General features: G+C 70.2%; 44 protein-coding genes (2 of these 44 cut by a window edge). 23 read left to right on the top strand and 21 right to left on the bottom strand.

Annotation, left to right across the window (positions count from 1 at the left end; translation table 11 throughout):
- Together ACIBG8_RS04710 and ACIBG8_RS04705 are read right to left on the bottom strand one after the other, a co-directional pair.
- Positions 1-1,277, bottom strand: partial view of a dipeptide ABC transporter ATP-binding protein gene (locus ACIBG8_RS04710; RefSeq protein WP_397341139.1) — the 5' portion only. It extends 673 nt beyond the left edge of the window; the window shows 1,277 of its 1,950 coding nt (coding positions 1-1,277); it begins with the start codon at positions 1,275-1,277; the stop codon falls past the left edge of the window.
- 25 nt (positions 1,278-1,302) lie between these two features.
- The gene (locus tag ACIBG8_RS04705) at positions 1,303-2,655 is read right to left on the bottom strand and encodes a serine hydrolase domain-containing protein (protein WP_397341138.1); all 1,353 of its coding nucleotides are present in this window, start codon (positions 2,653-2,655) and stop codon (positions 1,303-1,305) included.
- 129 nt (positions 2,656-2,784) lie between these two features.
- Between ACIBG8_RS04705 and ACIBG8_RS04700 the strand changes: the two genes are divergently transcribed.
- The gene (locus tag ACIBG8_RS04700) at positions 2,785-5,841 is read left to right on the top strand and encodes a CARDB domain-containing protein (protein ID WP_397341137.1); all 3,057 of its coding nucleotides are present in this window, start codon (positions 2,785-2,787) and stop codon (positions 5,839-5,841) included.
- Between the two features lie 4 nt (positions 5,842-5,845).
- Here ACIBG8_RS04700 and ACIBG8_RS04695 read toward each other — a convergent pair whose 3' ends face one another.
- Positions 5,846-6,019 carry a nuclear transport factor 2 family protein gene (locus ACIBG8_RS04695; RefSeq protein ID WP_397341136.1) on the bottom strand — a complete coding sequence of 58 codons (174 nt, stop codon included), beginning with the start codon at positions 6,017-6,019 and terminating at the stop codon, positions 5,846-5,848.
- 137 nt (positions 6,020-6,156) lie between these two features.
- Here ACIBG8_RS04695 and ACIBG8_RS04690 point away from each other — a divergent pair, with 137 nt between their 5' ends.
- The 3 genes from ACIBG8_RS04690 (at position 6,157) to ACIBG8_RS04680 (ending at position 9,185) form a co-directional block, all read left to right on the top strand.
- The gene (locus ACIBG8_RS04690) at positions 6,157-7,041 is read left to right on the top strand and encodes a LysR family transcriptional regulator (RefSeq protein ID WP_397341135.1); all 885 of its coding nucleotides are present in this window, start codon (positions 6,157-6,159) and stop codon (positions 7,039-7,041) included.
- Positions 7,042-7,103: 62 nt separating this feature from the next.
- Positions 7,104-8,237 carry a cytochrome ubiquinol oxidase subunit I gene (locus ACIBG8_RS04685; protein WP_397341134.1) on the top strand — a complete coding sequence of 378 codons (1,134 nt, stop codon included), beginning with the start codon at positions 7,104-7,106 and terminating at the stop codon, positions 8,235-8,237.
- A gap of 9 nt (positions 8,238-8,246) precedes the next feature.
- Entirely contained in the window at positions 8,247-9,185 is a 939-nt protein-coding gene (locus ACIBG8_RS04680; protein WP_397341133.1) for a cytochrome d ubiquinol oxidase subunit II, read from the top strand.
- A gap of 24 nt (positions 9,186-9,209) precedes the next feature.
- Here ACIBG8_RS04680 and ACIBG8_RS04675 read toward each other — a convergent pair whose 3' ends face one another.
- On the bottom strand, positions 9,210-10,997 hold the full coding sequence (locus ACIBG8_RS04675; RefSeq protein WP_397341132.1) for a LamG-like jellyroll fold domain-containing protein: 1,788 nt from the start codon (positions 10,995-10,997) through the stop codon (positions 9,210-9,212).
- A 201-nt stretch (positions 10,998-11,198) separates the two neighbouring features.
- Between ACIBG8_RS04675 and ACIBG8_RS04670 the strand changes: the two genes are divergently transcribed.
- The gene (locus tag ACIBG8_RS04670) at positions 11,199-12,125 is read left to right on the top strand and encodes a hypothetical protein (RefSeq protein ID WP_397341131.1); all 927 of its coding nucleotides are present in this window, start codon (positions 11,199-11,201) and stop codon (positions 12,123-12,125) included.
- Positions 12,126-12,138: 13 nt separating this feature from the next.
- On the opposite strand, the gene ACIBG8_RS04665 is transcribed toward ACIBG8_RS04670, so the two are convergent.
- Positions 12,139-13,188: an aldo/keto reductase gene (locus ACIBG8_RS04665; protein ID WP_397341130.1), complete on the bottom strand. Its 1,050-nt coding sequence runs from the start codon at positions 13,186-13,188 to the stop codon at positions 12,139-12,141.
- A 97-nt stretch (positions 13,189-13,285) separates the two neighbouring features.
- On the opposite strand from ACIBG8_RS04665, the gene ACIBG8_RS04660 reads away from it, so the two are divergent.
- From ACIBG8_RS04660 to ACIBG8_RS04650, 3 genes are all read left to right on the top strand, one after another.
- Positions 13,286-13,912 carry a disulfide bond formation protein DsbA gene (locus ACIBG8_RS04660; RefSeq protein WP_397341129.1) on the top strand — a complete coding sequence of 209 codons (627 nt, stop codon included), beginning with the start codon at positions 13,286-13,288 and terminating at the stop codon, positions 13,910-13,912.
- 63 nt (positions 13,913-13,975) lie between these two features.
- Positions 13,976-15,445, top strand: coding sequence for an OmpA family protein (locus ACIBG8_RS04655; RefSeq protein ID WP_397341128.1), 1,470 nt, complete (start codon positions 13,976-13,978; stop codon positions 15,443-15,445).
- A 242-nt stretch (positions 15,446-15,687) separates the two neighbouring features.
- The gene (locus ACIBG8_RS04650; RefSeq protein WP_397341127.1) at positions 15,688-15,915 is read left to right on the top strand and encodes a hypothetical protein; all 228 of its coding nucleotides are present in this window, start codon (positions 15,688-15,690) and stop codon (positions 15,913-15,915) included.
- A 13-nt stretch (positions 15,916-15,928) separates the two neighbouring features.
- Here the strand turns inward: ACIBG8_RS04650 and ACIBG8_RS04645 are convergent, their stop codons facing one another.
- Positions 15,929-16,942 (bottom strand): transcriptional regulator, encoded by a 1,014-nt coding sequence (locus ACIBG8_RS04645; protein WP_397341126.1) that lies wholly within the window; start codon positions 16,940-16,942, stop codon positions 15,929-15,931.
- 119 nt (positions 16,943-17,061) lie between these two features.
- Between ACIBG8_RS04645 and ACIBG8_RS04640 the strand changes: the two genes are divergently transcribed.
- On the top strand, positions 17,062-17,526 hold the full coding sequence (locus tag ACIBG8_RS04640; protein ID WP_397341124.1) for an alpha/beta fold hydrolase: 465 nt from the start codon (positions 17,062-17,064) through the stop codon (positions 17,524-17,526).
- A 97-nt stretch (positions 17,527-17,623) separates the two neighbouring features.
- Here ACIBG8_RS04640 and ACIBG8_RS04635 read toward each other — a convergent pair whose 3' ends face one another.
- Both ACIBG8_RS04635 and ACIBG8_RS04630 read right to left on the bottom strand, forming a co-directional pair.
- Positions 17,624-23,335, bottom strand: a complete 5,712-nt coding sequence (locus ACIBG8_RS04635; protein ID WP_397341123.1) for an RHS repeat-associated core domain-containing protein — start codon at positions 23,333-23,335, stop codon at positions 17,624-17,626.
- Between the two features lie 14 nt (positions 23,336-23,349).
- Positions 23,350-26,292 carry an FG-GAP-like repeat-containing protein gene (locus ACIBG8_RS04630; RefSeq protein ID WP_397341122.1) on the bottom strand — a complete coding sequence of 981 codons (2,943 nt, stop codon included), beginning with the start codon at positions 26,290-26,292 and terminating at the stop codon, positions 23,350-23,352.
- Positions 26,293-26,487: 195 nt separating this feature from the next.
- On the opposite strand from ACIBG8_RS04630, the gene ACIBG8_RS04625 reads away from it, so the two are divergent.
- A complete protein-coding gene (locus tag ACIBG8_RS04625) occupies positions 26,488-29,169 on the top strand; it encodes a BTAD domain-containing putative transcriptional regulator (RefSeq protein ID WP_397341120.1) in 2,682 nt (893 codons plus the stop codon).
- A 41-nt stretch (positions 29,170-29,210) separates the two neighbouring features.
- Complete coding sequence (locus ACIBG8_RS04620) at positions 29,211-30,716, top strand: alpha/beta hydrolase (RefSeq protein ID WP_397341119.1); 1,506 nt, start codon at positions 29,211-29,213, stop codon at positions 30,714-30,716.
- A gap of 77 nt (positions 30,717-30,793) precedes the next feature.
- Here the strand turns inward: ACIBG8_RS04620 and ACIBG8_RS04615 are convergent, their stop codons facing one another.
- Positions 30,794-31,378, bottom strand: coding sequence for a GNAT family N-acetyltransferase (locus ACIBG8_RS04615; RefSeq protein WP_397341118.1), 585 nt, complete (start codon positions 31,376-31,378; stop codon positions 30,794-30,796).
- Positions 31,379-31,548: 170 nt separating this feature from the next.
- Between ACIBG8_RS04615 and ACIBG8_RS04610 the strand changes: the two genes are divergently transcribed.
- Positions 31,549-32,211 carry a DUF4097 family beta strand repeat-containing protein gene (locus tag ACIBG8_RS04610; RefSeq protein ID WP_397341117.1) on the top strand — a complete coding sequence of 221 codons (663 nt, stop codon included), beginning with the start codon at positions 31,549-31,551 and terminating at the stop codon, positions 32,209-32,211.
- Positions 32,212-32,286: 75 nt separating this feature from the next.
- Here the strand turns inward: ACIBG8_RS04610 and ACIBG8_RS04605 are convergent, their stop codons facing one another.
- The gene (locus ACIBG8_RS04605; protein ID WP_397341116.1) at positions 32,287-33,129 is read right to left on the bottom strand and encodes a helix-turn-helix transcriptional regulator; all 843 of its coding nucleotides are present in this window, start codon (positions 33,127-33,129) and stop codon (positions 32,287-32,289) included.
- A 131-nt stretch (positions 33,130-33,260) separates the two neighbouring features.
- On the opposite strand from ACIBG8_RS04605, the gene ACIBG8_RS04600 reads away from it, so the two are divergent.
- The 4 genes from ACIBG8_RS04600 to ACIBG8_RS04585 all read left to right on the top strand — a co-directional run bounded on the left by ACIBG8_RS04600 (position 33,261) and on the right by ACIBG8_RS04585 (position 35,897).
- A complete protein-coding gene (locus ACIBG8_RS04600; RefSeq protein WP_397341115.1) occupies positions 33,261-34,016 on the top strand; it encodes an SDR family oxidoreductase in 756 nt (251 codons plus the stop codon).
- 12 nt (positions 34,017-34,028) lie between these two features.
- Complete coding sequence (locus tag ACIBG8_RS04595; RefSeq protein ID WP_397341114.1) at positions 34,029-35,027, top strand: aldo/keto reductase; 999 nt, start codon at positions 34,029-34,031, stop codon at positions 35,025-35,027.
- An 11-nt stretch (positions 35,028-35,038) separates the two neighbouring features.
- Entirely contained in the window at positions 35,039-35,326 is a 288-nt protein-coding gene (locus tag ACIBG8_RS04590) for a putative quinol monooxygenase (protein WP_397341113.1), read from the top strand.
- A 193-nt stretch (positions 35,327-35,519) separates the two neighbouring features.
- On the top strand, positions 35,520-35,897 hold the full coding sequence (locus tag ACIBG8_RS04585; RefSeq protein ID WP_397341112.1) for a hypothetical protein: 378 nt from the start codon (positions 35,520-35,522) through the stop codon (positions 35,895-35,897).
- 19 nt (positions 35,898-35,916) lie between these two features.
- On the opposite strand, the gene ACIBG8_RS04580 is transcribed toward ACIBG8_RS04585, so the two are convergent.
- Positions 35,917-36,468, bottom strand: coding sequence for a hypothetical protein (locus ACIBG8_RS04580; RefSeq protein ID WP_397341111.1), 552 nt, complete (start codon positions 36,466-36,468; stop codon positions 35,917-35,919).
- 206 nt (positions 36,469-36,674) lie between these two features.
- On the opposite strand from ACIBG8_RS04580, the gene ACIBG8_RS04575 reads away from it, so the two are divergent.
- The gene (locus tag ACIBG8_RS04575; RefSeq protein WP_397341110.1) at positions 36,675-38,114 is read left to right on the top strand and encodes a sialidase family protein; all 1,440 of its coding nucleotides are present in this window, start codon (positions 36,675-36,677) and stop codon (positions 38,112-38,114) included.
- A gap of 4 nt (positions 38,115-38,118) precedes the next feature.
- Here ACIBG8_RS04575 and ACIBG8_RS04570 read toward each other — a convergent pair whose 3' ends face one another.
- The 4 genes from ACIBG8_RS04570 to ACIBG8_RS04555 all read right to left on the bottom strand — a co-directional run bounded on the left by ACIBG8_RS04570 (position 38,119) and on the right by ACIBG8_RS04555 (position 44,056).
- Entirely contained in the window at positions 38,119-40,329 is a 2,211-nt protein-coding gene (locus ACIBG8_RS04570; protein WP_397341109.1) for a glycoside hydrolase family 3 C-terminal domain-containing protein, read from the bottom strand.
- A 2-nt stretch (positions 40,330-40,331) separates the two neighbouring features.
- Positions 40,332-41,591, bottom strand: a complete 1,260-nt coding sequence (locus ACIBG8_RS04565) for an MFS transporter (protein WP_397341108.1) — start codon at positions 41,589-41,591, stop codon at positions 40,332-40,334.
- A gap of 156 nt (positions 41,592-41,747) precedes the next feature.
- Positions 41,748-43,502, bottom strand: coding sequence for a sulfatase (locus tag ACIBG8_RS04560; protein ID WP_397341107.1), 1,755 nt, complete (start codon positions 43,500-43,502; stop codon positions 41,748-41,750).
- Positions 43,499-44,056, bottom strand: a complete 558-nt coding sequence (locus ACIBG8_RS04555) for a PadR family transcriptional regulator (RefSeq protein WP_397341106.1) — start codon at positions 44,054-44,056, stop codon at positions 43,499-43,501. The genes ACIBG8_RS04560 and ACIBG8_RS04555 overlap by 4 nt, the downstream gene beginning before the upstream one ends.
- Positions 44,057-44,112: 56 nt before the next feature.
- On the opposite strand from ACIBG8_RS04555, the gene ACIBG8_RS04550 reads away from it, so the two are divergent.
- Positions 44,113-45,045, top strand: coding sequence for a formylglycine-generating enzyme family protein (locus ACIBG8_RS04550; protein WP_397341105.1), 933 nt, complete (start codon positions 44,113-44,115; stop codon positions 45,043-45,045).
- On the opposite strand, the gene ACIBG8_RS04545 is transcribed toward ACIBG8_RS04550, so the two are convergent.
- From ACIBG8_RS04545 to ACIBG8_RS04530, 4 genes are all read right to left on the bottom strand, one after another.
- A complete protein-coding gene (locus tag ACIBG8_RS04545; RefSeq protein ID WP_397341104.1) occupies positions 45,023-45,796 on the bottom strand; it encodes an enoyl-CoA hydratase-related protein in 774 nt (257 codons plus the stop codon). The genes ACIBG8_RS04550 and ACIBG8_RS04545 overlap by 23 nt on opposite strands.
- Before the next feature lie 10 nt (positions 45,797-45,806).
- Positions 45,807-47,036, bottom strand: a complete 1,230-nt coding sequence (locus tag ACIBG8_RS04540) for a hypothetical protein (protein WP_397341103.1) — start codon at positions 47,034-47,036, stop codon at positions 45,807-45,809.
- Positions 47,033-48,580 (bottom strand): amino acid adenylation domain-containing protein, encoded by a 1,548-nt coding sequence (locus tag ACIBG8_RS04535; protein ID WP_397341102.1) that lies wholly within the window; start codon positions 48,578-48,580, stop codon positions 47,033-47,035. The genes ACIBG8_RS04540 and ACIBG8_RS04535 overlap by 4 nt, the downstream gene beginning before the upstream one ends.
- 183 nt (positions 48,581-48,763) lie before the next feature.
- The gene (locus tag ACIBG8_RS04530) at positions 48,764-49,804 is read right to left on the bottom strand and encodes a LacI family DNA-binding transcriptional regulator (protein WP_397341101.1); all 1,041 of its coding nucleotides are present in this window, start codon (positions 49,802-49,804) and stop codon (positions 48,764-48,766) included.
- Positions 49,805-49,896: 92 nt separating this feature from the next.
- On the opposite strand from ACIBG8_RS04530, the gene ACIBG8_RS04525 reads away from it, so the two are divergent.
- The 5 genes from ACIBG8_RS04525 to ACIBG8_RS04505 are packed head-to-tail and all read left to right on the top strand — an operon-like array spanning position 49,897 to position 54,837.
- Entirely contained in the window at positions 49,897-51,120 is a 1,224-nt protein-coding gene (locus ACIBG8_RS04525; RefSeq protein ID WP_397341100.1) for an extracellular solute-binding protein, read from the top strand.
- Between the two features lie 4 nt (positions 51,121-51,124).
- On the top strand, positions 51,125-51,997 hold the full coding sequence (locus ACIBG8_RS04520) for a carbohydrate ABC transporter permease (protein ID WP_397341099.1): 873 nt from the start codon (positions 51,125-51,127) through the stop codon (positions 51,995-51,997).
- The gene (locus tag ACIBG8_RS04515; RefSeq protein ID WP_397341098.1) at positions 51,994-52,791 is read left to right on the top strand and encodes a carbohydrate ABC transporter permease; all 798 of its coding nucleotides are present in this window, start codon (positions 51,994-51,996) and stop codon (positions 52,789-52,791) included. Before ACIBG8_RS04520 ends, ACIBG8_RS04515 begins: the two co-directional genes overlap by 4 nt.
- A 9-nt stretch (positions 52,792-52,800) precedes the next feature.
- Entirely contained in the window at positions 52,801-54,459 is a 1,659-nt protein-coding gene (locus ACIBG8_RS04510; protein ID WP_397341097.1) for an amylo-alpha-1,6-glucosidase, read from the top strand.
- A gap of 36 nt (positions 54,460-54,495) precedes the next feature.
- On the top strand, positions 54,496-54,837 hold the full coding sequence (locus ACIBG8_RS04505) for a hypothetical protein (protein WP_397341096.1): 342 nt from the start codon (positions 54,496-54,498) through the stop codon (positions 54,835-54,837).
- A 54-nt stretch (positions 54,838-54,891) separates the two neighbouring features.
- Here ACIBG8_RS04505 and ACIBG8_RS04500 read toward each other — a convergent pair whose 3' ends face one another.
- Entirely contained in the window at positions 54,892-56,616 is a 1,725-nt protein-coding gene (locus ACIBG8_RS04500; protein ID WP_397341095.1) for a ricin-type beta-trefoil lectin domain protein, read from the bottom strand.
- 22 nt (positions 56,617-56,638) lie between these two features.
- On the bottom strand, positions 56,639-57,671 hold the 3' portion of the coding sequence (locus ACIBG8_RS04495; protein WP_397341094.1) for a lectin. The gene runs 404 nt beyond the window's last position; the window shows 1,033 of its 1,437 coding nt (coding positions 405-1,437); the start codon falls outside the window, past its right edge; it ends in the stop codon at positions 56,639-56,641.

The following is a 57,671-nucleotide window of genomic DNA, read 5'->3' as shown; positions in this document are numbered from 1 at the left end:
TGGAACATCATCTGCAGCGGCTTCCGCACCCGGGTGACCCGCTCGCCGTCGAAGATCACCTCGCCGGAGTCCGGGCGGTCCAGGGCGACGAGCATCCTGCCGAGCGACGACTTGCCGCAGCCGGACTCCCCGACCAGCCCGAACGTCTCTCCAGCCGCCACCTCGAAGCTCACCCCGGACACCGCCTTCACGGTGCGCCGCCCGCCCGCCGGGTACTCGCGCTCCAGGTCGACGACGCGCAACCTCGGCTCGGGCGTCCGCTCGGCCCTGGCGACGTACGGCGAGCGCACCTTCGCCACCGGGCCGGTGGCGGGGTGCCAGCACGCGTACGCGTGGCCGTTCTCGCCGGTGAGCGGCGGCTGCTCCTGGTGGCACCGGTCGGTGGCGGCGGCGCAGCGCGGGGCGAACGGGCAGCCGGTCCGGGCCACGGTCAGGTCGGGCGGCGCGCCGGGGATGCTGAACAGCTCCTCGTCGCGGTCCTGGGTGAGCGACGGGATCGAGGAGAGCAGCGCGCTGGTGTAGTGGTGGCGGATCCCGCCGAACAGCACGGGGGTCGGCGCGGTCTCGGCGACGCGCCCGCCGTACATCACGCCGACGCGGTCGGCGTGATGGGCGATCACCCCCATGTCGTGCGTGATGAGGACCATCGACATGCCCAGCCTGGCCTTGAGCCCGTCGAGCAGGTCGAGGATCTCGGCCTGGATCGTCACGTCGAGCGCCGTGGTCGGCTCGTCGGCGATGACGACGCGCGGCTCGCACACCAGCGCCATGGCGATCATGACGCGTTGCCGCATGCCGCCGGAGAGCTGGTGCGGGTAGGCGTCCATGCGCGGCACCCCGACCAGGGCGAGCATCTCCGCCGCACGTTCGCGAGCCGCCCGCCCGCTCGCGCCGCGGTGCAGCCGTACGGGCTCGGCCACCTGCTCGCCGATCCTGCGGGTCGGGTTCAGCGCGGTCATCGAGTCCTGGAACACCATCGCGACCTCGTTGCCGCGAATTGCCCGATACTGCGCGGGCGCAAGCCCGACGAGCTCCCTGCCGCCCAGATCGATCGACCCTCCGGTCACACGGCCGCCGGGCGGCAGCATGCCCATGATCGCGAGACCGGTCATGGACTTGCCCGATCCGGTCTCGCCGACGATGCCCAGGGTCTCGCCCCGGTTGAGCGCCAGGCTGACGTCCGAGACGGGGTGGACGACCCGGTCTCCGCGCCGGATGTCGACGGAAAGACCGCTGATCGTCAGCACCCGGTCGCCGGTCGTGCTCTCCGAATTCACCCGACGATAGTGGAACGTGCCCTCTTCACGATGTTCGTCGCGTTCGTGGAACCTGACCGCCCGCGTTCGTCCGTCCGCACGAACTGATCATCGGAGTGGCGCGGCCGGTGTGCAGGTAGGCGGCGTGCCCGGTCCCGTCGTCGCCGAGGAAGGCGACGGGAACGCCCTCAGGCCCGGCCGGGCGCAGGCTGTCGCCGCGCCAGGCGAGCAGTTCCGTCCTGTAGGGGAACTCGTCCAGATCCGCGGTGACGCCGAGGGGGACGTGCTCCAGCCACAGGCGGCCCTCCTCGTCCTGGCTCACGGTGGTCTCGCCGGTGCTCGACGCGTAGGTGCCGGTGTAGCGGGAGGCGTTGACGAGCGGCTCAGGCACCGGCGCCGGAGGTTCCGTCTCGCCGAGTACGTGGCGCGTGATCTCGCGGAAGACCGGCTCCGGATTGCCGCCGTTGGTGAGGATCACCAGCGCCGTGTCCCGCTCCGGCGCCACGCGCAGGAGGGCTGACTGGCCGATGGTGCTGCCCTGGTGGCCGAAGGCCGTCCGGCCGAACAGCTCCCAGCCCAGCCCCCAGGCGGTGCCCCAGCCGATGTCGGGCAGCGTGACCTGCGGCCGCCGCATGGCCGTGACGCTCGCCGTACTCAGGACACCGAGACCTCCGGCGAGATGCATGCGGGCGAAGGCCAGCAGGTCGCGGGCGCGCATCGCCAGCATGGAACCGGCTGGCGCGTTCGAGCGCGCCATCGCCCACACCGGCGTCGGCGCCCCCTTGATGTGCCCCACGGCCACCCGGTGGAGGATCGCCTCGTACGGGTCGTTGGCCGCGTGCGTCATGCCCAGCGGGGTGAACAGGTGCGCCCGCACGCAGGCGTCGAACGGCTCTCCCCTGACGACCTCGACGATCCGGCCCAGTACGCAGAAGCCCGCGTTGTTGTAGGAGAACATCTCCCCCGGCTCGAAGAGCTGCTCCACGCCGCCCAGGGTGGCGACGTACCTCTCCAGGCAGTCGTCGCCCTTGCCGGTGTCGGTGAAGACGTCCCCCTCGAACCCGGCGACGTGGCACAGGAGCTGACGCACGGTGATCCGGCCGCCCGCGAGGTCGAACGTGGGCAGGTAGGCGCGCACCGGGGCGTCGAGCTCGACCTTCCCCTCGTCGACGAGCTGCATGACCAGCGTCGCCGTCAGCACCTTGGTGATCGAGCCGATCTGGAACAGGGAGTCCGCGGTGACCTCGACGCCCGTGGCCGTGTTCAGCAGCCCGGCGGCGGCCTCCGCCGTCTCCCCGCCCGCGCCGACCGCCACCACCGCCCCGGGCACCTGGTGCTCGGCGAGCAGGTCGGGCAGCATCTGCCGCAACCACTCACGGATCTCGTCCATGCTCGACATTCGCACGAGCCTACGACCGGCCTGACCCGCCGTGTTCGTCCGCTGCCACCACGTGAGTAGGCCCTACTCAGGCGAAACTCCAACCTCCAGCGCACTATCCCCTGATAGAGCGACATAGGAGGGGAAACCGTGCGCGCCCGAAGAAGACTGGCCATCACGACCATCACCGCACTGCTGCTGTCCCTGCTTACAGCCTTACCTGCCCGCGCGGAGGCGCCCACCTTCTCGCTGACCTTCAGCATCGACTACCTGAGACAGATCGAGGACCCCGACAGCGGCGGCCTGGGCGACGGCGACTACTTCCCGCGGGTGCGGATCGCCGACGGGCCGCTGGAGCAGGGGCCGAGGATCGAGGACGACGAGTTCAGCCCGCTGGGCCTGCCCGAGGCGCCCAACGGCTGGACGTTCACCAAGAACGACCTGCCGGGCACCGTCCCGACCGTGCCGATCACGGTCACGCTGTGGGACTGGGACGACGGGCTGAACACCAACGACGACCGGATGGACATCAGCCCCGTCAACGACGACGTCGAGCTGAACCTCGTCTACGACGTCCGCTCGGGCACCCTGTCCGGTGACGGCCTCCCCGACGCCGCCCCGTGCGTCAACTCCAGCGGGACGGAGAAGGGCCAGTACTGCGTCCAGGGCGACGGCGACCACGGCTTCCCCAAGGACAACGACGGCCGCATCACCCGGATCGGCATCAGCGTCACGACCACCATGCCGGACACCGACCAGGACGGCATCCCGGACATCGTCGAGCTCTCCGGCATCAGGAACGCCGCTGGAACGGTCCTCGTCAACCCCACGGACCCGTGCCGCAAGACGATCATCGTGCAGCTCGACTGGATGGCCGACGCCCGCCACAGCCACCAGCCCAAGGCGCAGGCCATCACCCTGGTCGAGAACGCCTTCGGCGCCTCGCCCACCCCGGCCGCCGCGCCCTGCCCCTACCCGGGGCCGCGCCAGACCGGCATCGAGTTCGTCCACCACCCCGGAGTCCAGCTCGCCGAGCAGGCCACCCTGGGCCTGGGCAACAACATGGACTACCGCAACTTCCGCAACACCAACTTCCCGCGCGAGCTGGCCCCGTACGCCCACTACGGGATCTTCGCCCACGACCTGATCGTCACCGACGCCACCGGCAGCAACCCCGCCCCCGGCGTCTCCGGCCAGTGCTGCGAGCCGACCAGGGACAACAACAAGGACTTCATCGTCACCTTCGGCTCGTGGCGGACGATGTGCGTGACGGACTTCGGCATCGACTACGGCGGCGACGCCACCCTGCAGACCACGCCCGGCGGGGACGACGTCGTCAGGAACGGCCTGGAGATCCACACCGGCCCGAACCGGCGCTGCGACACCACCAGCGCCCACGCCACCGACCGTCAGGTGCTGACCCCGGGCACCGGTACGGACGACGCCGAGGTGGGCACCGTCCAGGACCAGGCCGGGACCATCATGCACGAGCTCGGCCACGCCCTGAACCTGCGGCACGGCGGCGACACCAACACCCAGTGGAAGTCGAACTACCTGAGCGTCATGAACTACTTCTTCCAGTCGGGCATCCCGAACAGCCCGCCGCCGCTGCTGGTCAACCAGATGCGGGACTGGAAGATCGGCAACGTGCGCGTCGGCTACTCGCCCGGCGGGTTGCCGCCGCTGGTGAAGGGCGCGCTCGACGAGAACACCGGGATCAGGGACGGCACCGACTGGACCTTCTGGTGGACCGACAACCTGGCCAACCCGACCAGCATGTTCCGCCCCCTGCGGGCGGGAGCGGGGAACGGCAGGCTCAACTGGAACGACAACGCGGTCTTCGAGACGGGCACCGTGCCCGTGGACATCAACGCCAGCGGGGCCACCACCGAGACGCTGACCGACCACAACGACTGGGCGGCCATCAAGTACCGCGGCCTCACCTCTCCTGACCGGCTCGGCACGGCGTGCAGCAGCTTCCCGGTGGCCGCGCCGACCTGCTCGGGGTCGGGCGCCGAGCTCGACTACACGACGGTGGCCCGGCAGGAGATTTCGCTCTTCAACCAGTACGACCCGGACGTCAAGCTGACCAAGACCGTGGACAAGGCCGACGCCGAGCCCGGCGAAGACCTGAAATATCACGTCAAGCTGGACAACATCGGCACGGGCGGCGCCGCCACCATCAAGATCACCGACACCCCGCCGACCGGCCCTGTCCAGACCCGCGACGCGGCCTCCCTGGCCAGCGGCAAGGACACCACCGAGACGTTCGCGTACACGGTCCCGTGCGACACCGTCGACGGCAGCGTCCTGACCAACCGGGCGACGGTGACGGCGAAGGACACGGCAGGAGGCGCCGAGGCCAACACCACCAACAACAGCGACACCGCCTCGACCACCGTGCACGCGCCCAAGCTCACCCTGACCAAGACCGCCCCGGCCACGGTCAACGCAGGTGAGGCCGTGAAGGTCACGCTGAAGGTCGCCAACACCGGCAGCGGCACCGCGACCGACACCGTCCTGACCGAGGCGCTGCCCAAGGAGGTCTACTACAGCCAGGCCCTCGACCTCGGCGCGGGCCCGCGCCCGACCGGCGTCGCACGCAACGCCGACGGCACGACGACCCTGACCTGGACGCTCGGCTCCCTCACCGCGGGCGCCACCAGGACCGTCGAGTTCACCGTACGGCCCAGCCTGCTGTTCACCGCCGGGGCCACCCTGACCGGTTCCAGCGCCGCCGCCTACAAGAACGCCAAGGGCTGCGTGTACGAACCGGTCACCGCCAGCGCCACGACCGCCGTCACCGAGGTGGCGCCGACGCGGGACCCGCGCTCGCACGGCTACTGGAAGACCCACGCATCGGAGCGCACCGACGAGTTGCGTGCCCGCGTCCAGGCCACCGACCAGCGCTCCGACGCCAACGCCGACGGGATGCTGGACAACGCGGAGGCGGACGCGGTGCTCTCGGCGGGCGGTGCGCAGCCTGACCCGCTGAAGTTCCAGCTCCTGGCCACGCTGTTCGACCTGGCGGCGAGGCAGATCAACGCCTCGACGCGGATCGACTCGCCGCTGACCAGACGCCTCGGCGTCACCACCGTGGGCGGCGCCGTCAGGTTCGCGTTCGCCTCTCTCAAGTCCGGACAGCAACTCCCGGACGCGACCACCCTGCTGGACGAGATCGTCAACAACAGGAGCGAGGTGTACTGACCCGTCAGGGTTCAAGGCCGGTGACTCCCGTGCCGCTCGCCATGTCGAGTGGCACGGACACCTGGCCATGCGTGATCAGCCAGTCGCCGCCGATCTTACGGAAGCAGAACGTGGCCCTGACCCACATGCCACTCGTGGCGGTCTCGAAGAACAGGAACACGTTGGCCCCGTTCTTCATCTTCGTCTCCCAGCCCGACGTGCTGGAGTGGCGGCTCGACGTCGATCCTGGCTTCTTCTGTCACGACTCCCGACGCTATGACTCTCCGGTTATCGTATCTAAGATCAATATCGCTATCGCGTTATGCGTCGGGAGGCATGATGGAGCTCAACGCGCTCAGGCAGTTCCTGGTGGTGGCGCGGCTGGAGCACCTCAGCGGCGCGGCCGAGGAGCTGCGCGTGGCGCAGCCGTCGCTGAGCCGTACCATCGCCCGCCTGGAGAGCGAGCTGGGCACCCCGCTGTTCGACCGCAGCGGCCGTCTGCGGCTCAACGACGCGGGCAAGCTCTTCCGCGACCACGTGGAACGCGGCCTGGGCGAGCTGGACGCGGGCAGGAGGGCCGTCGCCGAGGCCGTCAGTGACGGCGTCGGCACGGTACGGCTGGCGTCGGAGACCTTCCTCACGCTCACCGGGACGCTGGCGGCCTTCAAGGAGGCCCACCCCGCCATCGAGGTCGAGCTGCGCTGGGCGAGCGCCGACGACATGGGCCGCCTCCTGCGCGCCCAGGACGTCGACCTGTGCGTCGCCTCCCAGCCGATCCACGCCGAGGGCCTGGAATCGGTCCAGCTGCTCGACGAGGCGGTCGGCGTCGCCACGCCGCTCGGCCATCCGCTGGCCGGCCGTACGTCGCTGAGCATCGAGGAGCTCGCCGGCCAGCCCTTCGTCAGCGCACGCAAGGGGCACTGGCAGCGCCGCCTCCTGGACCGGCTGTTCGCCGCCCGCGACCTCACCCCGAAGATCGTCTGCGAGGTCGACGAGCCCAGCGCCATCGCGGCCCTGATCAGCGCGGGGCTCGGCATCGGCCTCGTCCCGGCCTTCGCCATGGGCGGCGCCACGCGGGTCCCCGCCGCCTGGATCCCCGTCGACAGCTCCGACTGCCGCCGCGCGGTCACCCTGTACTGGGGCGCGGGCAGCCACCTGTCCGCCGCCGCCCGCCTGATGCGCACCACGATCACCAACTGGGCCTGGGTTATGCCTTCATAGTTATATCTGCATGGCAGATTTGGACTTGGACGACATAACCCACCCCTTTGTACGGTCGCCCCATGAGTGTTGTGGATCTCGCCCGACTCCAGTTCGCGGTCACGACCGGCGTTCACTGGCTGTTCGTGATCCTCACCATGGGGCTCGCCCCCATCGTGGCGATCATGCATTCCCGCGATCCTGCGGTCTGGGGGCGGATGACCCGCTTCTGGGGGCAGCTCTATCTGATCAACTACGCGGTCGGCATCGCCACCGGGATCGTGATGGAGTTCCAGTTCGGGCTGAGCTGGAGTGGTCTGAGCACGTTCGCGGGCAACGTCTTCGGCGCCCCGCTGGCGCTGGAGACCCTCATCGCGTTCTTCGCCGAGTCCACGTTCCTCGGGATGTGGATCTTCGGGTGGGGGCGCATGAGCCGCGGCCTGCACGTCACGCTGATCTGGCTGGTCGCCCTGACCGCGTACGCCTCGGCGTACTTCATCCTGGTCGCCAACGGGTTCATGCAGCGTCCCGTCGGGTTCGAGGTGAGGAACGGCGTGGCCTACCTGACCGACTTCGCGGCGCTGCTGACCAACCCCAGCACGTTGCTCGCGCTCGGGCACGTGGCGCTGGCCGCGCTGACGACGGGCGGCGTGTTCGTCGCCGGGATCGCCGCGTTCCATCTCGCCAGGGGCGACGAGGCGTTCCGCGGGTCGCTGCGGCTGGGCGTCGTGATCGCCGCGGTCGCGTCCTTCTTCGTGATCATCGTGGGGGACCTCCAGGTGCCGCTGTTCCAGCCAGAGAAGAAGGCGGCGCTGGACGGCACGCTGGGAGTCGCCCTGGACACCATGACGATCATCGGGAACACCGTCTCCACCGTCACCTTCGTCGCGCTCTTCCTGCTGCGTAAGGACCGGCTGGTGCGGTGGCGTCCCCTCGCCTACCTGATGACGGCGATGATCCCGTTTCCCTTCGTCGCCTCGGTGGGGGGCTGGCTCGTCCGTGAAGTCGGTCGTCAGCCGTGGCTCGTGTATGGCCAGTTGACCGTCGCTGACGCGCTGTCCGAGGTGAGCTGGTTGTCGCTGGCCGTGTCGTGCGCCGCCTTCATCGTGATCTTCGTCGCGCTGGCGGTGACGAACTGGACGCTCCTCACCCGCATCGCCCGCCGCGGCCCGGAGAGCGCAGCCGCTCCCGAGCCGGTTCCCGTTCTGACCTTCTGAGGATCGATCATGCTGACGTTCTGGCTGGTTCTGCTCGGCCTGCTCCTGGCCGGATATTTCGTGCTCGGCGGCTACGACTACGGCGCCCAGATGCTGCACCCCTTCCTCGGCAGGAACGCCGCGATCGAGGCCATCGGGCCGTTCTTCCTGGGCAACGAGGTCTGGCTGGTCGCCTTCGCGGGCGTGTTGTTCGGCGCGTTCCCGCACCTGGAGGGCGCGCTGCTGCCCGGCTTCTACCCGTTGATCGTGGCGATCCTCGTGGGCGTGGTCCTCGGCAGTACGGCGGTGCAGTTGCGCCGCCGTACCCGCGAGCACCGGGTGTGGGACGCGCTGATCGTGGTCGGCGGCGCGCTGCCAGCGCTGTCCTGGGGGCTCGTCCTGGGCCTGCTGCTCCGGGGCGCGCCCGTCACCGAGACTTTCACCCCGTTCGTCCTGCTCTGCGGGATGACCACCTTGTTGCTCTTCGCCGCCCACGGCGCCGCCTTCGTCGCCCTCCGCTCCGCTCCCCCGCTCGCCTCCCGGCTGGGCGCCATCCTGGCGAGTACGGCGGGCGCCACGGCTTTCGCGGCGTTGCTCCTGACCCTGTTCGGCACCGGCGCCTCGATGACGAACCCCACGACGGCAGCCGTCATCTCGGTGCTGTTCGCCACGGCATTGGCCCTCGCCCGCCACTACCTCTCCCGAGGCAACCACGGCCGCGCCTTCGCCGCCACCTCCGGCGCCACCCTGCTCCCCGTGCTCCTCGTGGGCGCCGGCCACTACCCGTATGTCCTGGTCAGCTCGCCCGGGGTGAGACTGACGGTGCACGAAGCCGCCGCGGACGGCGTCACGCTGCAGATCCTGACCGTGTTCGGCATCATCCTGGTCCCGGTGATCCTCGCTTACCAGGCGTGGAGCTGGTGGGCCTTCCGCGGCCGGACGGGCGCACGCCACCCCACCTACTTCTAGGTGGAGTGGCGCTTGGAAGTGGTTTCAGCTGATGGGGGACGTCATGATGGTCTTGATCTGCTCCGGCGTCAGGGCGGCGTTGTAGGTACGGACCTCGTCGATGGCCATACCGTTCAACGTCCCTTGCGGATAGCCCTGCCCGATGGTCAGCTGACCCGGCTCCCCGGAGAGCCCGTTGGTGTTCGCGGTGAAACCGGCCGGCTGGCCGTTCACGTAGAGGCGGATCTCCTTGCCGTCGTAGGTGGCGGCCAGATGGGTCCAGGTGTCGACCGGCAGGACCTGCGGCCCGACGATGTAGTACCCGCCGCCCGCTTTGGCGGACGGCGTGTCATAGGGCAGGTCCGCGGCGGACATCCTGAATCCGTTGCGCGCCAGCGCATCCAGGTAGCGGGCGTTCGTCTTCGGCTTCACCCAGGCCGACAGGGTCATCTTTCCCTGTGTGGTCAGGTTGGGCACGCTGGCGGTGGCGGCGTAACCGAAGGCCAGCGCCTTGCCGTACTTCCCGCTCACCCAGGACGGGTTGACGGCCGTGCCGGGGTGACCCTTGCCTGACGCGTCGCCCAGCCACGTGCCGGTGCCCTCGTTCAGCCCGTACGCGCCCACGAGCGTCGCCTGGAGGTTGGGCGGCGCCCCGATCACGACGGAGACAACGTCGGACCGTGTGCTGACGTTGCCGGTAGTGTCCACCGCCAACGTCGCGTAGTAGTAGTAGATGCCCCCAACGGGCACGTGGTCGGTGAGCTCCGTCGTCGTCCCTGGGACTCGGGCGACCAGTGTCGCCGCGGACGGAGTGAAGCCGGGAGTCGTCGACCGGTGGAGCTGGACCTCGGTAACGCCCCGCTCGTCGTGGGCGCCACTCAGCCGCACTCCGGCCCAGCCGTCGTGAGGGGACACTGACACCGTTGGCGCCGTCGGCGGGCAGTCCGGGTTGTCGACCCTTCCTCCGGCCATCTCCGATGGCTGGCTGGGCTGGCGCAGCGTGTCCAGGGCCACGACCCGGTACTGATAGGTCAAGTTTCGGTAGACGCAGCCGGGGGTCCAGGTCAGTCCGGTCACCGTGGCGACCAGGTTGTACTCGTCGACGGAGTCCTCCGCAGAGACGACCTCATGGATCTCGTAGCCCGAGATGCCGTGATCGTCGGTGGCGGCGGGCCACGACAGGTGGATCGTGCCCGTGCTGACGTCGGCCGAGACGGTGGGAGCCGAGGGCCGCTCGTCCGCGACGACCGCCTTCAGCATGTCCTGCTGGAGTTCCTCGTCGGTCAGCCCGCGCCGGTAGACGCGCACCTCGTCGACGATCGCGTCAGGACAGGCCTGGCCGATCTTCAGCGGAGCTGAGTCGTAGTCGACGTCCCCGGTCACCGGGAGCGCCTCGCTCGCCCAGTAGAGGCCGTTGAACACATAGCGCAGCGTGCTCCCGTCGTAGACGAGCGCCAGGTGGACCCAGCCCCCGTAGAACTCGCCGATCGACTCGCCGTCGTGGTTCTGGCCGCCCGTCCTGACGCCCCAGTTCCCTCCCATCCAGTAGGGGTTGGATTTGGCCACGAGGCTCGGGCACTGGGTGTCGGCCTTGAGCCAGGCCTCCATCGTCAGCCCGCCTGATGCGCGCAGGCTCGGCGCGTCCGGAACGGTCAGGATCTGGTCCAGCCTCCCGATGCGCAGCCCTTTGCCGTACTTGCCGTCCACCCACTCCGGGTTCGCGACGGTCCCGTCATTACCGTTCCCCGACAGATCGTGAACGGTGGTCCCCGATCCTTCTTCCATCCCGTAGGCGGCCACCAGATCCGTGTCTGCCGACGCCGGCGTGGCCACCAGAAGTGCTGCTAGTACGAAAAACCCCGTGATGACACGGCATAAACCATGCACTGTGCTTACTCCCCGTCCATCCCAGTCGGGCCCCTGCGACGGACGATACTCACCAAAAGGGCATACGGGGAGAGCCTCGATGCGCGCTGCGCCAAGAAAGACTGCGCTCACCGCTAACGACCCGCGAGGCGCCTCTGGAGCAAGCTGATGGCGGCAAGATCAACGCGCCTGGAGGAGAACATGCGGCCACGGCTCAAGAACGTGGCCCGGTTCTTCGGCAGGGCCGCCTGGTCGTGCTACGCGGCGGCGGCGGTCTTCGTGGTGGCCGTCCTGGTGTTCGCGCCCGAGCTGCGCCCTTCGTGGAAGGACGGCTGGTTCCTGCCCGGCGCCGCGCTGCCGGTGCTCGCCTACCTGCTGGCCGGCATCGCCTTCGGCGCCCTGCACGAGGCGTGGCACTGGCTCGCGGGCCGGGCCCTCGGCGTCCCCGCCACCTTCAGGGTCAGCTACCGGGGCCTGTACATCGTCTTCGAGACCGACCTGACCCAGATCGTGAACGTGCCGCGCGGGCGCAGGTACGGGGCCTACCTGGCGGGCATGGCCATCGACACCGTGGTCGTGGCCGTGGCTCTGGGACTGCGGCTGCTCCCCCTGCCTGAGACGCTGGACGGGTTTCTCGGCGCCGTGGTGCTGTACCGGCTCGTCGGGATCGCGTGGCAGTGGGCCGCGGTGCCGATGCGCAGTGACGGCTACGCCGTACTGGCCAACGCGTTGCGCTGCTACAACCTGTACCGGATCACGTGGCTGACCGCCAAGGCCAGGCTCTACCGGCTGACGCCCGCCGAGGCCGGGGAGCTGGCCTCGGCGGGCGAGCGTGACCGTCGCGCCGCCCGCTGGTTCGCGCTGCCGTACATGGCGGGGGTCGTGGCCATGGCGGGCATGTTCGCGCTCGTTGCCCTGCCGCTGCTGCTCGCCCTGGCCCAGTGGGGCATGGTACGGCTGAGCTCGGGCGCGATCGGTTCCGCCGGTTTCTGGGAGGCGCTCGCCGTGGCGGCGTACGTGGTGACGCAGCTCGCCCTGCCCCCGCTGCTCGCGCTGAGGGAGCGCCGCCTGCGCCGGGCGGGCAGGCTCCTGTGAGGGGTACGGCAGGCTAGCCGGCCGCGCGGTCGCCCACGGGACGGCGGCGCAGCGTGGGGTCGACCAGGGGTTGCGGGCTCCACAGGCCGACGGGCTGGTAGACGTTGGTGCCCGGCGGGACGAGCTCGTCGATCCGGTCGAGCACCGCGTCGTCCAGCACCAGCGAGGTGCCCTTCAGCAGGCCTTCGAGCTGCTCCATCGTGCGCGGGCCGAGGATCACCGAGGTGACCGCAGGGTGCGCCGCCACGAAGGCCACGGCCAGCTCGGGCAGGCTGCACCCGAGCTCGCCGGCCAGCTTCACCAGCTCCTCGACGATGTCCAGCTTGGCCGCGTTGACCGGCAGCGACGGGTCGAACCGATCTGGCGCGAGCGCCGCCCGGCCAGAGGACAGGTCGTAGGACTGCCCCTTGCGGTAGCGGCCGGTCAGGAAGCCCCAGCCGAGCGGGCTGTAGGTCAGCACCCCCATGCCGAGCCGCTGCGCGGTGGGCAGCACGTCACCCTCGATCCCCCTGGCGAGGATGTTGTACGGCGGCTGCTCGGAACGCAGCCGGTGCAGGCCGCGCCGCTCTGCCACGTGGTAGGCGTCGACCAGATGGTGCGCAGGGAAGGCCGAGGAGCCGAAGGCCCGGATCTTGCCCTGCCGTACCAGATCGGTCAGCGCGGAGAGGGTCTCCTCGATGTCGGTGTGGTTGTCGGGCCGGTGGACCTGGTAGAGATCGATCCAGTCGGTGCGCAGCCGCTTGAGGCTCGCCTCGACCTCCTTGACGATCCAGCGGCGGGAGTTGCCGCTGCGGTTGGGGCCCTTCCCCATCTGGAAGTGCACCTTGGTGGCCAGGATCACCTCGTCCCGCCGACCCTGCAGGGCCTTGCCGACGATCTCCTCGGACTCCCCCTCCGAGTACATGTCCGCGGTGTCGACGAAGTTGATGCCGTGGTCGAGGGCGGTGTGGATGATGCGGATGCTGTCGTCGTGGTCGGGGTTGCCGACGGAGCCGAACATCATGGTGCCCAGGCAGTAGGTGCTGACCTCGATGCCGGTGCCGCCGAGGATGCGATATCTCATGGCTCGACCCTAAGATCTGGAGCCGACTCCAGGTCAAACTGGATTAGTCGCCATCTCCCCCTTCCAATGGGGACAAAGCGTATGTACAAACGATCTTATGGTGACTCAGGCTGACCAAGCCGTCCCGTTCTGGTTTGATCCGCTGTGCCCGTGGGCGTGGATCACCTCACGCTGGCTCCTGGAGGTCGAGCAGGTCCGTCCGGTGCGCGCCGACTGGCGGATCATGTCGCTGGCCTACCTGAACCTCGTGCAGCGCGACGGCAAGGACCTCAGCGACGACTACCGCGACAGGATGACGAAGGCGTGGGCCTCGGTGCGGGTGTGCTCGGCGGCCGCCGAGCACGGTGGCCGCGCCGTACTCGGACCGCTGTACACCGCGATCGGCACCCGCCTCCACGACCAGGGGCGTCGGGGCGATCCCGCCGTGCTCACGGAGGCCCTGGAGGAGGCGGGCCTGCCCGTCGCGCTGGCCAAGGCGGCCGACAGCACGGAGTTCGACCGGCTCATCATCGACTCGCACGACGAGGCGTTCAACGAGGTCGGCCTCGACGTCGGGACGCCCGTCCTCCGCATCGCCGGCACGCACCTGTTCGGCCCGGTGGTCACGCCGATCCCGCGCGGCGAGGCCGCAGGACGGTTGTGGGACGGCCTGGTCCTGGTCGCGGGCACGGAGGGCTTCTTCGAACTCAAGCGCACCCGGGATCGCGCACCGTCCTTCGAGTGAGGCCGGATTCGTGTGAAGTGCCGGTGAGACGCCGGTGGAACGTCTCCCCGGCAGGCTGGCCGCATGAGAGTGACAACGACAGCTCAGCTGGTCTGCGGCGCCGCGCTGGCCCTGGGCCTTTCCGCTTGCGGCCCGCTGAAGCAGGCGCCCCAGGAGCCGGTGTCCGTCGCCCAGGGGCCATCGGAGGAGCCCGCGGACACGCCCTCCGCCAAGGAACCGGAAACATCCCCTCCGGCCGAGCCCGCCACGGGGATCGTCGCCAAGGCGTCCACCTCCGCCTACCCGGTCGAGGCGCGCAACGTGCGCCTGGTCAGAACCGGTGAAGACCAGCTGGCCCTGCAGTTCGAGCTCTACAACGGCATGCAGGAGCCGCTGGCCCCCTCACTGCTCGGCATCGACTTACGCGAGCAGCACCTCGCCCTGGTGGACCCGCCCCGCGGCACCGCGTACGGCCTGCTCCAGGCAGCCGACTACGACGGACGCATCAGCACCAACACCGAGGACAGCATCCCGGCAGGAGAGTCGGCCACCATCACCGCGATGTTCCCGGCGCCGCCCAAGGAGACCCGCGAGATGCTGGTCGGGATCGGCGGCATGCTGCCCGTCGTCGCGCCGGTGCTCCCGGCGGGCGACGCCTCACTCCAAGACGACCCGGTGGTGAGCGGCCCCCGGGGCGAGCCCAGGACGGGCCCGCTGATCTGCAAGGTCGGCGGCGGCGGAGGCGCGCAGGCGCCGGTGGAGTTCAGGCTGCCGAGCGACGTCCTGTTCGCCTTCGGCAAGGCGTCGCTGTCACCGGCGGCCAAGGCGGCCATCGCCGAGGTCGGCCAGCGCATCACCGCCGACTCCGGCAAGATCGTCATCGAGGGCCACACCGACGCCATCGGCACCGACGCGGCCAACGACGCGCTCTCCCGCCAGCGCGCAACAGCCGTCGCCGACGCCCTCCGCGCCACTGTCGGCACCGGCTTCACCTACACGGTCAAGGGGTACGGCGAGGCCAAGCCGATCGCCCCCAACACCCGCCCCGACGGCTCGGACAACCCCGACGGACGGGCGCAGAACCGCCGCGTCGAGGTCCTCGTCGAAACCGCGGGCGCCAAGGCCGAGCTCGCCGAGCGGGCGGGCGACACCAAGACGTTGTCCGACAGCGGCTTCAAGCTGAACGTGCAGGAGGTGAAGCGCTACGCCGGATACGTGCTGGCCAAGGCCACGGTCACCAACCCGACCGACCAGCCTCTCGACCTCGACTACGTGAACGCCATCAGCCCGCGCGAGATCACCCTGGGCCAGCTGAGCTTCGTCGACAAGACCGCCCAGCGACGCCACGAGCTGTGCGCGTTCGCCGAGCCGACCTACTTCGACTTCATCGGCAACTTCGGCCAGACCTTCTGGCCGGACCGGCTGGGCACCGTCCCGCCAGGCGCCGAAGTGGTCATGTGGGGCCTCTTCGCCGCTCCCAAGGCCGGCACGAAGCAGGTCGACGTGGAGATGGGCGGCTACGCCGAGACCCTCCCCGCCGACATCACCGACTGACCGTTGCGCTGGCGAGAACGGTGACGACCCGCAAGAATTGCGGTGGGCCGACGAGCTGACGTCCGTGTGTGCGAGGGCTGAGGAGCCGTGCTACCGGTGATGGCGCGGTCGTCACGGCGTTGTCGCTCGTCGGCCCACCGCACTGCCCGCCCTGGCATTGACTGCCCGTTCTGACAATTCTTACAATGAGCGTTCGATCAGTCACGGCCCGTAGTGGATCGTGACAGCGAGAGAGGATCCTCATGACGGAACTGTCGGATCTGGCCTCAGCAGTTGAGACCAAGGCACGTTACTGGGCCGGCCAGGCGCTCCAGCTGCGTGTGGCCATCGACGAAGAATCGCAGGCGGACAGCCCGGCCACGCGCGCGGCCAACGTCACCGCCCGCTACCGGGCGGCCCACGCCGAACTCCTGGCCGCCATCGACCAGCTCGACAGCGATGCACGGGCTTCCGTGACATCCTCCATGTAGGGACAGATTGACGTCACGGTCTCGTCCGCCCCGTCGGTGAATGGACGGACGAGACCTGGGCCGCCGCGCTGTTCACGAGGACGTCGCCGGATGCGGTGCGGTAGTAGAGCACGGACTTTCCGGAGCGCCGGCGGCCGATCAGGCCGCTGTCGAGCAGGATCTTGAGATGGCGCCCTACCGAGCCGAGACCCTGGTTCGCGAGGGCCACGAGGTGGGTCGTGCTCTTGGGGGTGTCGAGCAGGACCAGGACCTGGGCGCGGTTCTGGCCGAGGAGCCGGGCCAGCGGCTCGGGCGCGGTCGTGGCGTCGACGTCGGCGAGGGCGCCGGAGCACGGGTAGATGATCGTGTACTGCAGCGTGTCGTCATAGGCGACCCAGCCCCGCGCGGGTGTGACGGGGACGAAGTACAGGGGTGCGCCCCTGGTCTGCAGGGACGGGAAGTCGTGGACGTTGATCTGCAGCCGGCCGTCGCGCAGCCACCGCATCCCCGGGCGCATGCCGTCGAGCACGGCCGCCCAGCCGTCCCGGCTCAGCTGCGCGGTCCGCGAGAGGATGTCCGCCTCGATGATGCGGCGCCGGCGCGCCCACGTGGGCAGCACGGCCTCGGTCCACACCCAGGTCAGGACGTCGGCGAGGTGGTCGGCGACGTCGGTACGGCGCAGCCGTTCCGGAAGAGGCCCGCCCGACGATACGACCAGGTCCGCCCACGCCTTCTCGGGCGGCGTCCCGCGGACCAGTCCCAGCTCGTCGTCGAACGTCGTGAACTCGCCGTTCAGCACCGGTGTGAGCAGGTCGGCGATCCAGTGGGTCCGCGCGCCCATCGCCGCCTCGATGAGCGGCGCGGTCAGAGGGTCGCCGGCGATCATCGCGCGCCAGCGGGCACGGTGCTCGTCGAGCCAGGCGCGCTGGGCCGGATGGCCGGGGACGTCGTAGTAGAAGGCCTGCATGGCGGCGAAGGTCTCAGCCAGCGGCGACACGATGAACCTGCCGCTCGCGAGCGTGTCGGAGTCGACCTCCCACCAGCCCATCGCGGCACCTCGTTTCGCGTCTGCGCGAAACAATAACGGCTCCCCGGCCGCCGCTCCCACACTGACGGCCATGCGAACCTATCGGGAACTGTTCGGAGTGCCGGAGTTCCCGTCACTCCGTGGACCGCGAGTTCGACGACCTGCGGGCGGTCATCACCGAGGCGGGCGGGTCCGCGATGGTGTACGGCACGTCCGGCGGCGGGATGATCGCCGTCCAGGCGGCCGCCCGCGGGCCGGCCATCACCAGGCTGGCCCTGTGGGAGGTCCCCTACATCCTGCCCGGCACCCGCGAGCCCGTCCCCGCCGACTACCGCGACAGGCAGTACGCGCTGCGCGAGCAGGGGCGCTTCGGCGACATGATGGAGCTGTTCATGCTCAAGGCGGCGCTGATGCCGGAGGAGTTCGTCGCCGGGATGAAGGCCGCCCCGTTCTGGGACGCGATGGCGGCGGGCGCCTCCTGCCTGGCCTACGACGCCGCCGCCCTTCCCGACGCCCGCCGTACCACCCTTGAGGGCCAGCCCCACAACGTGGACGCAGCGGCCATCGCCCCCGCCGTCGCGGGCTTCTTCGGAGCGAAGCGATGAGGAAGATCGTCACCCAGCTGTTCGTGTCCGTGGACGGCGTCGTCGGGGGCCCCGACGACGCCTGCCCCACGGCAATCACTGGGCGTAGACCCAGCCGTTACCAGCGGTAAGGCTTCTTCAGCATCGACCGGTCGTAGCGGTTGTTCATGAACCACTTGGCAGGATGGGCGTTCCACTGCCACTTGTACTTGTTATAGAACGTGAGCCCGCCTCTCGACTCGATGGATGCGTGTTTGAAGGCATGGAGCGTCCGATGGCCGCCCTTCTCCAGCGAGACCCCCACGTTGATCGCGTCTTTGAAGGCGTCACGCGAGCCTTGGAAAACCCGTGAGTTGCCGCCGCGTATCACCCCCCAGGCGCCCGCTTCCACCACGCCCACCACGGAGATCGGTTTGTTGGTGACCCTCTGGGTTATCACATATCCGGCGATGGCCACGGTGGCTCCCACCACCATGCCGCAGACGATCGAGACGCCACAGGCGATGGTCGCGATCATGCCGCCGCTGAAGGTCATGAACCTGCCGACCCATGCCAGCCCCTGCTTGCCCCAGGAGTCCCACCAGCCCTTCTTCTTCTTCGGCTTGGCCTTCTCGCGCGCAGCGGCCCGTTCCGCCTCCTTTTCCTGTGTGTTGTTCTCCCGGTAGTACTGGCGCGTCGCGTCATCGGCCGCCTGCCTGGCCTCCGCCGCCTTCGCGGGATCGTTGTACTGGTCGGCGCAGTACTTCGTCGCGCAGTGGGCGTTGCTGTTGGGGTTGACCGTCTGCACATCACCCCAGTCCTGCAGCTGGTTGACCTTCAGCCCGTCGGGGTCGGACCAGGTCACCGGGTTGTTGCTCGCGTAGGCGTACCCGTTGACCTGCTGCGGGTCCAGCAGGTCCATCACCGGGTCCGCCGACACGAACCGCCCGTTGTCCGCGTCGTACTCGCGCGCCCCGATATGGGTCAGCCCGGTCGAGTCGTCGATCGTGCCGCCCACGAAGCCCTTCTGCGAGGACCACGTCGCCGGCGCGGCCCCGCGGACCGTGCCGAACGGTGTCGTGGCGCGGCGCTGGTAGGCCAGGCTGGAGGCGTTGATCGACACCTCGGCTGTGCCGTGCTGGTCGGTGAGCAGGTAGTCCAGCTTGGTGGCCGACGTACGCACCAGCACGGCCTTGCCCGCCTGGTAGAACCTGCGCCCGCTCACGAGCCCGGCCGACGAGGCCGTGAACTCCTCGCTGCCCAGGTAGAGCGTGCTGCCCGAGGGATCCCGGCGCAGCAGGCGGTCGCCGTCCGCGTCGTAGAGGAACGAGGAGCCGTTCTGGGTGGCGGCCAGCTTGCCCTCGGCGTTCCACGTCAGCGTCTGCTCGCCGGAGGCGGTGACCCGGCGGGTGGTGTTGCCCGCCGCGTCGTAGCCGAAGGTGTCGCCGCCGGCCGTCTTCATCAGGTGGCCGGTGTAGGTGAAGGTCCGCGTCACCCCGTCGGCGGTCTCGGAGATCCGGTTCCCTACCACGTCGTAGCCGAAGGTCAGCGAGTAGGGGGCGGGACCGCCGACTGCCTTGTCCGCGTCGCACTCCGACGTGGTGCTGTAGGCGCTGGTGAGCCTGCGCCGGTGGTCGTAGCCGAAACACTGGCGGTCCACGCCGGTCTGGTCGTCGCGCTTGTTGAGGACGCTGGTGACGTCGCCGGCCGGGTTGTAGGTGTAGGTGACGTCGTCCAGCGTCTGCGGGTCCGCCTTCTGCCGGTCGTTGACGACGCTCCTGAGCCGCCTGGTGGCCTGCTCGTAGGTGAAGGTCTGTACGGCGTAGCGGCCCAGCGTGCCGAGGTAGGAGCGGAGCAGCTCGCCGTACGGCGTGTACTCCGCGCCGGACAGGTACTCCTGGTCGGCGTTGCCGGTGGCGGCGAGCTGGTCGCGGTCGGTGTAGTGCGAGGTGACCACCTCGGCGGGCAGGCCCGCCCGCGCCTGGTAGGTGGTGCTCTTCGGCAGGCCGGTGACCGGGGTGTAGGTCTGGCCGACCTTGTAGGTGCCCGCCAGCAGTCCCTCGGCCGCGGGGATCGTCACCGTGGTGCCGGTGGGCGCCCCCGTCGCGGTGTAGCCGTCGATCGCGCTGACGTAGGCGTTGCCGTTGTCCCAGCGGGTGGAGGAGGCGAGCAGGCCCTTGCCGTTCTGCGCGCTGTCGTAGGCCCACTGCGCGAGGGTGGTCTCCCCCTGGCGCAGCGTCTTGCGGCGGCCGAGCTCGTCGTAGTCGGTGACGACGGTGACGCCGCGCGCGTCGGTGGAGCTGATGGCCTGGCCTGCGGCGTCGTAGGTGTAGGTGGTGACGCCCACGTCCGGGTCCTTGGCCGTGGTCTTGTGGCCGAGCAGGTCGTAGTCGTAGGTCCATTCGTTGCCCGCCGGGTCGGCGAGCTTCCTGAGCTGCCCCTCGGTGTCGTAGGTGTAGCGCGTGGTGTCGTAGGCGCCGGTGAGCGAGCGGTCCTTGAACTGGCGCAGCTCGACGGTCTTGCCGCGGGCGTCGAGGAGCGCCATGCTCGCCGAGTCGCCCTCGGGCGGGATCGTGGCCACGTAGTCGCCGCCGTAGCGGAGGCTGGTGCGCCAGCCCTGCTGCTCGACGTTGAGCGACATGAAGATCTTCTCGGTCGGCCGTCCCCTGCCGTCGAACTCGGTGACGGTCTGCGCCGGGATCTCGTTGTCGGCCAGGCCGCCCAGCTCGGGCCTGGGCGCGTCCTTGTTCCAGTACGGCGCGGTGGTCTTCCACGCCCGGCCGTGCGTGTCGTAGTGGGTGTCGACGATCAGCCGGCCGCCTTCGGCGTTCAGCCCGTCCTGCTGCGTCTGCCGCGAGCGGAGCAGGCCGTCGAGCAGCTCGATCGAGGTGGCGTAGGTGCCGTTCTCGCGCAGGGTAGTGGTGGTGACGGCGGCGGGATCCTGGCCGTTGACCCGGTAGTCGAAGGTCAGGCTGGGTGAGGCCGACCTGGCGCGGCTGGGCAGCCAGATCCTGGTCAGGCGGCCGAGGGCGTCGTATTCGGTCTGGGTGGTGTTGCCGTTGCGGTCGGTCACCGACACTTCCTGGCCGCGCAGCGGGTCGAGCGTGCTGGTGGTGGTGAACCCCTTGGGGTCGGTGACGACGATCGTGGCGGGGGCGCCGGTGGCCGGGGTGTAGGCCGTCGTGATGGTCCTGCCCAGCTCGTCGGTGGCGCTGACGACCCGGCCGTAGGCGTCGTAGCCGGTCGCGGTGGCCACGTACGTGCCCGGCCGCTGCAGCTTCTCCGACCTGGTGGCGAAGGCCTGGCCCGCCTTGGGCGCGGCGAGGTGCCCCTGGCCGTCGTAGAGGGTCCTGGTCTCGCTCGTCACCGCGCCGGGCGCGGCGCAGGTGCCCTCGGTGCTGCGGCTGGTGGCCACGTAGCCGAGCAGCCAGTTGGCGGTGTCCCGATCGGTGTAGGCGGTGGTGGCGCACGTCTCGTCGCCGTTCACCGCGAGGTCGCCCTGGTCGCTGACGGCGGTGACCCGGCCGAGGTCGTCGTGCGCGGTGTCGGTCCTGGTGCGCCGCCAGCCCATGGCGACGGCCGTCCTGGTCCTGCTGACGGCGGTGCCGGCCATGCGTGCGGTCAGCGGTGTGGTGCCCGCCCGGTTCCTGGTGGCGGTGACCGGCGACAACCACGGTTCCGTGACCGTGGCGGTGGCCAGGCTGCCGCCCTCGCCGGTGTAGGTCAGCTCTTCCAGCACCCGGCCGGACAGCGCCGGGTCGTCGCTGACCTGGTTGCCTTCCGAGTCGGTGACCGTACCGCCCAGACCGCGCAGGTAGACGGTCTCGCTCTGGGTCTTGTTGGTCGTGCCGACCTTGGTGCGGACCTTCTGGTAGCCCTTGAAGAGGTTGTACGTGCGGTGGGCGTCGGTGGTGAACTCGCTGTCGTCCTTGGCCCACGCCGGGTTCTCGTAGCCGTAGGTGGTGACGACGGATTCCGAGGCGGAGCCGCCCACCTTGTCGTCCACGACGACCTGCTCCACGGCGTACTTGTGGAACCAGTCGCGGATCGGCGTGGAGGCGCCGGGCGGCGTCCAGTAGGAGGGGAAGCAGCGCCGGTTGTTGTGCGCCGGGTCGGGCACCGCGGCGTAGGTGCAGTCCTTGGGCAGGTAGCCGACCAGCGTGTCGGTGCCGCTGTCGGAGTGGACCCTGGTCATCCGGTACTTGTTGAGCGGCGGGCGGCCCTCGTCGGCGTCGACCCTGTTCTCCATCGCCTGACCGTGGAAGGTGGTCGGGGGCAGCGCGACCGGGGCGGTGCGCTGGATCTGGGTGAGCCAGAGCGCGGGGCTGGTGCTGTCGCCGGCGCCGGGGAAGGTGTGCGACAACGTCCAGGTATCCACGGCGGTGCCGCCGACCTTCGTGGTGATGGCGGTCAGCCGCTTGCGCGTCCAGAACGAGGGGCCGGTGTTCGCGCACGGGAGGGCGGAGCAGTTCAGGTCGAAGGGGACATCCGGCCAGTTGCCCGCATGAGCGGCGTCGAAGGAGTCGCAGCCGCTCAGGCAGCGTTCCGCCGTGGTGAACTCCACCTGCGCGCCCGCCCCGGTGTAGGCGTTCCCGGCACGCAGGCCGTACTCGATCCGCTGGAGGTAGCCGCCGCGGTCGTAGGCGACCGCGCGGCCGCCCGAGTTGTAGGAGTTGGTCTCGCGCTCGTAGTAGTAGGCCATGGCGTTGCCGTGCGGATCGACGACGTGGTCGAGCTGCCAGCGCCAGGGCAGGACGCCCCGGTCCTTGACCGGCACGCTGAAGACGGACCTGGTCTCGGGCTTGCCTGACGTCCAGCCGGGCAGCCGGTTGGTGCCGAACCAGTACTGCGTGCCGTCCGGCTTGGTGATCACCCAGTGGTCGTTGAGCCACTGCACGCGGGAGCCGTCGTCGGCGGCGAGCTTCCACGTGCCGCTGGCGTCGTCGCGCACCAGGGCGGTGGAGGAGCCGTTGAGCGACAGGGTCGCGTTCTCCGACTTCCAGCACTGCTCGCCGCTGTCCGGGCAGGACTGGTAGGTGCGCTCGATGAAGCCGGGCTCGTACTCCCAGCCCTCGCCGATCCAGGACGGCTGGTTGTTGGTGGAGGCGGTGCGCCCGTCGACGAGGGTGGAGTCGTAGTCGAGCGAGACCTCCGGTTCCAGCGAGCCGGGCACCGACGGCACGGGGATCGGGTAGTTGTAGGTGAAGGAGCCCGTGCCGCCGCCCGCCGACCAGAGGCCGGTCGGTGCGAGGGAGGTGGCGCGGTAGGTGCCGCTCGCGCCCTGGGGCGCTGCCACCGCGGCGAGCACGGTGGCGCCCTCGACCCGCGCGGTGAGCGTGCTGCCCGCGCGGGTGGCCGTCACCTTCTCTTCTGTACGGCACTGCGGCAGCTCGGGGGTGGTCAGCGCGCACTCGGGAAGGCGGACGAGCCTGGCCCGGCTGACCCAGTCGCCGCCGACGGCGCCCTTGAGGCCGCCGAGGTCGACCGACACCGACAGCGGGCCCGGCTTGTCCGAGCGGACCGCGAAGGCGGCGCCGCCCCGCACCGCCGCGTACTCGATCTCCGCGGAAGCATCAGAGGAAACGCTGACCGGCGACCCGGCAGCCGCCCTGTCCGTGGCCCTGACCTTGCCGGGGGCGGGCCACGTGATCGCGGGCGCGCCCTTCCACGCCTTGGTCTCGGACTCGGCGGCCGGAGCGGGAGCCTCGCGGGGAACGCGGGTGATCGCGACGGAGCGTTCCTTCTGCAGGGGACGCAGTTTGAGCTTGTAGGGCGCGGCGCTCGCCGGTGCCGGGACCAATAATCCCGCCACCAGCGAGGCGACCACGACCATGACCGTCTTACGCATCATGGACTGTTTCCTGTTCAGGAGATCGAGGCGATCGGGTAGGTCGTGCCGGGGATGCCCACGTTGAAGGGCTGCTGCCGGTTCTCGGCGTCGGCCACCGAGAGGTAGAGACCCTCCGGCTGGACGATGAGCCAGAAGTCGGCGCCTTCCTTGCCCTCGACGGGCTCGTACATCCGGTAGTCCTCACCGGGCACATCGACGACCCGGCCGTGGAGGTTGCCCGGCGCGACGATCCACGGGTGGGAGTCCCCTGGCCACCGGCTGTCGCCGTAGGGGCGAGGCGCCTCGACGCTGTAGGTCCCGGAGTCCGCCTGGCCGGTGGCGATGGTCATCACCCCGCTGTCGCGCTTGCGGAGCACCAGGTCGCGGGTGCCGCCTGGCACGTAGACGTCGTAGCCTTCGAGGCTGGCGAGCCCGGGGACGGTGATGGTCGCGGGTTCCGCCAGCTCGCCGCCCGCGCCGGTGACCAGGGGTTCCGCGACGCCTCCCCGGTAGAGCCTGAGCTGGTTGCCCTCCACGGTGAGCAGGTCGGGCCGCCGATCGCCGTCGAGGTCGCCGGGCGCGACGAGCCTGGTCACGCCTGACCAGTCCGAGCCGCCCGGGTGCCGCAGGTCGCGGCGCCCGTCCCAGCTGGGCCAGCCGGTGCCCTCGTTGGGGAACAGCTGCAGCTTGCCGTCGGTGGTCCTGACGAAGATGTCCTCGTAGCCGTCACGGGCGGAGGTGCCCGCGCCCAGGAAGTCGCCCCGGTGCGCGACCAGGCCGCCGCCGAAGCCGGTCCAGCTCACGTTCTGGCCCTCGGCGACCGTGCCGTCGCCGCGGCCCCGGTAGAGGCGCAGGCCGCCGTCCGTGTTGACGGCCAGCAGGTCGGGGTAGCCGTCGCCGGACAGGTCACCGTCGCGGTCGCCGCTGATCACGCCGTTGGGGTCGGCGACGAAGTCGGCGGGCGCGGTCTTGATCAGCTTCTCGGACAGGGGGGAGACGTTGCCCACCAGGTCGACGGCCATGACCTGGAGGGTGTTGTTCGGCCAGCGGTGCGGGTAGATCTCCACGACGGCCGAGCCGTCGGAGCCCGCGTCGACCCAGGTGCCGGTGGCGCACTGGCCGTTGTGGACGCTGAGCGTGGCGTTGAGGACGTAGCAGAAGCCGCGCAGGCCGTTCCAGTCGGCGGACCTGAGCCTGATCTTCCTGGTGTTGCGCGCCGCCACCTGGGCCACGTCGATCGACTTGCCGTCGTCGGAGGTCACCTCAGGCGTGTTGGGGGCGAGCTTGTCGACCTTGATCGGGCACGAGGCCGTGCTCCAGTCGCCGTCCGTTCCGTCGTTCACGCTGGCGTACCACCAGTAGTGGCCGTTGTTCTCCAGCTGGCTGGCCCGGACCACCACGCTGGCGGTGCCGTTGTTGCCGATCCAGCGCGACTCGTTCAGGATCGAGGGCCCGTCGTGGAACCACATCCCGAACTTCACTTCGAGGTTGTCGTTGTTGGGGTCCTGACCCGTCGCGGTCAGCACGACGTCGGTGTTCCCGATCAGCTGCCAGCCCGGCCCGCACGGGATGGGCCGGTCGGAGGAGTTGTTGTTCCACTGGCCCTGGTAGGCGGTCTTGGCGGTCAGCCTGGGCCCGTTGTTGTAGTTGATCACCAGCGTCGGCACGTAGTTCTGCCAGTCGCCGGTGGCGTCCACCACGAACTTCTTCCACCCGAAGGTGTCGCCCTCGTTGCCCGCCTTCAGCCCGAGGGTGATGTGCGGCCACCAGCCGTTGGCCGCCTCCTGGATCTTCCCGGTGATGTCGAACTCCTCGTTGGCCCCGTCGGTGCCGTTCCAGCCGTGCGCGAACGACTTGACCCCCAGGGTCTGGATCCACTGCGGCTGGTTGTTCCACGTGGTGCCACCGCCGATCGCCCCGGCCAGGCCCAGCTCGACGTCGCGGGGCGAGCTGCTCCACGAGTGCGCGTTGAAGATGCGGAAACGGGCCGACAGCACGTGCGTGCCGCCGATGCCGTCCAGGTTCATCTCGAAGAAGCTGCGTGCGGTCACGCCCGTCTCCGACTCGTAGCCGACCCGCGCCAGCGGCGGCCATTCCGAGCCGATCCGGTTGCCGCCGTCGTAGTAGGCGGTGTTGGCCATGTTGGTGCCCGACCGCTTGGCCGCCACCGCCCAGTGGTTCTTGTAGTTCGCGCGCCAGGCCGGGTCGATCACCACCGGATACACCGTCGCCGGGTCGTCCAGCAGCGCCCTGTCGGGGACGATCTCCAGGCCGCCGCGTCCGGCGGTCGCCTTCATGGGCGCCTCGCGCAGCAGCTCCTCCTTGTCGCCCCCGGCGGCGATGCCACGGGAGCGCTCGTGGGAGGAGTCCCACATCCGGGGCACGGGAGCGGAGAAGATCTCCTCGCCCTTCGCGTCCGCGGCTTTGAGCCCGCCTCCCTTGACCGAGGAGACGCTGAGCCCGTTGCCCTTCATGCCCAGCTTCAGCGTGCGCACGGCGGGGTTGGTCCCGGCCTCGCGGGTCTTGACCACCAGGTGGTGGGTGAAGCCGTCGGGCTCGACGATGATCTTCAGGTCGACCCCCGGCAGCACCTCGGCGTAGGTGGCCGTGTTGCCCTCCAGCGCCGGCTTGGGCAGGGTGCCCGGCCACGCCATCGACAGCGACTTGCCGCCCTTGGCCAGCGTGGCCATCGGGCCCGTGCCGCCGCCGGAGAACGTCATCGCGAAGGTCGACACGGCCGGCGACAGGGTGCCGTCGGGGTTCGCCTTCAGCGTCGGGTCGATCGCACGCCACTCGCCGCCCACCCGCGCGCGCACGGGGCGCAGGTGCTGCTGCGCGGTCATGGTGCCGTCGGGCTCGGCGAACACCTCGGTGGTCTCGGTGCGCGCCGGTTCGACCTCAACACGCTGTCCGGTACGGCGGGCCTCGGTGAGCGCGGCGCCCCCTGGGTCGGCGGTGGCCTGGGCCGTGGGGCCCATCGGACTCGCCCCCAGTAAACCGGCAGCCAACACTAAGGGGACAGCATGGCGAAATATCATCTTCAATCTCTCATTCCGGGCCTGAGGTATGCCGACCATCAGCCAAAGTAGGAGAGCCGATCCTCGTTCCGTCCTTGCGAAATCCTTTGGAGAGTCGAACTATCCAAAGGCGTCGGATGATCTAAACTTCCGCGCGTGAACGGAGTGTGGTTCGCCGTACTGGGACCGCTTGACGTCCAGGTCGACGGCGTCGGAGTCCCGCTGAGCGGGCGGCGGCAGGAACGCGTGCTCGCCGCCCTCCTCCTGGAGGCGGGCCAGACGGTCACCTTCGATCACCTCGTCGACCGCGTCTGGGACACACCACCGGCGACCGCCCGCAGGCAGATCCAGGATCTGGTCACCCGGCTGCGGCGGACGCTCACCCTGGCCGGGGCGCCCGCCGACCTGATCGTCACCCAGCGCTCCGGCTACCTGCTGCGGCCGCAGCCCGGCGGGCTGGACACCCAGGTCTTCGAGGAACTGGTCGCGCGAGCCCAGCACAGCGCGCCGGAGGAGGCCGTGCCGGCGCTGCGGAGCGCGCTGCGGCTGTGGCGGGGCGAGCCGCTGCCCGGCCTCGGCTTCGACGGCGAGGCAGCGGCCTGGCAGGAGCGCCGCCTGTCCGCCCTGGAGCAGTGCCTCAACCTGGAGACATCGCTGGGCCGGCACCAGGAGGTGGTGACGGAGGTGCTGCCGCTGGTCGAGCGGCATCCGCTGCGCGAACCCCTGGTGGGGGTGCTGATGCGGGCCCTGGCCGCCGCCGGCAGGCTCGCGGAGGCCCTGGACGTCTACCGGGCGCTACGCGCGCGACTGGCCGAGGAGCTCGGTCTGGATCCGGGCGCGGCACTGCGCGAGCTGCACCAGTCGTTGCTGCACGGCACGTCCACGCGGCAGATCCCCGCGCTGCTCCCCCAGGGGCTGTCCGGATTCACCGGCCGCGAACAGGAGCTGGCCGCCCTCGACGGCATCCTCGCGGAACCCGCGATCGCCGTCGTCTCCGGTACGGCGGGCGTCGGCAAGAGCGCGCTGGCCGTGCACTGGGCCCACCGGGCGCGCCGCCTCTACCCCGACGGGCAGCTCTTCGTGAACCTGCGCGGCTTCGACCCGAGCGGTTCCGCCCGCGCGCCCGCCGACGTGCTCGGCCTGTTCCTGCGCACGCTCGGCGTGACGGCCGAGCGGATGCCGGTCGAGCAGGAGGCCCGCGTGAGCATGTACCGCAGGCTCATGGCCGACTGCCGCGCCCTGGTCGTGCTCGACAACGCCCGCGACGCCGAACAGGTGCGTCCCCTGCTGCCCGGCTCGCCCGGCTGCGCCGTCGTCGTCACCAGCCGCGACCCGCTGGCCGGTCTGCTGGCGCTGGAGGGCGCCCGGCCGCTGCCGCTCGACGTGCTCACCGCCAGGCAGGCGCGCGACCTGCTGGCCCGACGGATCGGCGCGGCCAGGGCCGAGGCTGAACCCGACGCTGTCGAGGCGATCGCCCTGGCCTGCGCCCGGCTGCCGCTCGCCCTGTCGATCGCCGCCTCACGCGCCGCGGCCCGCCCCGGCTTCCGGCTCGGCCCGCTCGCCCGCGAGCTGGCCGGCGGGCACCCGCTCGACGAACTCGACGGCGGCGAGCCCGCGCTGCAGCTCCGCACCGTCTTCTCCTGCTCGTACCGGACGCTGAGCTCTTCGGCCGCGCGGCTCTTCCGGCTGCTCGGCGCGCACCCGGGGCCGGACGTCGGCGTACCGGCCGCCGCCGCTCTCGCGGGGACACCGCCTGGCGAGACCCGGTCCGCGCTGGGCGAGCTCACCCGCGCGCACCTGCTCGACGAGCCGCAGCCCGGCCGCTACGCCTGCCACGACCTGCTGCGGGCCTACGCCCGCGAGCTCGTCGGCCGGGAGGAGGGACAGGAGGCGCAGGTACGGCTGCGCGAGCACTACACGCGCACGGCGCATGCAGCGGCCATGGCGCTCAGCCCGCACAGGACCCCGGTCATCACCCCGGCGCCCGAACCCTTCCACGACACCGACGAGGCCTTCGCCTGGTTCCGCGCCGAGCAGGCCGTGCTCCTGTCCGGCCTGGCGCAGAGCGAATGGCGCATCGCCTGGGCGCTCAACGACTTCCTCGACCGCCAGGGCCGCTGGCAGGAGTCCCTCGCCCTGCAGCAGGCCGCCTTGCGCGCGGCCGGGAGCGAGCCGGACGGCCTGGCGCACGCCCACCGCAACCTCGGCTGGGCCTACGGCCGCCTCGGCCAGTACCCGCTCGCGCACAACCACCTGCGCCGCGCGCTCACCCTCTACAAGTCGCTCGGCGACCTGTCCAGCCTGGCCTACACGCACGGCGCGCTGTCCGGGGTTCTCGAACGGCAACGCTGGTACGACCAGGCACTCGAGCACGCCCGCAGCGCCGTCACCGGCTTCCACGCCACCGGCAACCAGCCCGGCCGCGCTCGCGCGCTCAACGCGGTGGGCTGGCTGCTGGCGCAGTCCGGCGAGTACGGCCAGGCGCTCGCCCACTGCCGCGAGGCGCTGGCCGTACACCAGGAGCTGGGCGACCGCCACGGCCAGGCCAACACCTGGGACAGCATCGCCTACGCCCTCCACCACCTCGGCGAGCACGAGGGGGCGATCGCCGCCTACGGGACGGCGATCGAGCTGTACGCGTCGATGCACGACTCGCTCAACAGGGGCCTCACGCTCGTCCGGCTCGGCGAGACGCTGGTCTCGGCCGGGCAGCCGGGACCAGCCCGGCAGGCCTGGCTGCGGGCGCTCGAGCTGCTGGACGAGCTCGACCACCCCGAGGCCGGGCGGGTGCGCGGGCTGCTCGTCATCCCTGTGGGGGAGGCCGCAGTCCATACCTGAGTCCGATTCCCCGAGGGGGCGCCGCAGTTGATGATCTAGTCATGCGAAGACTCGCCGCCCTCTTGTTAGGGCTGATCGTTCCTCTGTCGCTCCTCACCCCCATGGCCACGGCCCGGACGCCGGCCGCGATCCCCTGGGCGCCCTGCCCCGAGGACGCCACCGCGGAATGCGGGACGCTTGCCGTACCCGTCGACTGGAACAACCCCGGCGCCGGCACGCTCACCCTGACCGTCGCCCGGCGCAAGGCCACCGACCCCGCCAGCCGCATAGGCGTGCTCGTGCTGGGGGCGGGCGGGCCCGGCGGTTCCGGGGTGAACCTGGTGCTCGGGAGCCACCGCAGGTTCAGCCCCGAGCTGGCGCGCCGCTTCGACATGGTCGGCTTCGACGTGCGCGGCACCAACCGCAGCAACCCGGTGGTCTGCTCGACGGAGCTGATGACGCAGGCCCCCGACCCGATCATGAAGAGCCAGGCCGACTTCGACAAGTGGCTGGCCTACAACGCGCGCCTGCGCGCCGACTGCAGGGCGCGTACCGGCCCGGTCTTCGACCACGTCGACTCGCTCAGCACCGCAAGGGACCTCGACGCCTTCCGCGCCGCCCTCGGCGAGCGCCAGGTCAGCTACTGGGGCGGCTCGTACGGCAGCCTGCTCGGCCAGCTGTACGCCGAGACGTTCCCGCACCGGGTCCGCGCCGCGACGCTCGACAGCACCATGGACCACAGCCTCGGCACCCGCGCCTTCATGGACACCGAGACCTGGGGGGCGCAGGACGGCTTCAACGAGTTCGCCGCCTGGTGCGAGCGCGACTCCTCCTGCCTCCAGCACGGCAAGGACCTGCGGGCGATCTGGAAGGACCTCCTGGAGCGGGCCGACCGCGGCGAGATCGTCGATCCGTCCCGTCCGGAGACGCCGGTGTCCGCGCTTGAGATCATCAACTCCGCGATCGGGGCCTTCTACGATCCGCGCGCCTGGCCGGAGCTCTCCCAGGGCATCGACCAGCTGTCCAGCGGCGGGACCCTCCGCCAGGACGCCCTGAGCCTGGCGTCGCAGGAGGTCTCCCCCAACCCGAGCCAGATCTTCTGCCTGGACTTCCGGCTACCGATCCGCGACTTCCGCGAGTGGAGCTCGCACCTGCGGCGGCAGGCGCGGATCGCGCCCGACATGCGGTACAGCACCATGGGGCTCTACTCCACCACCGTCTGCCTCGGGACGCCCGACCCGATCCCCAACCCGCAGCACGAGCTGAAGGTCCGCACCAGGACGCCGCTGCTGGTGGCCAACGCCCTGCACGACCCGGCGACGGTCTACCCGTGGGCGCTCAGCACAACGCGGCAGCTCGGCCGTTCCGGGCGGCTGCTGACCTACGAGGGCTGGGGCCACATCGTGTACGGCCGCGGCGACTGCGCCACCGGCGCCATCGACGCGTACCTGCTGACGCTGAAGCTCCCGGCGCCCGGCGCCCGCTGCCCCGCGGTGCCACCGTCCGAGACCCGATCCTTGCAGGACCTCGTCGCACCGGAAGCCCGCGTGCCCGGCTGGTTCTTCTGATCCTGTACGGCTGACGCCCGGCGCCCCGCGCGGTCACCTGTGACGCGCGGGGCGCCCCATCTCGATCGAGAGGGCGATCAGGAGGCTGGGGAGGACCTGGGCGGCGCCACGGCCGACGGTTGCCACTCTCGCCTGATCAGGCCGAACACCCACGAGTCGGATACCTCCCCGTTGACGACGCAGTCTTCCCGCATCGTTCCTTCGCGGACGAATCCAACCTTCTCCAGGACCCCGGCGGATGCCGCGTTGCGCGTATCGGCCTCCGCCTGGACACGGTTCAGGTCCATCGCGTCGAACGCCCACTCCAGCAACGCGCGCACGGCCTCCGTCGCGTAGCCGTGGCCCCACATCTCCTCGACGAGGCAGTAGCCCAACGACGCGCTGCGGAAGTCCTTGTTCCACCCGTTCAGAGCGCACCAGCCGGCGAAGGCCCCGTCGGAAGCGCGGTCGATGGCGAGCCGCGCCCCGGTGCCTTCGTCCGCCATCGTCCGGCACATCTCGACGAAGCGCTTGGCGCGGGCCCGTTCCGTCCACGCCGGGGAGTCCCAGTGGCGCATCACGTAGGCGTTGCTGTGCAGCGCGAAGAGACGGTCCTCGTCGGCGTCGGTGAAGGGCCGCAGGCGCAGGCGAGCGGTGTGCAGCGTCGGGGTGGCCAAAGTCATGCGCACCATCCTTCGTGCTCAGAGGCCAGGCTGACCACCGAATATTCGCTACCTCGGCTCAGGAACTCGCGGTGTAAGCGGCGCGTCAGCACGGCGACAGCCCGGTGTCAGGGCGCTCGGCGATGGTTGACCCATCAAACGGTTCAGCCGCTGAACAAGGAGTTCCAGACATGCACACCTTCGCCACCGCCGCCCCGATCACCACCGTCCTGAACATCCCCGCCGGGCGTGTCCAGTTCGTCGCCACCGACCGCGCCGACACCACCGTCGAGGTCCTGCCCGCGAACGCCGCCAAGCCCCGCGACGTCAAGGCCGCCGAGCAGACCACGGTCGAGTACGCCGACGGCGTGCTGCGCGTCGAGTACGTGACGAAGAACCAGTACCTCGGCTCCACCGGTTCGGTCGAGGTGAAGGTCGCGCTCCCGACCGGTTCCCGCGTCGAGGCCCGCACGGACGCCACCGAGCTGAAGACGACCGGCCGCCTCGGCGACGTCGTGTTCGAGGGCGCCTACAGCCAGATCAGGCTGGAGGAGACCGCGAGCCTGCGCCTGACCGCCACCGACGGCGACGTCGAGGTCGGCCGCCTGGGCGGTCCCGCGGAGATCACCACCGCGCGGGGCGACATCCGGATCGCCGAGGCCACCGGCGGCCTGGTCGTGCTCACCACCCAGTCAGGCAGCATCACGGTGACCGCCGCCGCAGGCGTCTCGGCCTCCCTGGACGCGGGCACCGCCTACGGCCGCATCAGCAACGCCCTCAAGAACGACGGCGCCGCCGTCCTCGACATCCGCGCCACCACCTCCAACGGCGACATCACCGCCCGCAGCCTCTAGTCCGCGGCGTCAACGCCATGAACACGCCAACGGTCGCGGCCTCTCCGGCCGCGACCTGGCCATGTGTGCGGTGTGTCAGTGGCTGGTCAGGGACTGGGCTCCGGCGATCAGCCGCAGCGCCGCCTCCGACGGCGACCCCGGCTCGGCCGTGTAGGTGATGAGCGCCTGGTCCGGGTCGTCCGGCAGGCGCAGGGTCTCGTAGGCCAGGGTGAACTCGCCCGCCACCGGATGACGCATGTGGTAGGCGCCGTGCGTCTTGTCGCGCACCTCCTGATCCGCCCAGAGCTGCTGGAAATCAGGTGACTCGGCCGACAGCCGCGAGATGAGCGCGTCGAACGCCGGGTCGCCGGGATGGCGTCCCAGGTCCATCCGCAGGTACGCCACGACGTCGCGCGCCTTGGTCTCCCAGTTGACGTATCTGCTGCGTACGTCCTCGTTGCGGAAGACCAGCCACGCCTTGTTGCGCTCCTCGGCGGAAAGCGCGTCGAGGTCGACGGTGAGCGTGGCGAACAGCGGGTTCCACGCCAGGATGTCGGTGCGCCGCCCCACGATGTAGGCGGGGGTGTCCTTGATCGCGTCCAGGAGCCGCAGCAGCCCGGGACGCACCTCCTGCGCCGGTTCCCTGTGCGTGGACGCGCGCACCCCGCGCGCCAGATTGTGCAGGTGCGTCCGCTCGGCCCGGTCGAGCCTGAGCGCCGAGGCGACCGCGTCGATGATCGCGTCGGACACGTTGTCGGACCTGCCCTGCTCGAAGCGCACGTAGTAGTCGACGCTGAGCCCGGCGAGCTGGGCCAGCTCCTCCCTGCGCAACCCCGGCACCCGGCGGCGCTCGCCGTACATGGGCAGGCCGACCTCGTCCGGCTTCAACCGCGCCCGGCGCGACCGGAGAAATTCGCCAAGCTCTGCCTTGTTGTCCATCGGGCCAGCTTAAGGGTGGTTCTGACAGACCCAGGTTGGGGCTCCCCCAGGTTGAACGCGGCCCTGGGTACGGCTTCGCGACCGCAGCAACATAGGTGACGTCGCAAGAAGCTAACAGGAAGCAGGACATCATGAAGTCGCTTGCCAACCGCGTGGCCGTTGTTACCGGTGCCTCCAGCGGGATCGGTGCTGCCACTGCCAGGTTGCTGGCCGCCAAGGGCGCCAAGGTCGCCCTGCTGGCCCGCCGTACCGACCGTCTGGACCAGCTCGCTCAGGAGATCAAGGAAGCGGGCGGCGAGGCGCTGGCCGTGACGGTGGACACCACGGACGCCGCCTCGGTCGCCGCGGCCGCCGGCCAGGTGCGTGAGACGTTCGGCCCGGTGGACCTGGTGATCAACAACGCCGGGGTGATGCTGCCCGCGCCGATCCAGGAGCGCAAGACCGCCGACTGGCGGCGCGAGGTGGACGTCAACATCCACGGCGTGCTCAACACCATCGACGCCTTCCTGCCCGACCTGGTCGCGGCGGGCGCGGAGGACAGGCCGGCCGACCTGGTCAACACCTCCTCGATCGTGGCGCAGGTCGTCTTTCCCGGCTTCGCGGTCTACAACGCCACGAAGGCGGCGGTCAGCCACCTGTCGCGCACGATGCGGGCCGAGCTCGGCCCGCAGGGCGTGCGGGTCACGGCCGTCGAACCGGCCATGACCGCGACCGAGCTGCAGGGGCATGTCACCGACGAGGGCGTCAACGCCTTCGTGGGGCAGTGGCGCGCGGCCTTCGAGTGGCTGACGTCGGAGAACATCGCCGAGGTCATCGCGTTCACCGTCGAGCAGCCCAAGCACGTCAACCTCTCCCAGATCACCGTTTACCCGACCCGCCAGCCGTAAGGACGTAAAACCATGAAGGATCTCAGCAAGGTCGGGTTCGGCTCCTGGGCCATCGCCGGCGCCGGCTGGCGCTGGAGCTGGGGCAGCCAGGACGACGCCGACTCCATCGCCACCATCAGGCACGTCGTCGCCCGAGGCGTGAACTGGATCGACACCGCGGCCGTCTACGGCTACGGCCACTCTGAGGAGGTCGTCGGCAAGGCGATCGCCGGCCTCCCCTCGGCCGAGCGCCCCTATCTGTTCACCAAGGGCGGTCTCGTCTGGGACCCGGCCGACCCCGGCGCGACGCCACGCAGGACGATGGCGGAGGTGCGCCGCGAGGTGGACGACTCGCTGCGCAGGCTGGGCGTCGACCGGATCGACCTCTACCAGGTGCACTGGCCCGACACCGGCGAACCGCTCGACTGGAACGGCGGAGGGGTCTCGGACAAGGCCATTCCGCTCGAGGAGTACTGGCAGGTCATGGCCGAGCTCAAGGCGGAGGGCAAGGTCGGCGCGATCGGCCTGTCCAACCACTCCGCCGCCGAGCTCGAGCGCGCCGAGCGCATCGCGCACGTCGACGCCATCCAGCCGCAGTTCTCCGCGCTCAACCGCAAGGCGGCGCCGGAGATCGCCTGGGCCAGGGAGCACGGCACCAGCGTGATCGTCTACTCGCCGCTGGAGTCCGGCCTGCTCACCGGCGCGTTCACCAAGGAGCGCGCGGCGAACCTGCCTTCCGACGACTGGCGGGCCGGGCATCCCAGCTTCACCACCGGGCTTGACGCGCGGCTGCGCGTGGTCGACGCGTTGCGGCCGATTGCCGTACGGCACGGCGTCACGGTCTCGGCGGTCGCCGTGGCCTGGACGCTGGCCTGGCCGGGGGTGACCGGCGCGATCGTCGGCGCCCGCCGTACGGACCAGGTGGACGGGTGGACACCGGCGGCCACCCTGTCGCTCACGTCAGCCGACATGGACGAGATCACCCAGGCGCTGGAGCAGTCCGCCGCAGGCGAAGGCCCCACCCGCCCGTAAGGAGTAGTGAGATGTCACTGACCGTCATCGCAGCCTTCGAGGCCAAGGCAGGTCACGAGGACCGGTTGCGGACCGCGCTGGAGGGCATGATCGAACCGTCGCTGGACGAGGCGGGGTGCCTGGCCTACGACCCTTACACCGACCCCAACGACCCGCGCAGGATGGTGATCGTCGAGGAGTGGACGGGGCGGGACGCGCTGGACTTCCACTTCACGACCCCGCATTTCCACCACGTGCGCGACGTCCTGGACCAGGTCCTGGCGAAGCCGTTCACCATCAAGTATTTGCAAGACGCCTGATCGCGACAGGAAGCCCGGGTAGGCGGCGGAGAACTCCCGAAGTTCCCCCCCGCCTCCCGGGCTCAGCGCTGCCGGGACATCGGCGCTATCATGGACCATGATTAGCCTTACATTCTCAGTACCGAGTATTGATTCAGCCTGGTGGAATACATGGGAGAAGCCCAAGCAGAGAGAAGCAGCCTCTATAGGCGAAATGGACTTGCGTTATAAATACTTCGGCGCCATTGTGGAATTCGCCATTGATGGGACGAGCTTCGTGTCATCCAGCCAGGTCGTAGCACTTGTGGACTTCACCCTTTGTGTCACATACGCGGCAGATCGGTTGGTAGCAGGCGAAGACGCGGCCATTGATTTTACAGAGAGTACCAAAGTTATCCACTTCCACACCCTCGGCTCCAGCGTAAGGGTGGCGTCTTCAACAAGGGGCGGAATAGAGGCTTCGTCCACCACGGCAGAGCTCGTATCCAAGCTGACCGATTTCGCAAACGCCGCAAAGAGTCGCTTGATTCAGGAGATTCCCGGCCTGGCAGACAATCCCGTGATCCAGCGCATCGCAAGGACGAGTGAATAGCCATCTCCTGTGGCGAACTTCAATCGGCATTTCCCCGTCGCGCGGCGTCCTCGGCGGGCAGAGCGCAGTGCACCTGCAGCGCCTCGACCGCGTTGGGGTGTACGGCCAGGCCGACGGATCGCAGCGCCTCATGGACCAGGCTGATCGTGGCCTCGTGAGAGCGATAGTTGGCCTCGACCAGACGTGGGGGTGTGAACACCCCATGAGGTAGCAGCTTCAGTCGGCGTCCGTCCAGGACGATCGCGACGTCTACGGCGTTGGCCGCCGGGTCATCGTGGCCGTTCGCGCCGAAGATGCCGCGCACCTCCGACGCCCGTGTGGGGTAGAGCCAGCGGAACAGCCTTGAGCCCAGGGCGCGCATCCGTCGGCGCACGAACCGCACCAACGGCGAGCCTGCCTCGAAGCCTCGGACCAGCAACAGGCGGATGCCGCGCGGGGCGACCACTGCCTGGGCCGCCTGTAGCCGCGTGAACACCTCGTCGGAAACAACCACCCGTCGCGCGGGCCTGCCGGGACGGACGAGGACACCGTCGTGGGACGTCACGGAACCAGCGGCCCCCAGCATCTTCATCGCGCCAGCTTCGCAGACCGGCGCGGGCCAGGTGCACGGCCCGCTCCCGGTCCCCCTGACGATGAAGGGTGGAGCCATCATGTTCGCCACCACACTCAGAGGTTGCTGGGGATGTGGATTTTTTCCGACCGAATCTATTTGGGCCTGGAAGATCTCCCGAAACGCGCCTACTTTCAGGAGGTTTCCCCGCAGCCCTGGAGGCCGACATGGGTGCATCCGGCTTATCCCGCCTGGCAACCCTCCCCCTCGCCACACTCACCGCACTTGTCCTGCTCGCCCCTCCAGCCCTGGCCAACGTGCCACTCACCCAGATCGGAGCCGACCCCTTCACCAACCCCACCAGCCAGCACCAGACCATCGTCGAACCCGACACCTACCACTTCGGCTCCACCATCGTCGCCGTCGCCCAGAGCGGGCGCTTCTTCGACGGCGGCGCCTCAGGCATCGCGTTCGCCACCTCCACCAACAACGGCGCCACCTGGACGCAGGGCGTCCTCCCCGGCATCACCACCTTCCAAGGCGGGCCGTACGACCGCGTCACCGACCCCGCCATCGCCTACGACCCCCAGGACGGCGTCTGGATCGCCTCCACCCTCGGCCTGTCGGAGGCCGGTGGGGTGCACGGCGCCGCCGTACTGGCCAGCCGGTCCGCTGACGGCATCACCTGGGGTCCGCCCGTCGTGGTCAGCACCGGCAACGACCCCGACAAGAACTGGATCGTCTGCGACACCACCGCCACCAGCCCGTTCTACGGCAACTGCTACACCGAGTACGACAACTTCGGCGACGGCGACCGCATCCAGATGTCCACCTCCACCGACGGCGGCTTGACCTGGGGCACGCCGAAGGCCACCGCCAACAACGCCACCGGACTCGGCGGCCAGCCCGTCGTGCAGCCCAACGGCACCGTGGTCGTCCCGATCGCCAACGCCTTCGAGACGCAGATCCTCGCCTTCGTCTCCACCAACGGCGGCGCCACCTGGTCACGCACCCGCCGGATCGCCAACGTCAACACCCACACCGTCGCGGGCGGCCTGCGCACCGGGCCGCTGCCCTCGGCGGAGATCGACGCCTCGGGCAAGGTGTACGTCGTCTGGCAGGACTGCCGCTTCCAGTCCGGCTGCCCGGCCAACGACATCGTGATGAGCACCTCCGCGAACGGCACGCAGTGGAGCGCCATCACCCGCGTCACCAACGACGGCGGCGACCACTTCATCCCCGGCGTCGCCGTGGACCGCTCCACCTCCGGCGCGAGCGCGCGGCTGGCCGTCACCTACTACCGCTACCCGACCGCCGGCTGCACAGCGGCCACCTGCCAGCTGACCGTGGGCTACCGCTCCTCCACCAACGGCGGCGCCTCCTGGTCCGCCTCCACCCAGCTGGCCGGGCCCATGAACCTGGCCTGGATCGCCAGCACCAGCCAGGGCCCGATGGTCGGCGACTACATCTCCACCTCGATCGTGCCCGGCGGCAACGCCTACCCGGCCATCGCCGTCGCCACCGCCAACTCGGGCAGCACCTTCTTCGAACACCTCTACACCGCCGGTCTGGGCGTGACCGCGGGAAGCGTGTCCGCGGAGACCGCCCCGGCCAACGGCGGCAACGCGGGCACCACCCCGGCGGCACAGCACTCCCACCGCAGCTAGATGATCATGAGAGGTACGGCGCCGCCGTACCTCTCAGCCCTTCCATCAGCCGGGCGAGGTCGTCTTCGCCGATGGGCACCATGGGGAGGCTGCCGAGCTGGCTGAGCCGCATGTTGGCGACGCCGCGCTGCCGTGGGCTGCCCTCGGCCGGGTAGTCGTCGCCCATCGCCGTGCGCACCCGGGCCAGCAGCTCGTTGATGAGCGGCCCGCCGACGGGGTGGGCGAGCCATTCGCCGAGCGTCGAGTCGAGGTCCAGCTCACCCGCGGCGTCGCCGTGCACGCGCAAGGGAGTGGTCAGCCTGATGTCGCGGCTGGAGGCGCCGACCGCGATCTCGTAGTCGAGCCCCTCCACCACCCAGGCGTCGGCCGTCGCGTCGAAGTAGGCCAGGTCCTCGCGGGGGATCGTGATCGTGACGTCCTGGGTCTGGCCGGGCTCCAGGAAGGTGACGGCGAAGCCCTTGAGCTCGCGTACGGCACGCCGTACGCGAGAGCGTGGAGCGCCCACGTAGACCTGGACCACCTCGTGACCGGCGCGCCCGCCGGAGTTGGTGATCGCCACGGTGACGGTGAGCCCGCTCACCCGCAGGTCGGAGTAGGTGAAGGTGGTGTACGACAGGCCGTGCCCGAACGGGAAGGACACCTCCAGTTCCCTGGCGTCGTAGGAGCGGTAGCCCACGAACAGGCCCTCGCCGTACGGTGCCAGATCGCCGTCGCCCGGCCAGTGCAGGTGGGCGGGGGTGTCGGCGAGCCGCACCGGGATCGTCTCGGCCAGCCGCCCGGACGGGTTGGCGACGCCGTAGAGCAGGTCGGCCACGGCGGACCCACTGGCCTGGCCGCCCAACCAGCACTCCAGGACGGCGGGGACGCCGCCGATCCAGTCCGCCACCCGGACCACTCCCCCGTTGGCCAGCACCACCACGACCCTCGGGTTGACCGCGGTCACCGCGGCCAGGAGCTCGATCTGCTCAGCGGGCAGGTCGAGGTGGTCGCGGTCGTAGCCCTCCGACTCGTAGCTCGGCGGCAGCCCGAGGAAGAGCACGGCGACCTCCGCCTCCGCGGCCACCCGCACGGCCTCCTCGCGCAGCGCGGCGACGTCGGCCGCTGGGTCGTCGACGGGGAAGCCCGGCGCGAACTCCACGGGCGCGAGGGCGCTGAGCGCGTCGTCCAGGCGGGTGGGGTTCACCTTCGAGCTGCCCTCACCCTGGTAGCGGGGGGTGCGGGCGAACTCGCCGATGATCGCGACGCGCTGGGCGCGGTCCAGTGGCAGCAGGTCGCCGTCGTTCTTGAGGAGTACGGCTCCGCGGGCGGCGACCTCGCGCGCCAGGGCGTGATGGGCGTCGTGGTCGTAGACGGCGCCGGGGCGGGCATGGGCGGCCGCCTTGCGGGCGAGGTCCACCACGCGGGCGGCGCTGCGGTCCAGGACGGCCTCGTCGAGGGCGCCCGCGCGTACCGCCGCCACGATCTGGGCGGGCCCCGCTCCGGATGACGTCGGCATCTCCAGGTCGAGCCCGGCGGCGAGCGCACGCACCCGGTCGACGACCGCGCCCCAGTCGGAGACGACCACCCCGCCGAAACCCCATTCCTCGCGCAGCACCTCGGTCAGCAGCCAGGGGTTCTGGGAGGCGTGGAGGCCGTTGAGCCGGTTGTAGGAGCACATGACCGTCCACGGCGCCGCCTGGGTCACCACGCGGCGGAACGCCGGGAGGTAGATCTCCCGCAGGGTACGCGGGTCGATCTCGGCGCTGACCGTCATGCGCCGGGTCTCCTGGTTGTTGGCGGCGAAGTGCTTGAGTGAGGCGCCGACGCCCTGTGCCTGGAGGCCGTTCACCCAGGCGACGCCGAGCGCGCCGCTGAGCAGCGGGTCCTCGGAGAAGTACTCGAAGTTGCGCCCGCACAGGGGGCTCCGCTTGATGTTGATGCCGGGGCCGAGCAGCACGTGCACGCCTTCTGCCAGGGCTTCGCGCCCGAGTGCGCTGCCGACGCGTGCGGCCAGCTCGACGTCCCAGGTGGAGGCGAGGGTGACGGCGGGCGGGAAGCAGGTGGCCCTGGCGCTGATGCCGATGCCGAGGTGGTCGGCCTCCCGTTCGGTCTGCGCGCGCAGGCCGTGGGGTCCGTCGGCCATGCGGACCGCGGGGACGCCCGGCAGCTCCGCCGTGTGCCACCAGCCCGCGCCGGAGGTGAGCGCGGCCTTCTCTTCCAGGTTCAGCTCGGTCATGGTCAGTCCTCGGCTCGGGTGTTCAGGGCTCGCGCACGGCGGGCGTCCAGGTCGTCCTGGACGCGGGCGACGTCGCGGGCGTAGGGGCGGTAGAGCAGGGTCAGGTAGGCGCCGTTGGCCAGCATGAGGATGACCAGCACCCAGAGGAACACCTGCTTGAGTCCGATCAGGTCGCCGAGGAACCCGGCGCACAGGCTGAAGACGGCCCAGCCGATCGCCTCGAAGATCGAGATGTAGATGGCGAAGGCCGCGCCGCGCAGTTCCGGCGGGGTGATCGCCATGATCATGGGGCGGTTGATGCCGGGGTTGACGCCCTGCGCGGCGCCCATCAGGGCGAAGAAGGCGGCGAAGGGGATGATGGTGTCGAAGTGGATCTGGGTGCCGAGCAGCGCCGCGACGGCGAAGCCGATCTGCGCCGCCTGGAGGACCGCGACGAGCCCGTAGCGCGGGCTGCGCCGTACCGCCCAGTCGCCCGCGAAGCCCCCGGCGATGTTGCCCAGGAAGTAGCCGACGCCGAAGGGCAGCAGCACGATCGAGGCGGTGGCCGTGCTGAAGCCGTACACGTCGACCAGGAACACCACCCCGAACGTCCCGATGAGCAGGTGGCCGGACAGCAGCCGGGAGCCGAGCAGGATCAGGAAGCTGGGGATGCGCAGTAGTGCCACCGCGCTGGCCCAGGTCACTTTGGCCTGGGTCGCGCGGGTCTCCGGGTCGAGGTCGGCGAGCTGCCGTTCCGCCGCCCCGGTGCCGGGGTCGCGGAACCAGAGCAGTACGGCGAGGCCGAGGAGCACGTTGAAGGCCCCGACGCCCCACAGGCCCCAGCGCCATCCGTCGTCGACGTTGGCGAGCTGCCCCTTGATCGGCCCGAGCACGGAGCCGACCAGGGCGATCACTCCGTAGAGCAGCCCGACGGCCTTGCCGCGCGCGGAGGCGTCGAACAGGTCGCCGATGACCTCGGTGACGATCGGATGGGCGGCCGCGTATCCGGCGGCGAGGATCGTGTAGAAGATCAGCAGCTGGGTGAAGTCCTGCGCGAATCCGGCGGCGATGCCCCAGACTCCCCACAGTCCGGTGGCGAGCACCAGCACGCCTTTGCGTGACCAGCGCCTGGCCACCCACACCCACATCGGGCCGGCGAACACACCGACGATCTTGCCTGCCGCCGAGAGGATCCCGAGGGCGCCGAGCGAGAGCCCGAGGGACTGCCTGATGACCGGAAACAGGCTGTTGACCAGGCTGGCCTCGGTGCTGTCTACCAGCATCGCGCCGCCCAGCAGCGAAAGCTGTCGCCAGCGTCCGCGAATCCGGGCAGGCGCTCGTTCGATAGTGTGCGACAACGCGCCATCTCTTTTCTTGACCGGAGGGGGAAGGTGTCGCCGGTGACGAGGGGGCAACCTCGTCACCGGCTCCGGCTGGCCTCAGAGCTCGGCGAGCTCCTCGGCGATCAGGCGGAGCTGGGGGGTGGGGAGCATGCCCCCGGCCATGGCGGCCAGGTCGATCAGCGGCGTGGCGCCGAGCATCTGGAGCAGCTCGGAGTCGACGACCCCCGGCACGTGCCGGCGCAGCACCTCGACCGCGACGGGATCGGACAGCAGCGCCGCGACGGGGGTACGCAGCGAGAAGCGGCCCTCGGGGTAGTCACCTGGCTTGGGCAGCGGTTCGCCAGCGGCGACGGCGATCTCCCGCTGCGCCCTGACCAGCAGGTGCTCCTCGGTGACCGGCCCCTCGTACGGCAGGCCGAGCCGTTCGAACTGGCTCCGCGGGCTGTCGCACTCCCGCATGAGGCCCACGAGCAGTTCGGCCATGCGCAGCTCGGCGGCGTCGTCGACCAGTGGTGATTCCTGCTCGGGGTCGGTCTCCAGGTCGAACAGGAGCGTCCCGTGCCGGTGGGGGTTGAAGAAGGTGCGCCCCTCGACCCTGATGGTCCGTACGCCCTTGGTGAAGGAGAACGGCTCGGCCAGCTCGATGTCGGCCAGCTCCTGCGGGGAGAAGCGGCCGCGCATGTGCGTGGGCATCAGCGTGTGCTCGTGCAGCGGGGCGTTCGCCGCCGAGACGGGCGCCCGCATGTAGACGTAGCGGCCGTCGGTGACGTTGACGTGGCCACCGAACATCCCGAACAGCCCGGCCTCACGGGAGTCGTCGGACATCAGCGGGATGCCCTGCATGTCCCCCGGCCTGTCCACGCCGAAGAACTCCAGCAGCGTCGGCGCCAGGTCGATGGTCTGCACCAGCGCCTCGCGCCGCTCCCCCGCGACGCCCGCGCGCGGGTCCCAGGCGAACAGCGGTAGGTGGACCAGCTCGTTGTACCAGGGCTGCACGCTCTTGCCCCACCAGCCCTTCTCCCCCAGCAGCAGGCCGTGGTCCGTACAGACGATCAGCAGCGTGTCGTCCCACAGGCCGTGCTCGTCCATCGCGTCGAGCACCCGGCCCAGCGAGTGGTCGCACATCGACAGCAGCGCGGCGTACTCGAACCGGGCGTGCTCCACCTGCGGGGCGGTCTCCACCACCCGCTTGTAGTCGGGCCAGTCGAAGTGCGGGCCGTCGTAGTCGTGCGGGTAGAGGTCCTTGAAACGCTTGTGGCTGAAGAACGGCTCGTGCGGGTCGAACGTCTCGATCTGCACGAACCAGCCGTCCGCCTCCCGGTTGGTGCGGATGAACTCCAGCCCCGCGTCGAAGGTGAGCGTCTGCGGATGCCTGTCCTCGGTCGCCATGTGCGCCCGGTTCACCCAGTCCTGCCGGTAGATGCCGAAGCGCTGCCGCTTCAGGTCCTCGGGCATCTCCGGATCGGCGACCTGGCCCTTCCACGGGTCGCCCTCCTGGCCGCGGAAGAACTCCCAGGTGTTGTAGCGGCCGTGGTAGGTCGCGCCGCCGTCCTCCCAGTAGTGCGGATGGTCGCTGACCAGGTGGGTGTAGACGCCGCTCTGCTTGAGGATCTCCGGCATGGAGTCGTCGAACGGCTCCAGCGGCCCCCAGCTGCGGTGCAGGAAGTTGTAGCGGCCGGTGTGGATCTCCCGGCGGGCCGGCATGCAGGGCATCGAACCGGCGTAGCAGTTGTCGAAGCTCACCGCCCGCTCGGCGAGCCTGGCGAAGTTGGGGGCGTGCGTCCAGTCACCTCCGTAGGGCGGCAGCAGGTGCCTGTTGAGGCTGTCGAACATCACCATGATCGCTTTCATCGGTCCTCCAGTCGCGCCAGTGTGCTCTCCAGCCACTCGATCCACTGGTCCATCGCGCCGGCCCCCAGCTCGTGCATCCGGTCGAAGATCTCCTGCGCCATCGCCTCGTCCACCTCGGGGATCGGGTCCTCGAAGTGGAGCGTGCGCGGCCGGTTGCGGTTGCGGGCCACCTGCGCGCGGCGGTAGTCGAGTTCGGTACGCACCAGCGCGATCGCCGCCTCCCTGTCGAGGGCGGTGGCGAAGCCGAACCGGGTCAGGAAGTCGGCGTCCTGGAACCTGCTCGGCGGGTCGTACGGCGAGCGCACCCAGGCGAGGAGCTCCTCACGGCCGAGCGGGGTCAGCCGGTAGACCTTGGCGTCGGGGCGGCCCTCGCGCGGGTCCACCTCGAACTCCACCCAGCCGTCGGCGACCATCCGGCCGAGCAGCCGGTAGATCTGGCTGTGGTGGGCGCGCGAACGCACGAACTGGCCCTCGACCTCCAGCCACTTGCGCAGGTCGTAGCCGCTGTAGGGACGGAAGGACAGCAGGGCGAGCAGGACGTACTCGAACTTCACCGAAGAGCTCCTATGTGCATCAGCACTTATGTGAGTAGATTCATATACTGCTGCCCATGACACCGTCAACGGCCTGTTGCGCTCCGTCCACCGCGCCGACGGCTTCCTGGCCTGCCGCGATCGTCCCGGCGGCCGTGCCTCCGGAGCACGACGACGTGGCGTTGCCCGGCGGGGAGTTCCTGATGGGCGACCCGTTCGACGAGGGCTATCCCGCCGACGGGGAGACGCCCGTGCATGCCGTACGGCTGTCGCCGTTCCGTATGGACGCGACGGCGGTGACCGTGGAGCAGTTCGACGCCTTCGTCACCGCCACGGGCCATGTCACCGAGGCGGAGGGGGCGGGCGTCTCGTCGGTCTTCCACGCCGCCGTGGCCGCCGGGCGGTCCGACGTGGTGGACGTGGACCCGGCAGCGCCGTGGTGGGTGCGGGTGCGCGGGGCGGACTGGCGCCATCCCTATGGCCCGCTGTCGGAGGTCGAGCCCGGCCATCCCGTCGTCCACGTGTCCTGGCACGACGCGCAGGCGTACTGCCAGTGGGCAGGCAGGCGGCTGCCCACCGAGGCCGAACGGGAGTACGCCGCCCGCGGCGGCCTGCCGGGCCGCCGGTTCGCCTGGGGGGACTCGCTGATCCCGGACGGGGCGTGGGTGTGCAACATCTGGCAGGGCCACTTCCCCGTGCACAACTCCGCCGAGGACGGCTGGCTGGCCACCGCCCCCGTGCGCACCTACCCGCCGAACGGGTTCGGCCTGTACGAGGTGGCGGGCAACGTGTGGGAGTGGTGCGCCGACTGGTTCTCCCCCACCTTCTACGCGCACTCGCCCCTCCTGGACCCGCGCGGCCCGTCCTCTGGCGAGCGCCGGGTGATCAGAGGCGGCTCCTACCTGTGCCACGAGTCGTACTGCCACCGCTACCGCGTGGCGGCCCGCTCGTCCAACACCCCCGGCTCCACCAGCGGCAACTGCGGATTCAGAACCGCCCTTGATCGTTGAAGGACGGGGTGCGCTTCTCCAGGAAGGCGCGCATGCCCTCCGACTGGTCCGGACCGGCGAAGAGCGCGTGGAAGGCGCGGCGCTCGAAGAGCACGCCCTCGCGCAGGGACGTCTCGTCCGCCCGGTTGACCGCCTCCCGGGCGGCCACCGTCGCCGGTTTGCTGAACGAGGCGATCGTGGTGGCGATCCGCGTCGCCTCCTCCAGCAGGCCGTCGGCGGGGACGATCCGGGAGACCAGGCCCGCGCTTTCCGCCTCCGCGGCGCCGAGCGTGCGTCCGGTGAGGATCAGGTCCATGGCCTTGGCCCGTCCGATCAGCCGGGTGAGGCGCTGGGTGCCGCCGATGCCCGGGATCACCCCGAGCCTGATCTCCGGCTGCCCGAACACCGCGGTGTCGGCGGCGAGGATGACGTCGCACATCATCGCGAGCTCGCAGCCGCCACCCAGCGCCGCCCCAGCGACCGCGGCGACCTTCGGGGTGCGCAGCGCGGCGAACTCCTCCCATCCCGCGAAGTAGTCCTCCTCTGCCAGGTCGGTAGCGGACCTGACGACCATCTCCCGGATGTCGGCCCCGGCGCAGAAGGCCCGGTCGGAGCCGGTGATCAGGAAGCAGCCGATACCCGGGTCGCGGTCCAGCGGGCGCAGCGCGCCCACGAGGTCGTCCATCAGCTCGGTGGTCAGCGCGTTCAGCACCTCGGGCCGGTGCAGGCGCGCGATGACGACGCGGCCGTCCCTCTCGATCTTCAGGTTCATCGTCGTCTCCTCAGGAGTCCCAGATCGCGCCGTAGGCGGGGATGCCGCGGCGCTCCATGCCGTGCACGACCTGCCAGGTGAGCTTCTTGTTCGAGATGCAGATGACGGCCTCGGCGCCGAACTCGGCGTACGCCGCGTAGGCCAGCTGCACCATGTCGGGCTTGCCGTTCTCCGCGGTGTCCCAGAGGACCGCGTCCGGCTGCACGGCCAGGATCTCGTCGACGAGCGCGTCGCCGTAGGTGTCCCGGTGCCGCCGCGCCGACCACACCAGCCGGGACGGGACCTTCTCGGCCAGCAGATGGGGCAGGCACGGCCCGATGCCGCTGCCGGTGGCCACGTACACCACCTTGGTGAACAGCGTCTCGATGTTGGCCACGCCGGCGGTCGTGATGCCCTTGACCCACAGGTGCGAGGGCGGGTCGTCGATGAAGGAACCGGTCCAGTCGCCCGCCCGCGAGATCGTGAGCCGGAACCCCGACCGCCCCGGCGCCGGGACGTTGGCGAACGAGTGCCACTCCAGCATCGGGTTGCGGCTCACCGCCGTCGAGGAGCCCGCGAACGGCGTGACACCGTGGTCGAAGTGCACCAGCGCCACGTGTGGCGACGGCCGCTCGATGACCACCGGCACGCGCCGCAGCCGCAGCCAGGGCAGCGCGATGCTGACGGTGATCGCGGCCAGGATCCACACGCTGGGCGCCGTCACCGGGTTCCGCTCGACCAGCACCGTCTGGATCCAGAAGAGCACCAGCACGGTCCAGCCGCCGAACCGGTGCGTGCGTTCGAAGAGGTCGTGGAACCTGGACCGCAGCGGAGGAAGCGCCGTGACGATCATGCAGGCGAGCAGCACCACGAGCACGTAGGAGACCGCGCCGCCCAGGTCGAGGGCCATCGCGAGGAACCAGAGCGTCCCCGCCAGCGCCCCGCCGATGTGCAGGCCGCCGAAGTGGTAGACCTTGGCCAGCGCCCACCGGACCCGCAGCGGCCACGTGGTGGGCGGCCGGGTGGCGAGCCAGAAGAGCAGGTTGACGACGTACTGCTGGCGGACGATGACGGCCAGCGCGAAGTTCCCCAGCGCGGCGTGGGACATGGCACGGGGATCCGGGCCAGGCCCGTACGCGAGCACGCCCAGGTTGACCGCGAGCACGAGAGCGGCGAGCCGGTTGTAGTGCATGAGACGCGGATGCTTGAGCGCGCGGCGCGGCAGGGCCATCAACCCGGAAAGATCGGAGACCGCCGTCACGACGCCACCTCCGCGATCGCCAGGCGGAGCAGGGCCTCCTTGTCGATCTTCCCTCGCTGCGTCCTTGGGAGCGCTCCCATCATGTACACGGCCGATGGCACGCAGTAATAGGGGAGCGCGGCGGCCACCGCCCTCCGGGCCACCTCCTGCTCCAGGTGCGCCCCGGCGACGAACGACACCAGGGTCCGGTCGTCGAGCTTGAGCGTCACCGCGCGGCTGCAGCCGGGCAGCGCTTCGAGGACGGCGGAAACCGAGTCCAGCTCGACCCGGAACCCGCGGATCTTGACCTGGTCGTCGGTCCGCCCCAGGTGTTCCAGCTCCCCGTCGGGCGTCCACCGGCCCAGATCCCGCGTCCTGAACATCAGCCTGCCCCCGCCGAGGAACGGATCCGGCGCGTACCTCTGCCCGGTCAGCTCGGTGTTGCCCGCGTATCCCGCGGACACGCCCTCGCCACCCGCCCACATCTCGCCGGTCTCACCGATCGCGCACGGCCGCCCGTGCTCGTCGAGCACGTACACGGTGTTGTTGGGCGTGGGCCGGCCTATGGTGAGCCGGATCGCCGCCGGGTCGTGGCGCTGCATCGTGTTGACGATGGTCGTCTCGGTCGGTCCGCACGCGTTGTAGAAGGTGCCCACGGCCGCCCACCGGTCGGCGAGCGCGCGCGGGCACGGCTCTCCTGCCACGGCAGCGACCCGTATCCGGCGGCAGCGCCCGGGATCGACCGACGCCAGGATCGTCGGGGTGGCGATGACCACCTCGACGTCCCGCACGGTCTCGGCGATGTCCTTGCCCCGGACGACCAGCGTCGCGCCGTGCGCGAGGGCGCCGAGGATCTCCCAGGCGGCCATGTCGAACCCGATGTTGAGTATCTGCCCGACCCGCGTTCCCGGTCGCATGCCGAGGCCTCCCGGCTCGGTGAGCAGGACGTTGCAGACGTTGCGATGGGTGACGACGACCCCGTTGGGCCTGCCGGTCGTGCCCGAGGTGAACAGCACGTAGCAGGCCTCGGCGGGTTCCACGCGGGCGAACGCGTCCTGGCCGCCCTCCCGCATGACGGCGTCGATGGCGACGCACATCTGCCCGGCGCCCGCCGGGATGCGCTCCCGCACGTCCGACAGCGTGAGGATCATCCGCGTCGCGGCCGTGGCGATCACGTGGCGGAGATGCTCGTCCGGGGCGATGTCCACGTCCTGCGGCACGTAGGCCGCGCCCGCCTTCAGCGCGGCCAGCAGCCCGACCACCATGGGGATCCCGCGCCGGACGAACAACCCGACGTTGTCCCCCGGCCGGACGCCGTGCCGTACGAGCAGGGCGGCCAGCAGGTTCGCCTGGCGGTCGAGCTGCCGGTAGGAGATGCGCTCGCCGAGATGCTCCACGGCGACGCCGTCGGGGTTGGACGCGGCCCACGCCTCGAAAGCGCGGTGGATGTGCCGATGGGGAACCGTCCGGTGCGGGCCCTGCCCGAACAGCTGGAAGAGGCGGCGATCCTCGGGTGAAAGCCGGTCCAGCAGCGGTGTCGACCACGGTGGGCTCAGGTACCTCAAGTCCGTTTCCTTCGCAGGGGGGACAGGAGGTCTCATGACAACAAATGATTGAGAATTGAACAATCCCCAGGCGTCACCGGGACGTCGTCCCGTCACCGCCGCCCCAGGCGAGTCCAGCCAGGCAGCGCGCTCTTTCCGACACGTCGGGGCGTGGCCCGCGCGTGGCCGCGGGCCGTGAAAGTTTCACGGCGCTTCGATGCGAATCGGTTCGACATCCCGCCTGGCGGGACCCGTCGTGTTGCGGAGGGAGATCGGCGGGGCGACCAGCAGATGGCGGTGGGCGGTCGAGGGGTCGGCGATGCGCTGGATGAGCAGCTCCACGGCGCGCGCACCCATGTCGTCGGCGGGAACGTCGGCGGCGGTGAGCGGCGGATGCAGGTTCTCGGCCCAGTGCTGGGCGGCGACCCCGGCGATGGAGAAGTCCCTGGGTACGGCCAGCCCCGCGTCGGCCAGCGCCCGGTACATGCCCGGCACGGCTGCCTCGTTGATCGTGGCAATGGCGGTCAGCCGCGGATGCTCGCCGAGGAGCCCCCGCACGCAGCTCTGCCCTGCCTGGGCGTCGTCGGCGCAGCAGACCCGCACCCCGGTGAGTCCGCGTTCGGCGACGGCCCGGTCGAAGCCCGCCTGCGCGCGATGGCCTGGCCCGTAGCCGGAGGCGACCAGCTCGGGGTTGCGGTTGACCAGCGCCAGGTGCCGATGGCCCAGGTCGGCCAGGTGGTGGACGCACTTCGCGATGAGCGTCTCGTAGTCGACGTCCACCCAGGACATGCCCTCGGGGTCGCGGGTGCGCCCTATGCCGACGAAGGGCAGGTCGCCGCCCAGCAGCCGGGCGACCCGGTCGTCCTCCAGCCTGATCTCCATGAGGATGACCCCGTCGACGCGGCGGCCGGTGACCACGCGCTCGAAGGAGCGGTCGTGCTCGCCGCCCGAGGGTGACAGCAGGACGTCGAGGTCGGCGCGGGCGGCCGCGTCGACCACGCTGGCCACGAAGCCGAGCTGCATGTCGGTCAGCCTGCTGCTGGCGGGCGGGATGACCAGGCCGATCGTCCGGGTGCGGCCCTCCTTGAGCGCCCTGGCCGCGGCGTTGGGCCGGTAGCCGAGCTCGTCGATCACCGTCTGGATGCGGTGCCTGGTCGCCTCGGACACCGGGCGCTTGCCGGTGAGCGCGTAGGAGACGGTGCTCCGCGACACTCCCGCCCGCTTGGCGATCTCTCCGATGTTCACCCGTGTCCCGTCCGTTCGCGGAGCCATTGACGTTCACCGTACAGCAGCTTTATGTTCGGTCGAACCGATTCGACTCAGCGTGGAGGTCGCTCATGAGATCAGCGGCAGGAGCGGGTCTGGCGGTTCTGGCCGCCATGGGCGGGCTGGCCGCCTGCTCGTCGTCCCCCACCCCCAGTGCTTCCGGCAGTACGGCTTTCGCGATCTGGGACCCCTACCCCCAGTACGACAGGTCCTCGGAGTGGGTGAAGCTGCTGGACAAGTGCGGCGGCGACGCCGGGGTCAAGGTCGAGCGCACCGGCTACGACACCAGCGACCTGACGAACAAGGCCCTGCTGGCCGCCCAGCAGGCCCACTCCCCCGACGTGCTGATCGTGGACAATCCGGTGGTCTCCACGCTGGCCGAGGCCGGGGTGCTCACCACCAGCGCGGAGAACAAGCTCGACGTCTCGGCGATCGCGCCGAACCTCCTGGCCGCCGGACAGAGCGGCGGCAAGACCTACGGCGTTCCGATTGGCGCCAACACCCTGGCCCTCTACTACAACAAGGCGGTGCTCAAGGCCGCGGGGGTCGACATCGCCTCGGTCAAGGACTGGGCCTCGCTCACGGCGGCGCTGGAGAAGGTCAAGGCGGCGGGCAAGAAGGGCATCACGTTCTCGGCGATCGGCACCGAGGAGGGCAGCTTCCAGTTCCTGCCGTGGTTCTGGGGCTCGGGCGCGAACCTGACCAAGCTCGACTCGCCCGAGGGCGTCTCGGCCGTGGAACTGTGGACCGGCTGGCTCAAGAAGGGCTACGCGCCGAACTCCGTCATCAACAACACCCAGACGACGAGCTGGCAGGAGTTCGCCGCCGGCGACTACGCCTTCGCGGAGAACGGCACGTGGCAGCTGGCCAACGCCGAGAAGGCCGGCTTCGACTACGGCATCATCCCGGTTCCCGGCAAGGCGGGCGGGAACGCGCCAGCACCCACCGGCGGCGAGTTCGTCAGCATCCCGGTGCAGTCCGACACCGGCCGCTATGCCACCTCGCAGAAGCTGGTGACCTGCCTGACCAGTACGGACAACTCGCTGACCACGACCACCACCCTGTCCTACATCGCGCCCACGGAGGCGGTGCAGGCCAAGCAGGTGGCGGCCACCCCCGGCCTGAAGGTGTGGGTGGACGCGGTCAAGGCCGCCAAGGGGCGGACCAGCGACGACCTGGGCACCAAGTACCCGAAGATCTCCGAGCCGATGTGGGGCGCGGTGCAGGCGGCGCTGAGCGGGTCGAAGTCGCCGCAGGAGGCGATGGCGGCCGCGCAGTCGGCGGCGGGCCAGTGAGCGCATGAACCGATCCGCGCGTGGGGCGGCCTGGGCGTTTCTCGCCCCGGTCGTCCTGTATCTCCTGGTGTTCTACGCCTATCCGCTGTACCGCAACGTCGAGTTGAGCCTGCGCGACTACACCGTGCGCTCCTTCGTCCAGGGGGACGCGCCGTTCGCCGGGTTCGGCAACTACGCCAAGGTGTTCGCGGACGCGACCTTCTGGCCCGCGCTGTGGCACACCGTGGTGTTCACCCTGGTATCGCTGGCCTTCCAGTTCACGATCGGGCTCGCGCTGGCGGTGTTCTTCCAGCGGAACTTCCGGCTGTCGGCCATCCTCAGGGCCCTGTTCCTGGTGCCGTGGCTGCTGCCGCTCATCGTGTCCGCCTCGACGTGGTCATGGATGCTCAACAGCGACTCCGGCGTGGTCAACACCGCCCTGTCGTGGTTCGGCGGCACCCCGGTGAACTGGCTGACCTCGCCGGACTGGGCGCTGTGGTCGGTGGTCATCGCCAACATCTGGATCGGCGTCCCGTTCAACCTCGTGGTGCTCTACTCCGGGCTCCAGGCGATCTCGCCGGACGTCTACGAGGCCGCCGCGATCGACGGCGCGAACGGCAGGCAGCGGTTCTGGAAGGTGACCTTCCCGCTGCTGCGCCCGGTGTCGGCGATCACCCTGCTGCTCGGCCTGGTCTACACGCTGAAGGTGTTCGACATCGTCTGGATCATGACGAAGGGCGGCCCGAGCGGCGCCTCCACCACCTTCGCCACCTGGTCGTACCGGCTGGGGTTCGGCAACCTCGTGCCCGCCTTCGGGCCGGGCGCCGCCGTCGGCAACCTTCTCATCGTGACGGCCCTGGTGTTCGGGCTCATCTACATCAGGAGGACCCGGTCATGAAGACCGCGATCGGTGTGCTGCTGACCGCGATCATGCTCTTCCCGGTCTACTGGATGATCAACGTGTCGTTCACCCGCGACCAGGACATGCGCAAGAGCCCGCCGAACTGGTTCCCGGTCGACGGCACCCTCGACGGCTACCGGCGGGTGCTGGACGAGCAGCTTCCCTACCTGGGTGTGAGCCTGCTCGTCGGGCTCGGCACCGTGGCGCTCACCCTGCTGGTCGCGGCGCCGGCCGCCTACTCGCTGGCCAAGCTGCGCCCGCGTGGCGGTGGCGCGCTGAGCTTCGTGCTGCTCATCGCGCAGATGATCCCCGGGATCATCATGGCGATGGGCTTCTACGCCATCTTCCTGTCCGCCGGCGTGCTCAACTCCGTGCCCGGCCTCATCGTGGCCGACTCCACGCTCGCCGTGCCGTTCGCCGTGCTCATCCTGACGGCCTTCATGTCCGGCATCCCCGAGGAGCTCCTCCAGGCCGCCCGCACCGACGGCGCCGGGGTGGTGCGCACCTTCGTCTCGATCGTGCTGCCGGTCAGCCGCAACGCGCTCATCACCGTGTCGCTGTTCGCGTTCCTGTGGGCGTGGTCGGACTTCATCTTCGCCGGCACCCTCGACCAGGGCGGCGAGCACCAGCCCATCACGCTCGGCATCTACCACTACATCGGCAACAACAACCAGGAGTGGAACGCCATCATGGCCACCGCCGTGGTCGCCTCCATCCCGGCCACGATCCTCCTCGTCGTCGCCCAGCGCTATGTCGCCGCGGGCGTCACGGCCGGCGCCGTCAAGGACTGAAAGGACTCCATGTTCTCCCTGCGCGACATCCCGTTCAGCTACTCCGGATCGTGGTTCTGCTTCTCGCCCGTGGTGGCGGAGAAGAGGTACGCCGAGGACGTGCACCTGGTCTCCCACCAGAACGGCATGCACGCGATCCTGCGGCTGGTCCCGGCCGCCGGGAGCATCGTGACGGCCACGCCGTACCAGCTGACCTGGAGCGGCGACGGCGGGCGGATCGATCTCGCCTACGAGAGCGCCGACACCGTGCGGGTGCGCGGGCGCGGCCTCGGGCTCCGCCTGCTGGCCGCCGACCCGGTGCTGACGCCGTTCAGCGGGCCGTACTTCTACCAGGACCCCGTCGACGGGTCGTCCGTCTTCACCGTCTACCAGACCGGGCGCCGCTACCGGATCACCGTCCTCGACGGACGGAGCGAGCAGCTCGGCGCGCAGGCCCTGGGGGCGGCGGAACGCGGTGTCGTGCTGAGCGGCGACTGGGAGATCGCCGTCGAGGAGTACGAGACGGCCCGCGCCCCCTACGCGAGCGAGGCGGTCTTCGAGCAGGTGGTCAAGGCGGCGCGGGCGGAGTTCGACGCGTTCGTCGCGGCGGTCGCGCCCTGGCGCAGCGATCGCACGCCCGCTGCCGAGCTGGCCGCGTACGTGCTGTGGTCGGCCACGGTACGGCCGGCCGGGTTCGTCACGCGGCCCGCCGTACTGATGTCCAAGCACTGGATGGACAAGGTGTGGAGCTGGGATCACTGCTTCAACGCCATCGCCCTCGCCGGCGGGCTGCCCGAGCTGGCCTGGGACCAGTTCCTGCTGCCCTTCGACCACCAGGACCCCGCTGGCGCGCTGCCCGACTCGGTGACCCACTCCGAGATCCTCTACAACTTCGTCAAGCCGCCCATCCACGGCTGGGCCCTGGGTCACCTGCCCCCGGCTGCGGACCCCGAGCGGACCTACCGGCTGCTGGAGCGCTGGACCCGCTTCTGGCTCGAATCCAGGCGCGCCCCGGGACGCGGGCTGCCGCACTACCAGCACGGCAACGACAGCGGCTGGGACAACGCCACCACCTTCGACCACGAGCGGGTCGTCGAGACCGCCGACCTGGCCGCCTTCCTCGTCCTGCAGATGCGCACGCTGGCCCGCCTGACCGGCGAACCCGCGGTGGCCGCGGAGTGGACGGCGCGGGCCGACGGGTTGCTGGAGGACCTCCTCGCCGAGCTGTGGGACGGCGACAGGTTCGTGGCCCGCGGGGCGCGCTCCGGGCAGGCCCGGAGCAGCTCCAGCCTGCTCGACCTCCTGCCGATCGTGCTGGGCGAGGAGCTGCCGCAGCCGGTCCGCGCGACCCTCGCCGCCCGGATCGAGCAGCACCTGACGGAGTTCGGGCCCGCCACCGAGCTGCCGTCCTCCGAGCACTACCAGGACGACGGCTACTGGCGCGGCCCCATCTGGGCGCCGTCGACCATCCTCATCGAGGACGGGCTGCGGCGGGCGGGTCACCCGGAGCTGGCCGACGAGATCAGCGCCAGGTTCCGCGCGCTGTGCGAGAGGTCGGGCTTCGCGGAGAACTTCGACGCGCGCACCGGTGAGGGGCTGCGCGACCGCGCCTACACCTGGACGGCCAGCGCCTACCTCATCCTCGCCGCCGCGCACGAACAACGATGTTTCCCGCCTCACGTCTGCTGATCACTTGGCGGACACACGCGTCGCCCGCGATGGATCTTGGAGCGCTTTGGGAGCGCTCCCAAAGATCTAGGAGAAGCAGATGAGTCAGCTCAACGTGCTCCTCGCGGGCGTCCTGCTCGCCGTACCCGCCGTCAGCACCCCATCCGGTTCCGCTACGACCTGCCGGTCGACCTGCTCAACCGGGCGCCCGCCGGGCAGAGCTTCACCTTCGGCCTGCAGGCGGGCAGCCACTCGGCCACGCGGAACCGTCCTACGGTGTGGTGGGCGCGGGTGGAGCTGGGCTCGACCAACGGGGTCGTCACGCTGCGGACGACCACGAACGACAGCGCGGGCGGGTCGGTGACCCAGCTCGTCAAGCGCGCCTACGCGCTGCGCTGAACCGAGGCGGCGGGGCAGCGCGGCGCTGCCCCGCCGTACGGTCTGATCAGAGCGTCAGCTTCTCGTCCATTTCTGGCTGGTGGTGCCGGTGCAGGACCAGAGCTGTGCCTTGGTTCCGTTCGCGGTCCCGAAGTTGCTCGCCTCCACGCAAAGGCCGGACTGCACGCCGGTGATGGTGCCGTCGGCGTTGAGGTTCCACTGCTGGTTGGTCTGGCCGTTGCAGTCCCAGATGATCACGGGGGTGCCGTTGGTGGTGCCCTGGTTGCCGGCGTCCAGGCACTTGTTCCCGTACACCTGGAGCTGCTTGGACGCGGTGAGGGTCCACTGCTGGTTGCCGCCGCTGTGGCAGTCCCAGAGCTGGAGCTGGGTGCCGTTGGCGGTGCTCGCGTTCGGCACGTCCAGGCAGCGCCCGGCGTTCACGTTGCGCACCACCGACGTCGACCCGCCGGGACCCGGGTCGGACGGCGGCAGGAGCGTGATGGTGAAGGCGTCGTCGACACCGGTGTGCGGCAGGTTGACCGTCGTGCTGTTGCCGGACAGGGTCACGACGGAGTTCTGTACGGTGACCGGCCCCTGGACGGCGCCGCCGCCGTTGTAGGGGATGCGCTCGGCGACGACTCGCACCTGGTTGTTCTGCACGATGCCGCTCACGGTGTCCAGCCGCCGCAGGCCGACGGCGATGTTGCCGGTCGTGGAACCGCCGCCGACCAGGACCTTGGCGTTCCCCGTCGCCTTGGTGGCGAAAGCGTCGTACGCGGCGCTGGGCGTGACGGACACGATCTGGCCGGTCTGCGAGCCGTAGAAGCGGTAGGCCCACCACTCGCCCTTCGGCTGGTACTGACCGGCCGCGTCGCGGACGAGCAGGTTGGCGAGGTCGTTGTGCAGGTTCCCGCCGCCCGCCCAGTTGGCGCGCAGGCCGTCGGCTCCTGCCCTTTCCAGGCGGGCGATGTACCAGGCGCCGTCGCCGGGGTTCTGCTCGCCGGCCGCGCCGTACTCGTTGATCTGGTACGGGCGCGGGTGCGGGATGCCGCGGGAGTCGAGGGTGCTGTTGGCGGTGGCGACGTTGGCGACGGGATCGCCGGGCAGGGAGTGCCAGCTCACGATGTCCGGGACCACGTTGTTGGCTTTGGCGTAGTCGAGGAACTGGGTCCAGAACCCGCCGGTGGACGGCGTGCAGGCGCAACTGGGGCCGACGATCAGCTGGGAGGGGAAGGCGGCGCGGACGCGCTGGTAGGTGCGCTTCCACAGCTCGAGGTACTGGGAGATCGGGCGGTTCCAGAAGATGGTGATGTTGGGCTCGTTCCACAGGTCCCACTGGACAGGAGCGCCCGTCGCCCGGACGTCGTTGATCACGCGGGTCAGGAAGGCGTCCCAGTCGGTCCAGTTGCCGTTGTCGCCGGGGAAGCGGGTGATGGGATAGCCGTCCGCACCCCACAGGTCGTGGACGAGCAGGACGAACTCCCCGCCCAGTGACCGGGTACGCAGCAGCTGGGCGCGGGTGGCGTTCCACCTTCTGTCGTACTTGCCCGACACCCAGCCGCCTGGGCTGTCGAGCTGGGCCCCTCCGGCGCGCATGGAGCGGAACTTCACATCGGTGAGAAAGTGGTCGGGCGGGCCTGAGGCGTTCTCGGTCATCCCGTAGATCCACCCGGAGGCCCGGTAGGCCGGCGCCCCTCCGCCCGCGGAGAAGTCGACGCTGATGGACTGGTCCGCCGCCTGGGCAGGCGTGGCGAACGTCAGGACGAGTACGGCGGCCGCGAGGGCGGCTTTCCATCTCATTGGGAGCACTCCTAACGTGGGGTCAGCGGTAGCCCGCTGAGACGATGTCGGCCTGCACCGCGTTCTCTGTCGCGTCGGACGGGTAGCCCGCGACCATGGCGCCCTCGTAGAAGGTCCCCGCGCTGAGGTTGGCGCCGCCGTCCGGCTTGCAGCAGTCGCCGCCGCTGCCCAGGACGATGGCGCCCTGCTTCCTCATCGGGCTGTATCCCGGCGGAAGGGAGCCGTCGTAGAGGGTGTACAGGCCGCCGGACTGCGCGTCGCTGCCCTTGATCGCGAAGCGGGACGTCCCGTTGTTCTTGAGCGTCGCGGTGACGAACCTGCCGGTGAACGGCCGCTGGTTCGGGTTCCACGCCTGGCTGCCCCCGGGGAACAGCCCCCACTCCAGGTCCGCCTGGACCCAGGGGCCGGTTCCCGAGCAGCCGCCGAACCAGCACTGCCTGCTGAAGTTGATCGCGTCCATCGCCCCGGCGGCGTCGGCCTTGCGTGTCGTCTCGCTGTTGCCGTAGTCGAAGCAGCAGCCGCTGTTGACGTGGGTGCCGCTGGTCACCATGTACATGCCCTCGGGCGCCGAGCCGGTCGGCACGCCCGTCAGGTGACCGTCCCGCCAGTAGCTGTTGCCCGGGTTGATGTACAGCGAGTAGGCCTTGGCGCCGCCGACCGTCAGCGACTCGGACGTCGCGGTCGCGGGCTTGCTCTGGGGTGAGCCCGGGACCACGCCCGATCCCTGGTACCACAGGTCGTTCCCCCGCCCCGACTGGTCGTAGACGACGGTGACGACGCAGGAGGTGCCGGCGCAGAACGCGTCCTGGGTCGCGGCGTTGGCTGGGCCGCCCGCCGCCAGGACGGCGACGTTCCTGGTCGTGCTGTCGGAGGAGCGCCTGACCTGGTACAGGTTGCCGCTGTAGGAGCTGTAGAGCGCGCGGACCGTGCTGTGCGCTGCCACGCACGGCGTGCCACCCGAGGCGTAGATGTCGCAGGGGCGTCCTCCGGGCGGAGGCGTGGTGGTCGTGCTCCACTTCTGGTTGGGCTGCCCGTGGCAGGTCCACAGGATGACG

The organism is Nonomuraea sp. NPDC050556, from assembly GCF_044457355.1.
Lineage (GTDB): Bacteria > Actinomycetota > Actinomycetes > Streptosporangiales > Streptosporangiaceae > Nonomuraea.
This window is presented reverse-complemented; position numbering and strand designations above follow the sequence as displayed.

What these genes read in the sequence shown, in the direction of transcription:
- ACIBG8_RS04705 (WP_397341138.1), bottom strand. Translation starts at nt 2,655, where the DNA reads ATGTCGAGCATGGACGAGATCCGTGAGTGGTTGCGGCAGATGCTGCCC.
- ACIBG8_RS04695 (WP_397341136.1), bottom strand. Translation starts at nt 6,019, where the DNA reads ATGAAGAACGGGGCCAACGTGTTCCTGTTCTTCGAGACCGCCACGAGT.
- ACIBG8_RS04690 (WP_397341135.1), top strand. Translation starts at nt 6,157, where the DNA reads ATGATGGAGCTCAACGCGCTCAGGCAGTTCCTGGTGGTGGCGCGGCTG.
- ACIBG8_RS04685 (WP_397341134.1), top strand. Translation starts at nt 7,104, where the DNA reads ATGAGTGTTGTGGATCTCGCCCGACTCCAGTTCGCGGTCACGACCGGC.
- ACIBG8_RS04680 (WP_397341133.1), top strand. Translation starts at nt 8,247, where the DNA reads ATGCTGACGTTCTGGCTGGTTCTGCTCGGCCTGCTCCTGGCCGGATAT.
- ACIBG8_RS04670 (WP_397341131.1), top strand. Translation starts at nt 11,199, where the DNA reads ATGGCGGCAAGATCAACGCGCCTGGAGGAGAACATGCGGCCACGGCTC.
- ACIBG8_RS04665 (WP_397341130.1), bottom strand. Translation starts at nt 13,188, where the DNA reads ATGAGATATCGCATCCTCGGCGGCACCGGCATCGAGGTCAGCACCTAC.
- ACIBG8_RS04660 (WP_397341129.1), top strand. Translation starts at nt 13,286, where the DNA reads ATGGTGACTCAGGCTGACCAAGCCGTCCCGTTCTGGTTTGATCCGCTG.
- ACIBG8_RS04655 (WP_397341128.1), top strand. Translation starts at nt 13,976, where the DNA reads ATGAGAGTGACAACGACAGCTCAGCTGGTCTGCGGCGCCGCGCTGGCC.
- ACIBG8_RS04650 (WP_397341127.1), top strand. Translation starts at nt 15,688, where the DNA reads ATGACGGAACTGTCGGATCTGGCCTCAGCAGTTGAGACCAAGGCACGT.
- ACIBG8_RS04645 (WP_397341126.1), bottom strand. Translation starts at nt 16,942, where the DNA reads ATGGGCTGGTGGGAGGTCGACTCCGACACGCTCGCGAGCGGCAGGTTC.
- ACIBG8_RS04635 (WP_397341123.1), bottom strand. Translation starts at nt 23,335, where the DNA reads ATGATGCGTAAGACGGTCATGGTCGTGGTCGCCTCGCTGGTGGCGGGA.
- ACIBG8_RS04630 (WP_397341122.1), bottom strand. Translation starts at nt 26,292, where the DNA reads ATGGGCCCCACGGCCCAGGCCACCGCCGACCCAGGGGGCGCCGCGCTC.
- ACIBG8_RS04620 (WP_397341119.1), top strand. Translation starts at nt 29,211, where the DNA reads ATGCGAAGACTCGCCGCCCTCTTGTTAGGGCTGATCGTTCCTCTGTCG.
- ACIBG8_RS04615 (WP_397341118.1), bottom strand. Translation starts at nt 31,378, where the DNA reads ATGACTTTGGCCACCCCGACGCTGCACACCGCTCGCCTGCGCCTGCGG.
- ACIBG8_RS04610 (WP_397341117.1), top strand. Translation starts at nt 31,549, where the DNA reads ATGCACACCTTCGCCACCGCCGCCCCGATCACCACCGTCCTGAACATC.
- ACIBG8_RS04605 (WP_397341116.1), bottom strand. Translation starts at nt 33,129, where the DNA reads ATGGACAACAAGGCAGAGCTTGGCGAATTTCTCCGGTCGCGCCGGGCG.
- ACIBG8_RS04600 (WP_397341115.1), top strand. Translation starts at nt 33,261, where the DNA reads ATGAAGTCGCTTGCCAACCGCGTGGCCGTTGTTACCGGTGCCTCCAGC.
- ACIBG8_RS04595 (WP_397341114.1), top strand. Translation starts at nt 34,029, where the DNA reads ATGAAGGATCTCAGCAAGGTCGGGTTCGGCTCCTGGGCCATCGCCGGC.
- ACIBG8_RS04590 (WP_397341113.1), top strand. Translation starts at nt 35,039, where the DNA reads ATGTCACTGACCGTCATCGCAGCCTTCGAGGCCAAGGCAGGTCACGAG.
- ACIBG8_RS04585 (WP_397341112.1), top strand. Translation starts at nt 35,520, where the DNA reads ATGGACTTGCGTTATAAATACTTCGGCGCCATTGTGGAATTCGCCATT.
- ACIBG8_RS04580 (WP_397341111.1), bottom strand. Translation starts at nt 36,468, where the DNA reads ATGAAGATGCTGGGGGCCGCTGGTTCCGTGACGTCCCACGACGGTGTC.
- ACIBG8_RS04575 (WP_397341110.1), top strand. Translation starts at nt 36,675, where the DNA reads ATGGGTGCATCCGGCTTATCCCGCCTGGCAACCCTCCCCCTCGCCACA.
- ACIBG8_RS04570 (WP_397341109.1), bottom strand. Translation starts at nt 40,329, where the DNA reads ATGACCGAGCTGAACCTGGAAGAGAAGGCCGCGCTCACCTCCGGCGCG.
- ACIBG8_RS04565 (WP_397341108.1), bottom strand. Translation starts at nt 41,591, where the DNA reads ATGCTGGTAGACAGCACCGAGGCCAGCCTGGTCAACAGCCTGTTTCCG.
- ACIBG8_RS04560 (WP_397341107.1), bottom strand. Translation starts at nt 43,502, where the DNA reads ATGAAAGCGATCATGGTGATGTTCGACAGCCTCAACAGGCACCTGCTG.
- ACIBG8_RS04550 (WP_397341105.1), top strand. Translation starts at nt 44,113, where the DNA reads ATGACACCGTCAACGGCCTGTTGCGCTCCGTCCACCGCGCCGACGGCT.
- ACIBG8_RS04545 (WP_397341104.1), bottom strand. Translation starts at nt 45,796, where the DNA reads ATGAACCTGAAGATCGAGAGGGACGGCCGCGTCGTCATCGCGCGCCTG.
- ACIBG8_RS04525 (WP_397341100.1), top strand. Translation starts at nt 49,897, where the DNA reads ATGAGATCAGCGGCAGGAGCGGGTCTGGCGGTTCTGGCCGCCATGGGC.
- ACIBG8_RS04520 (WP_397341099.1), top strand. Translation starts at nt 51,125, where the DNA reads ATGAACCGATCCGCGCGTGGGGCGGCCTGGGCGTTTCTCGCCCCGGTC.
- ACIBG8_RS04515 (WP_397341098.1), top strand. Translation starts at nt 51,994, where the DNA reads ATGAAGACCGCGATCGGTGTGCTGCTGACCGCGATCATGCTCTTCCCG.
- ACIBG8_RS04510 (WP_397341097.1), top strand. Translation starts at nt 52,801, where the DNA reads ATGTTCTCCCTGCGCGACATCCCGTTCAGCTACTCCGGATCGTGGTTC.
- ACIBG8_RS04500 (WP_397341095.1), bottom strand. Translation starts at nt 56,616, where the DNA reads ATGAGATGGAAAGCCGCCCTCGCGGCCGCCGTACTCGTCCTGACGTTC.